55 protein-coding genes (2 of these 55 only partly in view) are annotated in these 57,671 nt (G+C 31.7%); 24 read left to right on the top strand and 31 right to left on the bottom strand.

Annotated elements, in window-relative coordinates; all coding sequences use genetic code 11:
• The 9 genes from B2989_RS06165 to bshA form a co-directional block, all read left to right on the top strand.
• A protein-coding gene (locus B2989_RS06165) for a (Fe-S)-binding protein (RefSeq protein ID WP_292945696.1) crosses the window boundary here: on the top strand, window positions 1–437 show its 3' portion. It extends 877 nt beyond the left edge of the window; only the last 437 of its 1,314 coding nucleotides appear in the window; the start codon falls outside the window, past its left edge; the stop codon is at window positions 435–437.
• Window positions 438–544: 107 nt separating this feature from the next.
• Window positions 545–736, top strand: a complete 192-nt coding sequence (locus tag B2989_RS06160) for a hypothetical protein (protein WP_292945693.1) — start codon at window positions 545–547, stop codon at window positions 734–736.
• On the top strand, window positions 737–1,054 hold the full coding sequence (locus tag B2989_RS06155) for a hypothetical protein (RefSeq protein ID WP_292945691.1): 318 nt from the start codon (window positions 737–739) through the stop codon (window positions 1,052–1,054).
• An 8-nt stretch (window positions 1,055–1,062) separates the two neighbouring features.
• Entirely contained in the window at window positions 1,063–1,854 is a 792-nt protein-coding gene (locus tag B2989_RS06150) for a (Fe-S)-binding protein (RefSeq protein ID WP_292945688.1), read from the top strand.
• Window positions 1,854–2,045: a hypothetical protein gene (locus tag B2989_RS06145; RefSeq protein WP_292945685.1), complete on the top strand. Its 192-nt coding sequence runs from the start codon at window positions 1,854–1,856 to the stop codon at window positions 2,043–2,045. The genes B2989_RS06150 and B2989_RS06145 overlap by 1 nt, the downstream gene beginning before the upstream one ends.
• Window positions 2,046–2,076: 31 nt before the next feature.
• Window positions 2,077–3,300 carry a phosphoserine phosphatase SerB gene (gene serB / locus B2989_RS06140; protein WP_145001627.1) on the top strand — a complete coding sequence of 408 codons (1,224 nt, stop codon included), beginning with the start codon at window positions 2,077–2,079 and terminating at the stop codon, window positions 3,298–3,300.
• 11 nt (window positions 3,301–3,311) lie between these two features.
• A complete protein-coding gene (locus tag B2989_RS06135) occupies window positions 3,312–3,797 on the top strand; it encodes an ABC transporter ATPase (RefSeq protein ID WP_292945681.1) in 486 nt (161 codons plus the stop codon).
• Between the two features lie 204 nt (window positions 3,798–4,001).
• Complete coding sequence (locus B2989_RS06130; protein WP_292945678.1) at window positions 4,002–6,875, top strand: glycoside hydrolase family 3 N-terminal domain-containing protein; 2,874 nt, start codon at window positions 4,002–4,004, stop codon at window positions 6,873–6,875.
• A gap of 53 nt (window positions 6,876–6,928) precedes the next feature.
• Complete coding sequence (bshA, locus tag B2989_RS06125; RefSeq protein ID WP_292945675.1) at window positions 6,929–8,068, top strand: N-acetyl-alpha-D-glucosaminyl L-malate synthase BshA; 1,140 nt, start codon at window positions 6,929–6,931, stop codon at window positions 8,066–8,068.
• A 56-nt stretch (window positions 8,069–8,124) separates the two neighbouring features.
• On the opposite strand, the gene B2989_RS06120 is transcribed toward bshA, so the two are convergent.
• Window positions 8,125–8,601 carry a hypothetical protein gene (locus tag B2989_RS06120; RefSeq protein ID WP_145001632.1) on the bottom strand — a complete coding sequence of 159 codons (477 nt, stop codon included), beginning with the start codon at window positions 8,599–8,601 and terminating at the stop codon, window positions 8,125–8,127.
• 182 nt (window positions 8,602–8,783) lie between these two features.
• Window positions 8,784–10,403: an OmpA family protein gene (locus tag B2989_RS06115; RefSeq protein ID WP_292945668.1), complete on the bottom strand. Its 1,620-nt coding sequence runs from the start codon at window positions 10,401–10,403 to the stop codon at window positions 8,784–8,786.
• Window positions 10,404–10,563: 160 nt separating this feature from the next.
• Here B2989_RS06115 and B2989_RS06110 point away from each other — a divergent pair, with 160 nt between their 5' ends.
• Complete coding sequence (locus B2989_RS06110) at window positions 10,564–13,452, top strand: FAD-binding and (Fe-S)-binding domain-containing protein (RefSeq protein ID WP_292945665.1); 2,889 nt, start codon at window positions 10,564–10,566, stop codon at window positions 13,450–13,452.
• Here B2989_RS06110 and B2989_RS06105 read toward each other — a convergent pair whose 3' ends face one another.
• Window positions 13,453–14,292, bottom strand: a complete 840-nt coding sequence (locus B2989_RS06105) for a hypothetical protein (protein ID WP_292945662.1) — start codon at window positions 14,290–14,292, stop codon at window positions 13,453–13,455. It lies immediately after the preceding gene.
• Window positions 14,293–14,348: 56 nt separating this feature from the next.
• Window positions 14,349–15,194 (bottom strand): UDP-2,3-diacylglucosamine diphosphatase, encoded by an 846-nt coding sequence (locus B2989_RS06100; protein ID WP_145001636.1) that lies wholly within the window; start codon window positions 15,192–15,194, stop codon window positions 14,349–14,351.
• 182 nt (window positions 15,195–15,376) lie between these two features.
• On the opposite strand from B2989_RS06100, the gene aroC reads away from it, so the two are divergent.
• The 4 genes from aroC to B2989_RS06080 are packed head-to-tail and all read left to right on the top strand — an operon-like array spanning window position 15,377 to window position 19,624.
• Entirely contained in the window at window positions 15,377–16,438 is a 1,062-nt protein-coding gene (gene aroC / locus B2989_RS06095; RefSeq protein ID WP_292945655.1) for a chorismate synthase, read from the top strand.
• Between the two features lie 38 nt (window positions 16,439–16,476).
• Window positions 16,477–17,055 (top strand): hypothetical protein, encoded by a 579-nt coding sequence (locus B2989_RS06090; RefSeq protein WP_292945652.1) that lies wholly within the window; start codon window positions 16,477–16,479, stop codon window positions 17,053–17,055.
• 37 nt (window positions 17,056–17,092) lie between these two features.
• Window positions 17,093–18,415, top strand: a complete 1,323-nt coding sequence (locus B2989_RS06085) for a dicarboxylate/amino acid:cation symporter (protein WP_292945649.1) — start codon at window positions 17,093–17,095, stop codon at window positions 18,413–18,415.
• A gap of 54 nt (window positions 18,416–18,469) precedes the next feature.
• On the top strand, window positions 18,470–19,624 hold the full coding sequence (locus B2989_RS06080; RefSeq protein ID WP_292945646.1) for a sulfurtransferase: 1,155 nt from the start codon (window positions 18,470–18,472) through the stop codon (window positions 19,622–19,624).
• 281 nt (window positions 19,625–19,905) lie between these two features.
• Here B2989_RS06080 and B2989_RS06075 read toward each other — a convergent pair whose 3' ends face one another.
• The gene (locus B2989_RS06075) at window positions 19,906–20,322 is read right to left on the bottom strand and encodes a thiol-disulfide oxidoreductase DCC family protein (RefSeq protein WP_292945643.1); all 417 of its coding nucleotides are present in this window, start codon (window positions 20,320–20,322) and stop codon (window positions 19,906–19,908) included.
• Window positions 20,323–20,362: 40 nt separating this feature from the next.
• On the opposite strand from B2989_RS06075, the gene B2989_RS06070 reads away from it, so the two are divergent.
• Window positions 20,363–20,821, top strand: coding sequence for a DUF962 domain-containing protein (locus B2989_RS06070; RefSeq protein WP_292945641.1), 459 nt, complete (start codon window positions 20,363–20,365; stop codon window positions 20,819–20,821).
• 163 nt (window positions 20,822–20,984) lie between these two features.
• Here B2989_RS06070 and B2989_RS06065 read toward each other — a convergent pair whose 3' ends face one another.
• The 8 genes from B2989_RS06065 to B2989_RS06030 all read right to left on the bottom strand — a co-directional run bounded on the left by B2989_RS06065 (window position 20,985) and on the right by B2989_RS06030 (window position 29,406).
• Window positions 20,985–23,159, bottom strand: a complete 2,175-nt coding sequence (locus tag B2989_RS06065) for an endonuclease MutS2 (protein WP_292945639.1) — start codon at window positions 23,157–23,159, stop codon at window positions 20,985–20,987.
• A 187-nt stretch (window positions 23,160–23,346) separates the two neighbouring features.
• Window positions 23,347–23,568, bottom strand: coding sequence for a hypothetical protein (locus B2989_RS06060; protein ID WP_292945637.1), 222 nt, complete (start codon window positions 23,566–23,568; stop codon window positions 23,347–23,349).
• A gap of 18 nt (window positions 23,569–23,586) precedes the next feature.
• Window positions 23,587–23,961 carry a hypothetical protein gene (locus B2989_RS06055; RefSeq protein WP_292945635.1) on the bottom strand — a complete coding sequence of 125 codons (375 nt, stop codon included), beginning with the start codon at window positions 23,959–23,961 and terminating at the stop codon, window positions 23,587–23,589.
• Between the two features lie 26 nt (window positions 23,962–23,987).
• Window positions 23,988–24,221 carry a hypothetical protein gene (locus B2989_RS06050; protein WP_099569299.1) on the bottom strand — a complete coding sequence of 78 codons (234 nt, stop codon included), beginning with the start codon at window positions 24,219–24,221 and terminating at the stop codon, window positions 23,988–23,990.
• Between the two features lie 120 nt (window positions 24,222–24,341).
• The gene (locus B2989_RS06045; RefSeq protein WP_292945631.1) at window positions 24,342–26,099 is read right to left on the bottom strand and encodes a DUF4209 domain-containing protein; all 1,758 of its coding nucleotides are present in this window, start codon (window positions 26,097–26,099) and stop codon (window positions 24,342–24,344) included.
• A gap of 380 nt (window positions 26,100–26,479) precedes the next feature.
• Window positions 26,480–27,190: a DUF3307 domain-containing protein gene (locus B2989_RS06040; RefSeq protein WP_292945628.1), complete on the bottom strand. Its 711-nt coding sequence runs from the start codon at window positions 27,188–27,190 to the stop codon at window positions 26,480–26,482.
• Complete coding sequence (locus B2989_RS06035; RefSeq protein ID WP_292945625.1) at window positions 27,187–27,786, bottom strand: SatD family protein; 600 nt, start codon at window positions 27,784–27,786, stop codon at window positions 27,187–27,189. Before B2989_RS06035 ends, B2989_RS06040 begins: the two co-directional genes overlap by 4 nt.
• A 126-nt stretch (window positions 27,787–27,912) precedes the next feature.
• Window positions 27,913–29,406: a YfcC family protein gene (locus tag B2989_RS06030; RefSeq protein WP_292945622.1), complete on the bottom strand. Its 1,494-nt coding sequence runs from the start codon at window positions 29,404–29,406 to the stop codon at window positions 27,913–27,915.
• 183 nt (window positions 29,407–29,589) lie between these two features.
• On the opposite strand from B2989_RS06030, the gene ung reads away from it, so the two are divergent.
• Window positions 29,590–30,255 (top strand): uracil-DNA glycosylase, encoded by a 666-nt coding sequence (gene ung, locus B2989_RS06025; RefSeq protein ID WP_292945619.1) that lies wholly within the window; start codon window positions 29,590–29,592, stop codon window positions 30,253–30,255.
• Window positions 30,256–30,732: 477 nt separating this feature from the next.
• On the opposite strand, the gene B2989_RS06020 is transcribed toward ung, so the two are convergent.
• The 6 genes from B2989_RS06020 to B2989_RS05995 form a co-directional block, all read right to left on the bottom strand.
• Entirely contained in the window at window positions 30,733–31,104 is a 372-nt protein-coding gene (locus B2989_RS06020) for an endonuclease domain-containing protein (RefSeq protein ID WP_292945616.1), read from the bottom strand.
• A gap of 202 nt (window positions 31,105–31,306) precedes the next feature.
• A complete protein-coding gene (locus tag B2989_RS06015) occupies window positions 31,307–32,161 on the bottom strand; it encodes a substrate-binding domain-containing protein (RefSeq protein ID WP_292945613.1) in 855 nt (284 codons plus the stop codon).
• A gap of 1 nt (window position 32,162) precedes the next feature.
• Window positions 32,163–33,032 carry a nucleoside phosphorylase gene (locus tag B2989_RS06010; RefSeq protein WP_292945610.1) on the bottom strand — a complete coding sequence of 290 codons (870 nt, stop codon included), beginning with the start codon at window positions 33,030–33,032 and terminating at the stop codon, window positions 32,163–32,165.
• Window positions 33,033–33,962: a DUF1835 domain-containing protein gene (locus B2989_RS06005; protein ID WP_292945607.1), complete on the bottom strand. Its 930-nt coding sequence runs from the start codon at window positions 33,960–33,962 to the stop codon at window positions 33,033–33,035. It lies immediately after the preceding gene.
• Window position 33,963: 1 nt separating this feature from the next.
• Complete coding sequence (locus B2989_RS06000; protein WP_292945604.1) at window positions 33,964–34,290, bottom strand: translation initiation factor; 327 nt, start codon at window positions 34,288–34,290, stop codon at window positions 33,964–33,966.
• Between the two features lie 73 nt (window positions 34,291–34,363).
• Entirely contained in the window at window positions 34,364–35,311 is a 948-nt protein-coding gene (locus tag B2989_RS05995; RefSeq protein ID WP_145001656.1) for an isopenicillin N synthase family dioxygenase, read from the bottom strand.
• Window positions 35,312–35,466: 155 nt separating this feature from the next.
• Between B2989_RS05995 and B2989_RS05990 the strand changes: the two genes are divergently transcribed.
• Together B2989_RS05990 and B2989_RS05985 are read left to right on the top strand one after the other, a co-directional pair.
• Window positions 35,467–37,443, top strand: a complete 1,977-nt coding sequence (locus tag B2989_RS05990; protein ID WP_292946048.1) for an alpha-ketoacid dehydrogenase subunit alpha/beta — start codon at window positions 35,467–35,469, stop codon at window positions 37,441–37,443.
• A gap of 63 nt (window positions 37,444–37,506) precedes the next feature.
• The gene (locus tag B2989_RS05985) at window positions 37,507–38,274 is read left to right on the top strand and encodes a hypothetical protein (RefSeq protein ID WP_292945596.1); all 768 of its coding nucleotides are present in this window, start codon (window positions 37,507–37,509) and stop codon (window positions 38,272–38,274) included.
• A 1-nt stretch (window position 38,275) separates the two neighbouring features.
• On the opposite strand, the gene B2989_RS05980 is transcribed toward B2989_RS05985, so the two are convergent.
• From B2989_RS05980 to B2989_RS05930, 11 genes are all read right to left on the bottom strand, one after another.
• On the bottom strand, window positions 38,276–39,658 hold the full coding sequence (locus B2989_RS05980; protein ID WP_292945593.1) for a TolC family protein: 1,383 nt from the start codon (window positions 39,656–39,658) through the stop codon (window positions 38,276–38,278).
• 2 nt (window positions 39,659–39,660) lie between these two features.
• A complete protein-coding gene (locus B2989_RS05975) occupies window positions 39,661–41,016 on the bottom strand; it encodes an HlyD family secretion protein (RefSeq protein WP_145001659.1) in 1,356 nt (451 codons plus the stop codon).
• 1 nt (window position 41,017) lies between these two features.
• Window positions 41,018–42,685 (bottom strand): peptidase domain-containing ABC transporter, encoded by a 1,668-nt coding sequence (locus B2989_RS05970; RefSeq protein WP_292945589.1) that lies wholly within the window; start codon window positions 42,683–42,685, stop codon window positions 41,018–41,020.
• Window positions 42,678–43,364 (bottom strand): TetR/AcrR family transcriptional regulator, encoded by a 687-nt coding sequence (locus B2989_RS05965; protein ID WP_292945586.1) that lies wholly within the window; start codon window positions 43,362–43,364, stop codon window positions 42,678–42,680. Before B2989_RS05965 ends, B2989_RS05970 begins: the two co-directional genes overlap by 8 nt.
• Before the next feature lie 95 nt (window positions 43,365–43,459).
• Window positions 43,460–44,704, bottom strand: coding sequence for a mechanosensitive ion channel family protein (locus B2989_RS05960; RefSeq protein WP_145001662.1), 1,245 nt, complete (start codon window positions 44,702–44,704; stop codon window positions 43,460–43,462).
• A gap of 73 nt (window positions 44,705–44,777) precedes the next feature.
• Window positions 44,778–45,365, bottom strand: a complete 588-nt coding sequence (locus B2989_RS05955; protein WP_292945581.1) for a pseudouridine synthase — start codon at window positions 45,363–45,365, stop codon at window positions 44,778–44,780.
• Window positions 45,355–47,661 (bottom strand): DNA topoisomerase 3, encoded by a 2,307-nt coding sequence (locus tag B2989_RS05950; protein WP_292945578.1) that lies wholly within the window; start codon window positions 47,659–47,661, stop codon window positions 45,355–45,357. The genes B2989_RS05955 and B2989_RS05950 overlap by 11 nt, the downstream gene beginning before the upstream one ends.
• A gap of 153 nt (window positions 47,662–47,814) precedes the next feature.
• On the bottom strand, window positions 47,815–48,477 hold the full coding sequence (locus tag B2989_RS05945; RefSeq protein WP_292945575.1) for a hypothetical protein: 663 nt from the start codon (window positions 48,475–48,477) through the stop codon (window positions 47,815–47,817).
• Between the two features lie 101 nt (window positions 48,478–48,578).
• A complete protein-coding gene (locus B2989_RS05940; RefSeq protein WP_292945572.1) occupies window positions 48,579–49,025 on the bottom strand; it encodes a hypothetical protein in 447 nt (148 codons plus the stop codon).
• Window positions 49,022–49,585, bottom strand: coding sequence for a hypothetical protein (locus tag B2989_RS05935; RefSeq protein ID WP_292945569.1), 564 nt, complete (start codon window positions 49,583–49,585; stop codon window positions 49,022–49,024). Before B2989_RS05935 ends, B2989_RS05940 begins: the two co-directional genes overlap by 4 nt.
• A gap of 80 nt (window positions 49,586–49,665) precedes the next feature.
• Complete coding sequence (locus B2989_RS05930) at window positions 49,666–50,478, bottom strand: DUF1853 family protein (RefSeq protein WP_292945566.1); 813 nt, start codon at window positions 50,476–50,478, stop codon at window positions 49,666–49,668.
• Window positions 50,479–50,587: 109 nt separating this feature from the next.
• On the opposite strand from B2989_RS05930, the gene B2989_RS05925 reads away from it, so the two are divergent.
• On the top strand, window positions 50,588–52,141 hold the full coding sequence (locus B2989_RS05925) for a DEAD/DEAH box helicase (protein WP_145001668.1): 1,554 nt from the start codon (window positions 50,588–50,590) through the stop codon (window positions 52,139–52,141).
• A gap of 86 nt (window positions 52,142–52,227) precedes the next feature.
• A complete protein-coding gene (locus tag B2989_RS05920) occupies window positions 52,228–53,346 on the top strand; it encodes a DEAD/DEAH box helicase (protein ID WP_292946046.1) in 1,119 nt (372 codons plus the stop codon).
• 64 nt (window positions 53,347–53,410) lie between these two features.
• Here the strand turns inward: B2989_RS05920 and hpf are convergent, their stop codons facing one another.
• Window positions 53,411–53,713, bottom strand: a complete 303-nt coding sequence (hpf, locus tag B2989_RS05915; RefSeq protein ID WP_028282178.1) for a ribosome hibernation-promoting factor, HPF/YfiA family — start codon at window positions 53,711–53,713, stop codon at window positions 53,411–53,413.
• Between the two features lie 124 nt (window positions 53,714–53,837).
• Here hpf and B2989_RS05910 point away from each other — a divergent pair, with 124 nt between their 5' ends.
• The 4 genes from B2989_RS05910 to B2989_RS05895 all read left to right on the top strand — a co-directional run.
• On the top strand, window positions 53,838–56,663 hold the full coding sequence (locus tag B2989_RS05910) for a M16 family metallopeptidase (protein WP_292945559.1): 2,826 nt from the start codon (window positions 53,838–53,840) through the stop codon (window positions 56,661–56,663).
• Between the two features lie 176 nt (window positions 56,664–56,839).
• Entirely contained in the window at window positions 56,840–57,160 is a 321-nt protein-coding gene (locus B2989_RS05905) for a hypothetical protein (RefSeq protein WP_292945556.1), read from the top strand.
• Window positions 57,161–57,163: 3 nt separating this feature from the next.
• Window positions 57,164–57,595, top strand: a complete 432-nt coding sequence (locus B2989_RS05900) for a PepSY-like domain-containing protein (RefSeq protein WP_292945553.1) — start codon at window positions 57,164–57,166, stop codon at window positions 57,593–57,595.
• Between the two features lie 69 nt (window positions 57,596–57,664).
• On the top strand, window positions 57,665–57,671 hold the beginning of the coding sequence (locus B2989_RS05895; RefSeq protein ID WP_292945550.1) for a YihY/virulence factor BrkB family protein. The gene runs 857 nt beyond the window's last position; only the first 7 of its 864 coding nucleotides appear in the window; its start codon is at window positions 57,665–57,667; the stop codon falls past the right edge of the window.

Below are 57,671 nucleotides of genomic sequence, written 5' to 3'. Positions count from 1 at the left end.
AAGATTTATCATGGGTAAACCTTTTAAATGCCTACACGTGTACAGAATGTGGACGTTGTACAAGTGAGTGTCCAGCAAACTTAACAGGTAAAAAGCTATCACCACGTAAAATAATGATGGATACCAGAGACCGTCTGGAAGAAGTAGGTAAAAATATAGATGCCAATAAAGGGACGTTTGTAGACGACGGTAAACAATTATTAGGCGACTATATTACAACCGAAGAGCTTTGGGCTTGTACAAGTTGTAACGCCTGTGTAGAGGCTTGTCCAGTTAGTATTGATCCATTAAACATTATCATGGAAATGCGTCAATACTTAGTAATGGAGCAAAGTGCTGCACCAACCGAGTTAAATAACATGATGACCAATATAGAAAACAATGGTGCACCTTGGCCTTACAACCAAATGGACCGTTTAAATTGGAAAGACGAGTAGTATAATTTGGGCGTTACCACAAGGGTCGCGCTATCCATTATATCTTTTTTTGCCATATATGGCAGCAAAAAAAGGATGTCATTACTATCGCTAACGCAAACCACAACATGAGTTTTATATTAAAAATACCATCAAAAACAAGACTAATAGTAGGCATTATAGCTACAACTTTAGGCGTTTTATCATTCTTAATTTTAGATAAATATAAGGTAGGTTTTTTAGGTGGATTAATATCAGGAATGCTTTTAGGGATGGGTGTTGGTTTAATAGTAACATATAAAAAAACACAACGTATATAATTGAAGTATAAAGTTTTAATATTACTAATCAGTAGTTTTAGTTTAACACAACTAAACGCACAAGATTATAAAAAAGATTCACTTCAATTTAAAATTATAACACAAATAAAATACAAGTCTGGAGCAGTACAAGACATAAAACTTAAAAAAGTATTATGCGACTATTGTACAGACAAACAAACAAAACAATTAGGGTTACAAGCACTAAAGTTAGCAAGCTTAGAGCAAAACGATCCAAAAAATAAAAAGGAAAACGGAATTAAGATTTTATCCATTTACATAAGATTAGCTAAAACCGATTTTTCAGCAATTAAATAAAACAGATTATGAGCGAACAACTTATAGTGCCAACTATGGCAGAAATGATGAGCCAAGGTAAAACTCCAGATATTTTATTCTGGGTTGGATCAGCAGGAAGTTATGACGACAGAGCTAAAAAAATCACCAAAGCTTTTGTAAAAATATTAAACAAAGCAAAAGTAAATTTTGCAGTTTTAGGCACAGAAGAGAGCTCAACTGGTGATATAGCAAAACGTGCAGGAAACGAGTTTTTGTTTCAAATGCAAGCCATGATGAATATTGAGTTGCTTAACTCATATAACGTAAAACGTATTGTAACCTGCGATCCGCATTCATTTAATTGTTTAAAAAACGAATATCCTGAATTAGGAGGTAATTACGAGGTGTTACACCACACACAATTTATCAAACAATTAATAGACAATAAAGTTATTCAAATAGAGAATAGCAACTTTAATGGTAAACGTATCACGTTTCATGATCCATGTTATTTAGGTCGTGCAAATTCAGAATATTTAGCACCAAGAGACGTGTTATCTGTATTAAATGCAAATTTAATCGAGATGAAACGTAGCAAATCTACAGCATTATGTTGTGGTGCAGGAGGTGCGCAGATGTTTAAAGAACCAGAAAAAGGAGATAAAGATATTAATGAGTTAAGAACAGAAGATGCTTTAGAGACTAATCCAGATATAATCGCAACGGGTTGTCCTTATTGCATGACCATGATGTCTGATGGTGTAAAAGTTAAAGAAAAAGAAAACACAATTAAGGTTATGGATATTGCCGAGCTAATTGCTAATGCACAGGACCTATAATGGATATCAAAAAATTTATACTTACAGGTTTAATCTCAGGATTGGTGTTTGCCCTATTAATGGCTGGATGGGATTATTATAAAGAGGTGCCTTTTTCGGTTTTAAAATTTATAATCCATTTTGTGTTATTCGCTTTATTTAATGGCTACATGTCTTACAGAACAGAAAAAAAGAAATTAAATAAAAAGTAGCATTTAGTCGCTTTTTAATAGCAGTTTAATAATGACCAACGAGATATTTCTTCTAAACATATCAGGACCAGATAAACCAGGATTAACTTCTAGTTTAACTAACGTTTTATCGCAATATGGTGCCAAAATTTTAGATATTGGTCAGGCTAATATACACGATACGTTGTCATTGGGTTTTATGTTTGAGATAGAATCTGGTAACAACTCCGCAGCAGTATTAAAAGATCTATTATTTAAAGCTTATGAGTTAGGTGTTAAAGCTAAATTTACACCAATATCTTTAGAGGATTACGAAAAATGGGTAGGACTACAAGGTAAAGATAGATACATCATTACCATTTTAGGAGAAAAACTAACAGCAGAACAAATATCTGAGGTGACTAAAGTTATTTCAGAAAAAAACCTAAATATAGATGCTATCAAGCGTTTAACTGGACGTACTTCATTAATTAAAGAAGAAGAATATCCAAGAGCATCCATACAACTATCCATTAGAGGTAAAATTGAAAACAAAGCGGAGTTTACAGAAAAATTTATGCAAATTTCTCATGATTTAGATGTAGATATAGCGTTTCAAGAAGATAATATTTATAGACGTAACAGACGTTTGGTGTGTTTTGATATGGACTCAACATTAATACAAACCGAAGTTATTGATGAGCTTGCCGAGCTAGCAGGAGTAGGAGCAGAAGTAAAGGCAATTACAGAGTCTGCTATGCAAGGCGAAATTGATTTCAACGAAAGTTTTAAACAACGCATGCAATTATTAAAAGGGTTAAGTGAAGACGTTTTACATGACGTAGCAATCAACTTACCAATTACTAAAGGTGCAAGACGTTTAATAGATACTTTAAAAAAATACGGTTTTAAAACAGCAATTTTGTCTGGTGGTTTTACTTACTTTGGACACTATTTGCAAAAAGAATTAGGTATTGATTATGTATACGCTAATCAATTAGAAATAAAAGATGGTTTACTTACTGGTGGCTATCTTGGAGAGATTGTAGATGGTAATAAAAAAGCCGAATATTTACAAGATATAGCAAATAAAGAAGGCATAGATATTAGTCAAACCATTGCAGTTGGAGATGGAGCTAATGACTTACCTATGCTAAATTTAGCAGGATTAGGTATTGCATTTCATGCCAAACCAAAAGTGAAAAATAATGCACAAAGTGCTATTTCTAGTATAGGATTAGATGGTGTATTATATTTATTAGGATACCACGACAGACATATAGATTTAATAGAATAACGATAAAAAACATGTTAGTAGATTTTAACACATTACCAGAAACATCAAGAGTATGGATTTATCAATCTAATCGCTCATTTTCGGATACCGAATTAGAAGAGATAAAATCTAAGCTAGATATTTTTATCGAAAGTTGGACTGCTCATGGTAGCGACTTAAAAGCTGGCTATGATATTAGATATAAACGTTTTATAATTTTAGCTTTAGACCAAGAGGTAAATAAAGCAACAGGTTGTAGTATTGATGCTTCTGTCACGTTTATTCAGCAATTAGAAAAAGAATACAATGTAGACTTGTTAGACAAAATGAATGTGTCTTATAAACAAGGTGAATTTGTAGCACATAAGACTTTAACCGATTTTAGAAAAATGGCTAAACAAAAAGCGGTATCTAAAAACACAATTGTATTTAATAACTTAGTTACTAACATTGAAGAGTTAAACGAAAGTTGGGAAGTACCAGCAAGCGAAAGTTGGCACAACAGATTTTTAAATTAATAACTATTAAAAAAAGCTTACGTTATTTAGGATTAACGGTTTATAATTAGGTAATAAATCTATCTTAAAGTCCTTTAATAATAGGGATAAATATACTAATTTGGCATAGTTTTTAGTTGTACATTAAAGTGTAACTATAAAATTCAAATTCAGTATATGCAATATTTAAAATCCCTCGTCTTATTTTTATGTTTTACTTGTGTCATGGTTGCACAAGATACGCCTAACCCTTTATTAGATAAAAACCCTGTAGCCCAACAACAATGGGTTGACAGCTTATATAATAACATGTCTTTAGAAGAAAAAATTGGACAATTATATATGGTTCAGGTGTTTTCTAGTCAATCAGAACAAGAAAAAACTAATGTTGTAAATTTAATTAGAGACAACAAAATTGGAGGATTAATTTACTCAAAAGGAGGTCCTGTTAGACAAGCAAAACTTAATAATGAGTTGCAAGCTGCTGCTAAAATACCATTGTTAATTGGTATGGATGCAGAATGGGGTTTGAGCATGCGATTAGATTCTACTTATGCTTTTCCTTGGAATATGACGCTTGGTGCTGTTAAAAACAATCAGTTAATAGAGCAAACTGGACGTCAGTTAGGTGAGCATTGTAAGCGTATTGGTGTACACTTCAATTTTGCTCCTGTTGTAGATATTAACACTAATCCAAATAATCCGATTATTGGTAACAGATCTTTTGGAGAAGATAGAGATAACGTTACAGATAAGGCATTAGCCTTTATGAAAGGAATGCAGAGTACTGGTGTTTTAGCAAACGCAAAACATTTTCCTGGTCATGGAGATACGGAAGCAGACTCTCATAAAACACTACCAACAGTTAGTTTTGACGAAAAACGTATTGATTCGGTTGAGTTATATCCTTATAAAAAGCTAATAAAAGAAGGTTTGTCTAGTGTTATGGTGGCTCATCTTAATATACCAAGTCTAGAATCTAGAGATGGATACCCTTCAACGTTATCAGAAAATATAGTGACGTCTATTTTAAAAGAGCGTTTAGGTTTTAAAGGCTTAATTTTTACAGATGCATTAACCATGAAAGGAGCTTCTAATTTTAGTGCTCCTGGAGATATCGATTTGGCAGCTTTTAAAGCTGGTAATGACGTTATGCTTATGTCTGGAGATGTTCCTACTGCCATAAATAAATTTATTGAGGCTTATAATGCAAATGAAATTACAGAAGCGCGATTAGCACATTCTGTTAAAAAGATATTAATGGCTAAATACAAAGTAGGGTTAAATGACTACAAGCCAATTGGAACGTATAATTTAGTTTCTGATTTAAACAGAATTAAAGATGATGCGTTGTATGAAATGTTAATGGAAAATGCAATTACCATAGCAAGAGATACAACTAATCAGTTACCTTTTAGAAATCTTGAAACTAAAAAAATCGCTTATGTTAACTTAGGAGATGATTCTGGAAGTACGTTTTATCAAGAGTTAAAAAAATACACTAAAGTTCATGAAATTGCTGCAGATAATTTAGATGAGCTTATTACAAAGCTTCAATCTTATAATACCGTTATCGTTGGTTTTCATAAGTCAAATGACAGTCCATGGAAAGATTATAAATTTACAAATAAAGAGTTAGTTTGGTTGCAAGAAATAGCTAGAACTAATAATGTTGTTCTAGATATATTTGCTAAGCCATACGCCTTATTAGATTTAAGTACAGTAACAAATATAGAAAGTGTTATTGTGAGTTATCAAAATAGTAAAATAGCTCAAGAAAAATCGGCTCAATTAATATTTGGAGCTATTCCTGCAAAAGGAACTTTACCAGTTTCTGCAGGTGAGTTTTTTAATGTTGGTGATGGTAAGCAAGCCAATTCTTTAGAGCGTTTGGGGTATTCAATACCAGAGCGAGTTGGCATGTCTAGCTATGCACTTAAAAAAATTGACTCGATTGCCAACTATGCTGTCAATGGTAAAATGACACCAGGAATACAATTAGTTATTGCTAGAAAAGGTAAAGTGATTTATAATAAAACCTTTGGTAAACATACTTATGAAGGTTCGACTAAAGTAGAATCTGATGATATTTATGACATCGCGTCTTTAACTAAAATTGTAGCTACATTACCTTTATTAATGGAGTTAGAAGAGCAAGGTATTGTGTCTTTAGATACTAAACTTTCAGAGATTATACCGTCTTATAAAAATTCAAATAAAAAAAATGTGACTTTAAAAAAGATGTTGTCACATTATGCCCAATTAAAACCATGGATTCCTTTTTATTACAAAACTTTAGATCCAGAAACCAGTAAACCTTCGGCTAAATATTATAGAAAAACTAGAAGTAAGGGATTTACAGTAAAAATTGCTCCAGAGCTTTACATGAGAGATGACTATAAAGATTCCATTAATACTATTATTAAAGATACAGAGCTATTATCACGATTAAAATATCGCTATAGTGATTTGCCTTATTATATTTTAAAGCAATATATAGAATCTCATTATAGTAAACGTTTAGATGAGTTAACTGCGGATCATTTTTATAAATCATTAGGTGCTAATAATACAATGTACAATCCTTATGATAAAATTAGTGACACTAAAATTGTACCTTCAGAGAATGATGATTATTACCGTTACCAAACTGTACAAGGTTACGTACACGATATGGGAGCAGCAATGCAAGATGGTGTTGGTGGTCATGCAGGCGTATTTAGTAATGCTAATGATATTGCTAAGATTATGCAGTTGTACTTACAAAAAGGATTTTATGGTGGTAAACGTTACTTTAAAAATGAAACCTTAGATAAATTTAATACCTGTTATTATTGCGAAAGTAACAACAGACGAGGTATCGGATTTGATAAGCCACAATTAGGAGATGCTGGACCAACTTGCGGTTGTGTAAGTATGACTAGTTTTGGTCATTCAGGATTTACAGGGACTTATGCTTGGGCAGATCCGGAACAAGAAATTGTGTATGTATTTATGGCTAATAGGACTTATCCGACGTCTAAAGGACCAAATACATTATTAAGAGAAGATATTAGAACCAATATTCAGGCAGCAATTTACGAAGCTATTATAGATTAAATTGTAAAGTTATTTGAATTATATAGACCAAGTTATAAAACTATAAAGATTACATGAAAATAGGAATTGTTTGTTATCCAACATTTGGAGGAAGTGGAGTAGTAGCAACAGAGTTAGGATTGGAGTTGTCAAAACGTGGTCACGAGATTCACTTTATTACATATAATCAACCTGTTAGACTTGAGTTATTAGGTAATAATGTTCATTTTCATGAAGTTAATGTGCCTGAATATCCTTTGTTTCACTATCAACCTTATGAGTTAGCATTATCTAGTAAATTGGTAGATATGGTTAAGCTTCATCAAATAGAAGTTTTACATGTACATTATGCAATACCACATGCATACGCAGCTTACATGGCTCAAAAAATGTTAAGAGAAGATGATATTTATTTACCTATCGTAACCACGTTACATGGAACAGATATTACATTAGTAGGTAGTCATCCGTTTTATAAACCAGCTGTTACATTTAGTATTAATAAATCAGATGCTGTAACTGCAGTATCGCAGAGTTTAAAAGATGATACATTGCGTTTATTTGATATTAAAAATGAAATAAACGTAGTCACTAATTTTATAGATATTAATAAGTTTAGTCATAATTTTACGGACTGTCAACGTGGAATGATGGCTAACGATAATGAAAAAATTATTACACATATTAGTAATATGCGAGAAGTAAAGCGTATTCCTGATGTGATTAATATTTTTAATAATATTCAAAAAGAAATTCCTGCTAAATTAATGATGGTAGGTGAAGGTCCAGAAAAAGAACCTGCTGAGCGTTTATGCGAAAAATTAGGTATAAGCGATAAGGTTGTCTTTTTTGGAAATAGTAATGAAATTGATAGGATACTTTGCTTCTCCGATTTGTTTTTACTACCAAGTAAAACCGAAAGTTTTGGATTATCAGCTTTAGAAGCGATGGCTTCAGGAGTACCTGTAATATCTAGTAATACAGGAGGTATTCCAGAAGTAAATAAAGAAGGTTTTTCCGGCTATTTAAGTAATGTTGGTGATGTAGAAAGTATGAGTAAAAACGCTATAAAAATACTTAAGGACGATTCAGTTTTAAAACAGTTTAAAGCAAATGCTAAGGAGCAGGCTAAAACTTTTGATATTCATCAGATTGTACCACAATATGAAGCTATCTATCAAAAAACACTAAACAAGTGTAAGGTTTTAAAATAATAGTATTAAAAAAACCACCTTAATAGGTGGTTTTTTTATATAAATAAAGTGTTGATTTAAAATCTATAACGGATTCCTAATGCGATATCAAAATCTAAATCATCTCTGTAATCTCCAAAGCCTAATTCTGGTCTAAAGTCTAAAGATAATTGTAATGGGATATCAAAATTATATTCAATTCCAATATCTCCAGCAGCAAAAACAAACGTTTCATCATCAATAGCGCTATTGTCAAAACTATACGATCCAACACCACCACCAACTCCAGCGTACCAATTAAAGTCACCATCTAATACCCAAACCCATTGGTATAAACCAGCAAGTTTAAAACCATCATAAGCACTACCAGAACGCCATCCTAAATCTACTTCTAATCGGTTATTATCTCCTAAAGCACGTTGATAAGAGACTTCAGCTCCAAAACCATCACTATCACCTAAACGTAAACCAATAGCATTATCAGAAATATCCTGAGCATAAGTAATTGTTGCAAATCCAAAAATTGCAAAAGCAAATAAAAAGTATTTTTTCATGTTAATTAATTTATTAGTTAATGTATGTACGTTTAAAATCCAATTAAGGATTATAACGCTCTAATATATTATCAAGTTAACTTATTTTTTTGTTAAAAATATAAAATTTATCAACAAAAAAAAGACTGATAAACAGGTGTTTATCAGTCTTTAGTAAACTAAAACTAACTAACTATAATTCTCTATTTTACAACAGAAACATCAATTCTTCTATTTTTAGCACGACCTTCTGCAGTTGTATTGTCAGCTATAGGATCAATAGATCCCATACCTTGTGTATTTATACGTGCCGAAGCGACTCCCATTTCAACTAATGTGTTTTTAACAGATAATGCTCTACTAGCAGATAAACTTTTGTTTCCTTCTGCAGATCCAGTATTGTCTGTGTGGCCTCTAAATAAGATATTTACTTTAGGGTAAGCTTTCATAATTGCTGCTACATTTTCAATTTGATTCATAGAATTAGCATCTAAAGATGAAGATCCTGTATTAAAATATAATCTATCAAAAGCGTAGTATTTACCAGGTTCCATTTTTCCGTCTTTGATATAGCTTAAAAAGTTATCCTCAAATCCGCCTTCAGGTATATTTAATTTTGTTCCATTAGGTAAATCAGAGCTAAAAAAGTTTCCAATAGCTTCACCAAAAGCATTGACTACATTTCCAGAAGCATCAACTATTCCTCCAGCAACATTACCAATTGTGTTTCCAGCTGCATCAACAGCATTACCTGCTGCGTCTACTGTTTTACTAATAGCGTTACCAGCAGCATCAACAGTGTTATCAATCGCGTTACCAGCAGCATCTACAACGTTTCCTGCAGCATCAGTTACTCCATTGGCAGTATTTTTAATTGCTCCTGTAGTTTCATTAGCTGCATCTTTTACATTATCCATTATAGATTTTTCACTATCACATCCTTTTATTAAAAAGAAAGCGAGTAACAATCCGATAATACCGATTGCCCAAGGTAAAATCTTTTTTAGTAAAGATCCTCCGGACTTTACAGCATTATTAGCTGTGTTAGCAGCAGCTCCTGAAACTTTGCTTGCTCCACTAAAAGCAGCTTTACCTGCATTACCAGCTAATCCTGCAGCTCCTCCTACAACTTTACCTGCACCACCAATAACGGATTTTCCCGCATTACCAGCTATTCCTGCAGCACCACCAATAATTTTACCAGCACCATCAACAGCAGCTTTTCCAGTGTTGCCAGCAAACCCTAAAGCACCACTAGCCAAGCTTCCTAATTTATCAGAAATTCCTGAAAATGAACTTAGACCTAATAATGAAGCTAATCCAGCAGGAGCAAACTTATCAAGAAAACTACCTTGATTTGATAGTAAACCTACAAAGCTTCCTAAATCCATCCCTGAAGCTTTTTGCTTTCCTAAGACTCCTCCTAAAACAGAACCTGCAACATTTAAAATAGATGAAGACGAATCTTTACCCATTCCAGATACAGAGCTTACCAAGTCTATAACTCCTGAAGCTTTTTCTCCTAATATATTTTTGACAAAATCTAATCCTTTGTTTAAAAACCCTTCCGATTGTGCACCACCAACTCCAATTGTACTTGCTAAGTTGTCAACAGTACTTCCGTCTCCTAACATGCTAAAAATAGATTTAGCACCTTCAGGCGAAGAGGTTTTGTCCATTATTCCTCCCAACAAAGCAGGCGCTGCAGCCATAAGTCCTTTTTGGATGGTATCCTTTTGTTCTCCTCCTAAAATTGAAGAAACGTTACCAAGTACATCATCAGATAATTGATCTTTAAATAGATTTAATAGATTTGTTGCCATTTATTTATTGTTTTAAGTTAATAATTACTAATACAAAGATATTTTTCTAATAAGCTTTAGTATTTTTGTTAGATAACTTAATAACGGTTATCGATAAAGTGTAATATTAATACGCTAAAACACCGTTTTTTTTAACTTAATTTTAGTTTTATTTAGCTTTATGGATTTAAATAGTCTAAAAAACAGCTTGTTAGGTGATTTGTTTTATGATGATTTAACCAAATCTATTTATGCAACAGACGCTTCGGTTTACAGAATGCTACCTATAGCTGTAGCTTACCCCAAAAATAGTGACGATTTAAAATTGCTTATACAGTTTGCTACACAAAATAAAGCAGCATTAATACCTAGGACTGCAGGTACATCTTTAGCAGGGCAATGTGTTGGAGAAGGCATAATAGTAGATGTATCCAAATATTTTAATGCTATTGTTTCTTTTGACAAAAAAAACAAAACGGTAACTGTGCAACCAGGAGTGGTTCGCGACCAGTTAAATAATTATCTAAAACCTTTTGGATTGTTTTTTGGTCCAAATACATCAACCTCAAATCGTTGTATGATTGGTGGAATGGTTGGTAATAATTCATCAGGAACGACATCAATAAAATATGGAGTTACCAGAGATAAAGTGCTAGAGTTACAAACGGTGTTAAGTGATGGTAGCTTAGTTACTTTTAAAGGGCTTACTTCAACTAATATCAAAGAAAAATTAAAACTTGATACTTTAGAAGGGCAAATATATAGACAACTACAAAGTAATTTATTTAATGATAACGCTAAAGCGGAAATAATAAAGCACTTTCCAAAACCAGAAATCCATAGACGTAATACAGGTTATGCAATTGATGAATTAGTCAAAGATGAAACGTTTAACATTTGTAAATTACTTGCAGGAAGCGAAGGTACCTTAGCTTTTACTACGCAAATAACATTACAATTAGATGATTTACCTCTTGCAAATAGGATTATGGTTGCTTTGCATTTTAATTCTATTAAAGAGTGTTTAAATGCTGTACAGCCAGTAATGGAGCATGACTTATATACTTGCGAAATGATGGATAAAACCATTTTAGACTTAACCAAGTATAATAAAACGCAACAAGACAATCGGTTTTTTATTCAAGGTGATCCTGAAGCAATTCTTATGTGTGAGGTTAGAGGAGTAACATTAGAGCAAGCAAAACAACAAGCTAATGACTTAATTAATATATCTAAATCAAATACAGCAAGTTATGCTTACCCTATATTAATAGAAGACCAAATTGATAAGGCTAATAATCTAAGAAGTGCAGGTTTGGGCTTAATGGGTAATATGATTGGAGATAAAAAAGCAGTAGCTTGTATAGAGGATACTGCTGTTGCATTACCTGATTTAGCTAATTATATAGCAGATTTCACACAATTAATGGCTAATTATAACCAAAAAGCTGTGTATTATGCTCATGCAGGAGCAGGAGAATTGCATTTGCGTCCAATTTTAGATTTAAAACAATCCGATGACGTTAAGCTTTTTAGGCAAATTACAACAGATGTAGCGCATTTAGTTAAAAAGTATAATGGATCCTTTAGTGGAGAGCATGGTGATGGTATTGTTAGAGGTGAGTTTGTTGAGCTTATGATTGGTAGTAATAACTATGAATTATTAAGACAAATAAAATCAAGTTTTGATCCTAACAATATTTTTAATCCAGGAAAGATTGTGGATGCTTATCCTATGGATAAAAACTTGAGATACCAACCAGATAAAGTGGTGCCTAAAATTACAACTCTTCTGGATTTTTCTAAGTCGGAAGGTATTTTAAGAGAAGCAGAAAAATGTAATGGTTCTGGTGATTGCAGAAAACTACCTGAGTTTGGTGGTACTATGTGTCCAAGTTACAGAGCAACTAAAAACGAAAAAGATACAACAAGAGCAAGAGCAAATGCACTACGTGAATATTTAACAAATTCTGATAAAAAAAATAAGTTTAATCACACAGAATTAAAGTCTGTTTTTGATTTATGTTTAAGTTGTAAAGCATGTGCAAGTGAGTGTCCAAGTAGTGTAGATGTTGCTAGTTTAAAAGCAGAGTTTTTGTATCAATATCAAAAGGAAAATGGCGTTTCAATTAGGACTAAATTATTTGCATTTAATAATCAATTAAATCAATTTGGTAGACCAGTAAAAGGCATCACTAATTTTATGTTTTCTAATAAGATTACTGCATCATTAATTAAAAAAAGTCTAGGAATTGCTAAACAAAGAAGTTTGCCTTTGTTGTCAAGTAATACTTTAGATAGAGTATATCAAACATCTAAAAATAAGTCTTTTATACTTAAAAAAATAAAAACAGTTTACTTGTTTAATGACGAGTTTACTAATCAATTAGATGCTAACATAGGTGAAGATGCTATCCAACTATTATATGCTTTAAACTATGATGTTAAACTAATTAATAACGCGGAATCAGGACGTGCTTTTATATCTAAAGGCTTATTAGATCAGGCTGAAAAAGTAGCCGAAAAAAACGTTAGTTTATTCAAAAATATAATCACTAAAAATTCACCTTTAATAGGTATTGAACCTTCCGCTATTTTAACTTTTAAAGATGAATACCCAAGGTTGGTATCTGATAAAATTTCTGCGGAAGCGATTGCTAAAAACACATTTTTAATTGAAGCCTTTTTATCTAACGAAATTGCTATAGGAAACATTACTTCAGATCAATTTACATCCGAAGCAGAAGTGATTAAATTTCATGGTCATTGCCATCAAAAGGCACAATCAAACCAAATCCATAGTTTTAATGTTTTAAATCTTCCAAAAAATTATAAAGTAACTATAATACCTAGTGGTTGCTGTGGTATGGCTGGTAGTTTTGGTTACGAAAAAGAGCATTATGAGATAAGTATGCAAGTAGGTGAGCAAACATTGTTTCCTGCTGTAAGAAAAGCACCTGAAACTACAATAATTAGCGCTAATGGTACAAGTTGTAGGCATCAAATAAAAGATGGTACACAACGCATTGCATACCATCCAGTTACTATATTAAAAAAGGCTTTGCTATAATTATTCTGATACGTTATAATCCGATATAATTTGTGTATTAGTAATAGAAAGTGAGGTTTGTAAAGCGCCTAAATCTGCACCTAATTGATTTAATAATGTGGCAGTTTCAGAATTTAGCTGATAATTAGTATTAGCTTCTGCTTTAATTAAACCTACATTTTCAGCATAAAAACTATTAACAGATAGGACTTGTTGTGTGTCTAGTATTGAAATGGTTTGAGCTACTATAATGGTTACTTCAGTGGTCACAGATAACTCTAAACTAATATTAGAAGACGTCACTGTATTATAGGTTACACCATTTACATCTAGGCTATTTAAGTTTTGTAATTGTGTACTTTTTAAAGTGTAATTTATGGTAACAGGATACCCTTCTAAATCTTGTGTAAAGGACCCAGTTTGTATAGATAATTGCGTTCCGTTATTTGCTTGTGTATTGTATAATAATGCATTGTCAAGTTCAATTTGAAAATCAAAACCATCAATAGGTAAAGCTACCGTACCGTTAGCAGCTAAAGTCGTTTGGGTTCTAGATAATTCGCCACTAGTCAATATACCGCTCATGGTTCCATTAGCGATTCCACCTTGGTTAACAGATAATGTGTAACCGTTTGAGGATTGGCTTTCAACCATTAATTCATCTTCACTTGGTGTATCTAAGCCAGTATTATTGTCGGTATTTACAACATTATAATCCCAAGAATTTAATGTGTTTAAAGGAAAAAAAACGCCTTCAAATTGTTGTTGTGACGTCGCAGGACTATCATCGGTAGAGTCGCTAGAGCAGCCAACTAAAATAATACTTAAAATTATTAAAGATGTAAATTTAGAAAAAGTCATAGGTATGTAATTTTTAACAAATTAACACAAACTATAACAAACTCCAAAATTAACGCTTACTTAGATGTTTTAAAAGGCTTCATAATGGTTATAGCTGCAATCAATTCTTGCTCTGACATCTCTTTAATGTCTTCATCAGCAAAAAAAGCAGATAATTTATCCTCACTATATCTATATAATTTCCAACGTTTAAATTGATACTCCAAAGCTGTAAAATTTTCTACCCAATCTCCAGAGTTTAAATAGTTTGTGGTGCCTTTTTTAGTTTCAACTATTTCATTTTTTGGTTGGTGAATATGACCACAAATAACGTAATCATAACCATTTTCTATGGCTAAGTCTGTCGCTGTTTTTTCAAAATTACTAATAAAGCGTACAGCACCTTTGACACTACTTTTTATTTTTTTAGATAACGAATAGCGTTCTTTACCTAAAGTTACCAATATCCAATTAAAGACTTTATTAATTAATATTAAAAGGTCATAACCGTAAGCGCCTAATTTAGCTAACCATTTGGCACTTTGTATGGACGCATCAAAAACATCACCATGAAAAAACCATGCTTTTTTACCGTCTAATTCTAGTACCAATTTGTTAACAATGGATATATTTCCAATCTCTGAGTCTGTAAATTTTCTCAGCATTTCATCATGATTACCAGTTATATAAGTCACTTTGGTACCTTTTGCAGCTAAAGACACTATCTTTTTTATAACTTGCATGTGTGATTTAGGAAAATAACGTTTGCTAAACTGCCAGATATCTATAATATCACCATTTAGTATTAAATGTTTAGGATCAACGCTACTTAAGTAAGTCAACAATTGTTTAGCATGACAACCATAAGTACCTAAATGGACATCTGATATGACTACAACTTCAACTTTTCTTTTTAATTTCAATACGGTTTAGTTTCTTGATTACTAATGCAAATATCAAATTGTAGTGTTAATCTAACATTATTGCATAATTATCTAATTATAAGCTAATTGTTAAGATATCATTACCAATTTTTATAAGTTGAAATTATATTGGTTTTGTTTGACTATTATTTATGATTACATTAGCGTAAATTAATTTATTTATGGCAGGTAATAGTTTCGGAAACTTATTTAAACTCACCACTTTTGGAGAATCTCATGGTGTAGCTATTGGAGGAATTATTGATGGATGTCCTCCAGGAATAGAAATAGATTTGGAGGCTATCCAAACGGAAATGAATAGACGTAAACCAGGTCAGTCTGCTATTGTAACTCAGCGTAAAGAGCCAGATGAAGTTAAATTTTTGTCAGGAATATTTGAAGGCGTTACAACAGGTACGCCAATTGGATTTATTATCGAAAACTCTAATCAAAAATCTCATGACTATTCGCACATCAAAGATAGTTATAGACCAAGTCACGCAGATTATGTCTACGAAAAAAAATATGGTTTAAGAGATTATAGAGGAGGAGGTCGTAGTTCTGCCAGAGAAACTGCTAGTCGTGTCGTTGCAGGCGCAATTGCTAAGCAAGTTTTAAAAAATGTAAAAATTAATGCTTTTACGTCTTCAGTTGGAGACATATTTATAGACAAACCGTATCAAGATTTAGATTTTACTAAAATTGAAAGCAATGCTGTGCGTTGTCCGGATTCAGCTATAGCTGAAAAAATGATTACACGTATTAAACAAATCCGTAAAGAAGGTGATACCATTGGAGGGACAGTAACTTGTGTGCTTCAAAATGTACCAATTGGTTTAGGCGAACCTGTTTTTGATAAACTGCATGCCGAATTAGGTAAAGCAATGTTATCCATTAATGCTGTTAAAGGTTTTGAATTTGGTAGCGGATTTTGTGGTGCTAAAATGAAAGGTAGCGAGCATAACGACTTATTTAATATTGACGGAAGCACAAAAACTAACCTATCAGGAGGTATACAAGGTGGTATTAGTAACGGAATGGATATTTATTTTAGAGTTGCATTTAAACCTGTGGCTACTTTAATACAAAAATATGAAACCATTAATAGAGATGGTGAAATAGTAGAAATGCAAGGAAAAGGAAGACATGATCCTTGTGTGGTACCAAGAGCTGTACCTATTGTAGAAGCTATGGCAGCTTTAGTATTAGCTGATTATTTATTGATCAATAAGACATATTCTTAAATAAAATATAGTCTAATAACTTAGTTTATAATATTTAAATGGACCCTCAAATTTATTATACTGCTTTAAATACCTTTGATCCTGAAAGCAAAACGGGATTTAGTTGGGTCGATTTTATAGCTTATTCTGATTTGACACATCTAACAGAATTAGTATCTTTAGATGGTAACTTAAATAGGTTGTCTTTTATGCCTGATTTAGATACGGTAAAGGATTGGGATCATATTATTACAGATCAAGGCATGGTCATGTTTTATTTTAATGATTTAAACTATGTGCTTGAAAAAGTAAAAGCGTTGCAATATTTTAATTTGTTAGCAATAGTCAAACAACCTAATAGTGAAAAAGCTAACTTAACAGCATATTTTGATTTTGTAGGCTATGACTTAATTGACGTTACAGGAGATACTAGTGCTTTATCAAATGCAGGAGGTTTTGATGCTACATTTTTACCTACAGATTTAAATGATTATGGTTTAATAACGGACTATGATAAAGCAAAAACAATACAAACGCAATTACCATTAGACAATCCAAATCAAGAACATACAACGTGTCATCTTTACGAAGTTTGGAGACATAAAACAATAGGAAGAAAAACTAATTTAATAACTTAAAAAAAGTACTTTTTAAAAGGAACAACTACCAAAAGATATGAAAAAACTTGCATTACACTGGAAAATTATAATAGGAATGGTATTAGGTATCATTTTTGGATTTTTAATGAATAGCGTTGATGGAGGTAGAGGTTTTGTTGGAGATTGGATAGCACCTTTTGGAACTATTTTTATTAATTTATTAAAATTGATTGCTGTTCCGTTAATATTAGCGTCACTAATAAAAGGAATTTCTGACCTAAAAGATATCTCTAAAATTAAATCTATGGGCTTACGTACCATAGGTATTTATATTGGGACAACAGTTATAGCTATAGTTATTGGTTTAAGTATTGTTAATATTATTAAACCAGGCGAAGGAATGCCTCAAGATACAATCGAGAACATCAAAACAGCATACCAAGGTAATGCAGATGTTATGATAGGTAAAGCCAAAGTGACTAAAGAAGCTGGTCCATTACAACCATTAGTAGATATTTTTCCTAGTAATATATTTAATTCGTTTGCAGAGCCAGCGATGTTACAAGTTATATTCTTTGCTTTATTTGTGGGTATATGCTTACTATTAATTCCGGAGAAAAAAGCCAAACCATTAATTGATTTCTTTGATTCTTTAAATGAAGTGGTTATGAAAATGGTGGATTTAATTATGTTGTTTGCTCCTTATGCAGTATTTGCATTAATGGCAAATGTAATTATCGCATTTGATGATACCACCATATTAGTTAAATTGTTAGGTTATGCAGCATGCGTAGTATTTGGTTTATTTTTAATGATTTGCTTCTACCTAATGCTAGTCAAAGTGGTTACTAAAAAATCACCTTTATGGTTTTTAAAACAATTTAGTCCAGCACAATTATTGGCATTTTCTACATCAAGTAGTGCTGCAACATTACCAGTAACTATGGAGCGTGTAGAAGAACATTTAGGAGTAGATAAAGAGGTAGCAGGATTTGTTTTACCAGTAGGAGCAACGGTTAATATGGATGGTACAAGTTTATACCAAGGTATTGCTGCTGTATTTATTATGCAAGTTATTTGGCCTGAAGGACTAACTTTTACAAATCAATTAGTTATTGTAGGTACTGCTTTATTAGCTTCTATTGGTAGTGCTGCAGTACCAAGTGCTGGTATGGTTATGTTAGTTATTGTATTAGAAGCTATAGGATTTCCTGCAGAATTACTACCTATTGGGTTAGCCTTAATTTTTGCGGTTGACAGACCATTAGATATGTGTAGAACGGTAGTTAATGTAACAGGAGATGCGACTGTATCTATGTTAGTAGCTAAGTCTTTAGGTAAATTACATGATAATCCTAAGGCTAAAGAATGGGATGATAATTATGAAAATGTAAAATAAACTACTAATTTTAATACGCTTAATGGTTTAATACATATAAATAAAAAAGTAATTATGGATGGATTTGATACTATTGTTTCGGTAGATTGGTTAAAGGCTAACATTAATTATGACCAGCTAATCGTATTGGATGCGTCTATCCCAAAAGTAGGAAGTCAATCTTTAAAACCGAATCAAAAGTATATTCCTAAAGCTCGTTTTTTTGATATAAAAAACGCTTTTAGTGATGTTAACGCAACATTTCCTAATACAATACCTTCAGAGATACAATTTGAAACAGAAGCCCAAAAACTTGGAATTAATAACACTAGTTTTATTGTGGTTTATGACGGTTTAGGCATCTATTCTAGTCCAAGAGCTTGGTGGCTTTTTAAAACGTTTGGACATAATAACGTAGCGGTTTTAGATGGTGGTCTGCCAGAATGGGAAGCTAACGGTTATGCTACAGAAAATAAATATAAAACAGATTTTAAATCTGGCAATTTTACAGCTAAATACAATCCAAATAATGTTGTATACTTTGAGTCGATTGAAGCTATTAGTAAAGATCCAAATTTTACAATTATTGATGCCAGATCAAATGATAGATTTACTAGTAAAGTAACAGAACCTAGAGCAGGTTTAAGATCTGGTACAATACCAAACTCGATAAATTTACCACACGATGCTATTTTAGAGGGTTACAAGCTTAAGTCTAAAGAGGAGTTACGTCTGATTTTTGAGACTATTTTAAAGCAGAATCAACGCTTGGTATTTAGCTGTGGTTCTGGTATTACAGCATCTGTTTTAAGCTTGGCAGCAACAATTATAGGTTATAATAATAGTGTTTACGATGGATCGTGGACAGAATACGGAACTTTAAAATCTTCAATAATGAAACAACCAAATACATGGACTAAGGATGAATTGTTAGCCTATATTTTAATATTTATAGCACATTCAGATTTAGACGAAACTAAAAAAGAAAAAAATTATATTCTGTCTAGAGTTAATAAAGACGTTTATAATCGTGTACACGAAAAATTTGAAGAAGATAACGACTATCAAAGTATTCAAAATATAATTGAAGCAGTTAAAACTCATGATTATTATCGCAATGATTTTGCAGATCTATTTGCAGATATAAAACTTATGGCTTTTGCAGATGGTGAGATGGATCAAATGGAAAAAGCTGCTTATAATTTATTAAAAAAAATACTAAAAGCTTAGTTTAGCAACTTTTGATTAAGCTTTAGGGCAAAATTAAAAAGCCTCAAAACAGTTTTTTGTCCTAAGTATAATACTATGCTAATTTAAGGTTAGACATTCCTTAAACTAAAACGCAATCTATTCCTAACTAACAGAAGTTAGGCTTGAGTTAACGTAACTGTTTTGAGGCTATAACCAACCTCATACTCAAAGTTAATAGACTAGCTAGTGTTATAAAATTGTAATTGAGTAAACAGGTGTTTTTAATGAGGGAAGCATACCTTTGGATGAGTTAAAGCTTATTAAGCTAAAAATTTAGCTTTTAATTCTGGAGTAGGAATCATACAAGCTTCTTTTTTGCCATACCATCTATAACGGTTTTTAGCTACAAAGTCGTAAACCCAATTTCTAATAAATGTAGGCACTATAAAAAAAACACCTAACATATTTATCGGAAATCCCAAGTGTGTGGCTATTACTAAAGCAGCAGTAGATTTTACCTTTAAGCCTTTAGTATTGGAATAGAGTAGTATGGAGTCTGTTTTGCTTGTATCCAAGTTATATTTTTGGATAATAGACTGACCAATATTACTTTGTAAAGGTGCAAATAGATACTTGTTTTTTGTATCGTGTTTTATAACAAATTGTATTGATGTGTTGCAAAGGTTGCATACACCATCAAAAAGAATAAGCGATTTGTCGTTTGGTAAATTTTGCATATCACAAAAATAAATTAATATATTTACAAAAATCAATTATATGAGAACTTTACAACAATGGTTTGATAGTTATGCTGTCAGTCATCAAAATCCGACAAACATTTCTATACATTTTATATGTGTGCCAGCTATATTTTTTAGTGTTGTTGGTTTGTTTATGTCTATACCTAGTGGATTTTTAAATAATGTTTTACCGCATCCTATCATTGCTAATTGGGCATTTGTTTTATTAATTATAACCTTGGTATTATTTTATTTTAGACTGTCTGTAAAGGTTGGGATACAAATGTTATTGTTTTCGGCTTTTTGTCTTGTACTTAATTATGTTATTGCGCAATATGTTCCTTTAGTTTATTTCTCTTTAGCGTTATTTATTATAGCTTGGATTGGTCAATTTTATGGTCATAAGGTAGAAGGTCAAAAACCTAGTTTTATTGATGATTTACAGTTTTTATTAGTTGGACCAGCTTGGGTTATGTACAAGTTATTTGGTAAGTAGTCTATTTAAGTAATCACATCACGTCAGTTCGAGTGCTTCGACGTAGGAGGAGTGTATCGAGAACTTATTGTTTTACTTTTATTGATTTAATGTGCTTCTCGATACAATTTGCTCGTGCCTCACAAACCACTCGAAGTGACGTTGTGGCTTATTATTATTATTACTATTTCTTTTTAACAGCCTCAACAAGCTCTAAAACATCAACATTGACGTTAGTGGTAAACATACCATAGTTTACAATTGCTTTGCCTTTTTCAAACTTATCAATAGTACCAACAGCACGACCATCATTCATCCTAACGCGATCACCAACTTTTAAGATTGCTTTTGGTGCTACAGGTTTATTTTTTTCTTTTTCTTTAGCGTCTTTCTTCTTTTTACGGATGACTTCCACTGTTTTTTCGGCTTCCTGTTTAACTTGCTTCTCTTTAGCTTTTTCGGCTTTAGCTTGTTTTGCAGTTATTTTTTTTCGTTTAGAGTTTTCAATTTGTACTAATCTAAACAACTCTGACATTAACTCTTTTTTCTTCTTATCGTTAAAAAACTTCTCTGCAATATCATTCATTTTCTGACCCAAATAAATCAGTCGTTGATTGCTGTCATATAACTCTTGATAGTTTTCTAGTTTTTTCTGAACCTTAGCATTGATTTCTTCTAATTTATCAGCTTCAGATTGTTTTTTCTTTTCATTAACCTTTAGCGATTCGCTTGTTTTTTCAAGCTTAGCACGTTGTTTTTGTAACTTAGCTATCGTTGCATCAAAGCGGACTTTACTGCGTTCAATCTTCTTTTTAGAACGGTTAATTAAGCTATACGGAATTCCATTTTTTTGTGCGACTTCAAACGTAAAACTACTACCAGCTTGACCTAATGCTAATTTGTACATTGGTTCCAAGGTACGCTCGTCAAACATCATGTTAGCGTTAATCATTTCGTCCTTTTCATTAGCCAACATTTTTAGGTTAGCGTAATGTGTGGTAATAATTCCGTAGGCTTTTCTAGCATAAAATTCTTCCAAAAACGTTTCAGCTAAAGCTCCTCCTAATTCTGGATCAGATCCAGTACCAAATTCGTCAATTAAAAACAGCGTATTCTTGTTAATTTTTTTCAAGAAATAATTCATCTGTTTTAAACGGTAACTATAGGTACTTAAATGATTCTCGATGGATTGATTATCTCCAATATCGCTAACAATACGATCAAATAAAAAGGCTTTACTACGCTCATGCACAGGAATTAAAAAACCGGATTGCAACATGACTTGCAGTAAACCAACGGTTTTTAATGTAATGGATTTACCTCCAGCATTTGGTCCCGAAATCACAATAATGCGACTGTCTTCTTTAAGTCCAATGGTTTGCGGAAACGTTTTTTCTTTTTTCTCTAAATTGTTTAAATAGAGTAGTGGATGGTAGGCATCACGCAAGTATAAGGCTCTGTCTTCGCTAATTTCTGGTAAAATAGCGTTCATGGATTTAGCATATTTCGCTTTCGCGGAAATCACATCCATTTCGGTTAAAAAGGTTTGATATAACTCTAATAACGGTAAGTAATGACGAATGTAATTGGTCACTTCTTTTAGGATACGCACGACTTCTTCGCTTTCTTCGTATTCTAAATTATTAAGTTCTCTGGTGTGTTGTAACGTGGTTTCAGGCTCGATATAAACGATGCTTCCTGTTTTACTTCCACCCATTATGGCACCTTTAACCTTACGTCTGTACATTGCTTTTACAGCTAGTACACGCTTGTTGTCCACCACAGACTCTCTAATATCATCTAAATATTCTAGATTATGATATTGGTTTAAGGCAGAGGTAAAGCTAGAGTTAATTTTACCTTTTAACTTATTAATTTGTTGTCTGATGCTTTGTAATAATACCGAAGCATTGTCCTTTACATCTCCAAAACGGTCTACAACGCTATCTACTTTTTCTATAATAGCAGTAGTAACTTCAATTTGTGTGCTGAATTGGTGTAAACCTGGATAATAGGTGTCAAACTTTTTTAAAAATTTGACAATATCGTTAGCGGTTAAGGATATAGAAATTAGTTTTTTAAGACTATGGGTTTCTAAATAGGTGTTTTCTATTTTTAATAATTGCAACTCTTTGGTAATGGTGTCAAAACCATGATTAGGTATGCGATTATCATTATAGTAAGACGACAGATACTCATTGGTTAACTGTAATGCGTTAAGTAGCGTTTCTTTGTCTTTATATGGTAAAATACTTAGTGCTTTTTGGTTACCTAAAGCAGTAACGCAATACTCGCTTACTTGCTCTAAAACGGTAGAAAACTCTAAATCTTGTAATGTCTTTTCGTGAATGTTTATCATCTATATTATTTTTCGTGACAACGAAAAACTGGTAATAAGCGTTAATTATTCTTTTTTTAGCATTACAAATTTACGGAATTGCGTTGGGATTTTAAATTATAGTTTAAATAGTTATTTATCATTTTAAGATTTGATTATTCCTTATTAATAAATATCTGGTACAAGAAACCCCTAAAGTAGTGATTGGTTAGTTCTTTTTATTTTTAAAGTAATTATAATACAGTTTAGCTACCATTCTGGAAGACGCTAAAACTATAATAAAAATAGGAATATATCTTTTTTGAAAAACGCTTTCTGTAAATAAGTCTGTTACACTTAAAGTAATTAAAATTACAGATACCATCCATAACAAAGTAAAAACGATCAGGTTAGTTTTTGTCGGATTTTGAAGGATGTTTTTTTTGGACATTTTGGCTATTTCAGGTTACTATTTTAACTTAATCATTTCTTGTTTTACTATAACGTCTCCAGAGTCGGTTTGACATATAATTTTATTATCGTTAATCTCAATGATTTCAATAACATATTTGACACCAATTATGGGTTGCATTTTAGGATCGTTAACTTTAGTGTAAACCATTTGATATTTACAATCCGAAAGCCAAGTCACAGTGCTGGTCATTTCCAAATTTAGTTTTGGGTAAGTGTCTATTTGTATAGAGTCTGTCCTGATAGTTAGTAAGTCTGCGTAATCTGGATCTGTGTAAGTAAATGTTCCGTTTTTAAATGCTGAACAGTTTAACTCTTGACTAAAACTATTGGTTGTTATTAGAAACAATACTATAAAAATGACTTTTTGCATATTACGTGAAATTGGGTTTTATCTGTTTACTGTTTTTGTAACCACAATCTAATGGCTTTACGCAAAGAAACTTCAGGTTTTGGTAGCGGAATGGTTTGTCCAAATTGTTTACTTCGGTTAAATTTTGAATAGTTTGTTTTATGTTTTTTCCAAACTTCTGGGTATAACTCCAAGAACTTATTAAAAAAACTTTGTTCGTTAATTTTACCTTCTAATTTAGAAAGTACGTCTTTAAATATTTGTTCTTGATCTATAATCATTGGTTGTTGTATTGAGCAAATTATAGCGCTTTTGGTTAGCTTACGGTAACTTGAATAGGTTAGGTAGCTAAATTAAGTAATTTTAAATTGATACTTGTTTAGAGGTTTATTAGTTATCGTTTATTTTTCAAATGTATATTTTCCAAGTCTTAAAATACAGAAGAAAACTAATATAACAGCTTGTAAGTTATAATCAGAGTATTGTAAAAATGAATGTGCTATATTATTCCGTAAATTTTTTCCCTTTAATGTGAATGTGTATTTGAATAACTCAATATCCCTTATTGTGAAATGTTTTTTTGTAATCGGATTGTCAAGTAATTCCTCCAGAAGTTGTTCCTTTATTTCTCCTCTTTTGGATGTAGACGTATTTCCACCTGACAAACGAATAAAATCTCTTAAAACTCCTTCAAACTTTACAGTTAAAGAGTCCATTGCTAAAATGAAATTATTGATTTTATTAGTATTCATTAAAACTGATAGCTCAAATTGAGCGAATAAATTATGAATACCAGGTGCAAGCATTGTCAACCAAGATGAGTTTTGGTCAATTTCATTGTCAGTCATTCCTCGCTTGAATTTAATACCATACCAAGTGTGAGTTTCCAAGAACTCAAATATTTTGTAATAATTTAGTTTACCTGTTAAGATTCCATCTACGAATACTTTTAGAAAAAGGGTGGAACATTTAATTTCGTGAGAAATGGTATAGCTTTGAATTATTTCTTTGTCAATTTTCTCTGATTCTTTGAGGTTCTTAAAGTTACTGTTTATGTCAAAAACACTTGTGCTAAAAAGGTGACTAATTGATTTTTTTATTGCTTTTTTTGCATTTTCTTCATTCTTAATTGGGTCAACAAGAATATCCTCATTAATTGAAAAGAAAGCAAGAATTTCTTCTGTTGGCATATCTAATATGATTTTAGATTTCATATTAAGATATTCGTTAAACATTTCTGTTTCTTTTTCACCAAGTTGCCAACTTACTTTTCTAAGTTTTACAGTTTGTTTTAATCTATTATATTCTTTTAAAACTTCTTCAGCTTCATCTAATTTCCCTGCTAATCTTAAATATTTAGCTTTAGTTCCTATTGTTGTGTATTTTATAAAGTCATTATCTTCAGGGTGTTGTTCGATAATAATATCTTCATTTTTAGCTAGTAACTCATATAATTTATTCAATGGAAGTTCGAGAGAATTATAAAGTTTTATTCCAGAATCGAGTGTACTTTTATTAGAAAAATATGAAACAGATTTGTAATCTTCTATCCAACTCGGTAATTTCTGTGCTATGTCATTTAGTTCATCACTTGAAAGGATATTATTATCTAAAATTGAATTTAGAACATTTGGTTTAAACCAATTTGGTAAGTCGTTAATTAATATAATTGCAGTTTCTTTAGCTTGTTCTATTTTCTTCTTTGACCTTTTAGATATATACAGAATAGCTGAAAGAATAATTGTTAATTCATTGGCTTCATCTGACTTTATTCTGTTTATAGTTTGAATATAATTATCAATTGCTATTTCTGCATATTTGTTATGTTTTGTTTCTTGCCATAATAAGTGCGAATACCTAGATTTTAGCCAAGTATTTTTAGTTTCGTCTAATCTGTTCTTTAAATATTCTAGGTCTTTTTGTTCAAGTCCAATTCCTACGATTAGACCTTTCGTGTCAGTGACTTGAACATTAGTTTTTAATTCCCCTTTATTTAAATTATAGTTTAATGATTTTCTTTCGATGATTAGTTTATCCTCCCAATCTCCAACGATTCTTGCGGTTTGCTTGATTTCTCTATGAATATTCCAAGTGCTCAATGAATTGAGATTCTCAATTGACTGATAGAATTCTTTTAATTCTTTGGGTATTTTTTTCATTTGATTAGCTTTAACTATTTTAATAACTTTATGCAATTAATTTTAAAAAAAATTATATTCATTAAAACACATTCTCCATTATAATTACTAAAACGAAGCTACAAGTATCGAAATTAGCTTGCAATACGTACAACTACGTATTTTTTGTTTCGGTTGTGTTGTAAATTTAGGTTAAGTTTAGGTGGTAATTTTACGGTATTCCGTAATTAAGTAAATAGTTATAAACATAAAAAGCACTAACTAATGGTTTGTGCTTTTTGTTAAGGTGGTTATAACTGTTGCTATAATGTAACCTGTTTAGGTTTGGTTTTATAGTTTCGGTAGTAGGTAAGTGGCTTATGGCTTTATTTCCGCGAAAGCGTTATACTATTAACTTGTGGTTAGGCTATTATAAAATTGTAGAGTAGTCCAACGCTTATGGCTATTCCAAAACTAAGTAGTGTGCCTATTAAAATATATTCGGTTAATTTACGGTCTTTGGCTTTGGATAAATCGCCAAATCTAAACACGGATTTTGCTGCTATTAATAGTCCTATAGCACTCCATTGATTGATGATTATAAAGCCAAACACAAATAATCGCTCTAGTATACCAATGTATTTTCCTGCTTTTTCTAAAGAGTCGTTTGCATCGTCCTCGTCCAGGATCCATTTGCTCATGACTAAGCGCATGATTACGGATGCTATACTAGTTATAGCTATTAAGGATAGTAGTAATGCTAAGACGTTTTTAGAGTATAATGTGTTGATGTCAAAGCTATATTGCGTGTAACTTAATGCGACTATTGCAATGACTATTAGGTGTGCTATTTGATCTAATATAAATAGTAATCTTGGGTTTATTTTTTTGGTTAGATTAAGTTTGATGACATCTATTATGTAATGAGAGACGACTATGCTGATTATTCCTATCCAATAGATGGTATTAAATTGTAGTAATATTAGTAATGCTAAGGCGTGGATTAGCACATGAAAATACAGGTATTTGGACTTGTGCTTTTTTATGGTTTTGTCTTTTACCCATTGGTCTGGTTGCAGGACAAAATCGCCAATTGCGTGTGCTAGGACTAATTTTAGGACTAATAACATCATAATTTTTGTAATTGTTGTTGGTAGTAGGTGTTTAGTTGCATGACCTCATCATAGCCACCACGTTTTAAGGCTTCGCTTATATTACTTTGCGATTTACCTAATAGTGTTGCTATTTCTTTTTGGTTTTTTGTGGGATGCTCCATAACCGTTACAATAACATTGGCAACTGTGCTGCTCCAGTTATTTGCGGTTAATAAGGCTAGATTTAGCATGATGTTTAAGGGTTGGTCCCAATCTGGTTGATTTGCGTTTATGGCTAGTGTTTGCTTTTTTAGGTTTTCAAAAGCTAAACCAGAGTTAACGTAAGCAGGACCATTGGATTCGGCTATTTTTTTAGCCTTATGGGTTTGCTCTCCTAAACCAATTGCGATTCTGACATCGTATAATTTACTTTCTTTAATGGCTGCTTTTATATGTATAGCAGCTAATAATGCAACTTGTGGTGTGGTGATTAATTGAAAACTGTCTCCTCTAAAAATTTCCCAATCGTGTGGCTCTTGACCATATTGATTAAGCGTTTTTTTTAAAGTATCCAACCATTGCAAGACATTACCTTGTCTAGAATTTATAATATCTCCTGTTAAAACTGCAATCATAGTACTACTATTTTTTATAAAGATATCTGTTTTTAAGACGATATACAAATATATCTGCTTATAATACGATAATTTAAAATATCTGCTTTAAAACAGATAATTAATTATAACTGATTATTAAAGCAATTACATATAGCTAGTCACTGTCATGACTACTAAAGTAAAGATAATTAAGATGATAAATAATGGCATTATAAATTTTAGCCATTTATTAAATCCAACTTTAACAACTGCTAATGAGGCTAAAATTAAACCTGTTGGATTAATAAAATAAAATAATCCTAAACCAAATTGGTAGGCATTAACCACAATCTCTCTACCAATACCAACACTATCTGCTAAAGGCGACATGATTGGCATAGTTAGTACAGCCATACCAGAACTACTTGGTATAAAAAAGGATAAACCAGCATAAATAGCAGTTAAGGCACTAGCAAAAACACCTTTATTCATACCTTGTGTCATTCCGCTAGCGTAGTGTAATAAGGTGTCACTAATTAAACCATCTGCCATAATTACGGTTACACCACGTGCAATACCAATAATTAAGGCAACACCTAATAAATCTCCTGCACCTTTTACAAAGGTGTCTATAAAATCGGTTTCTTTAATCTTAGCAATAATACCAATTATGATGGATCCCACTAAAAAAGTAGAAGTCATTTCCACAAACCACCACTCTAAAGCGACAACACCATAAATCATGATTATAAAGCAAAGCGCAAATACAATTAAGGATAATCTTAATCTAGTAGTAAAGGCTACCGTTTTTGAGTTATTTTGTGTAAATAAGGCAGCAATTTGCTGTTGTTGATCATAAATAATAGATTTTGAAGGGTCTTTTTGTACACGCTTACCATATCTAATAATATAAATTAAAGCAATAGTCAGGCAGGCAAACAACATAAAAATACGTATCCATAATCCTGTAGTCCAACTAATTCCAGCCGAATCACTAGCAATAATAGTACTAAAAGGATTTATAGTAGAACACATGGTACCAATAGAGCTTCCTAAAAAGATACAAGCAATACCAACCATAGCATCATATTTTGCTGCTAAAAACACAGGAATTAGAATAGGGAAGAAGGCAATAGTCTCTTCAGCAAAACCAAACGTTGTTCCTCCAGCAGCTACCAAAACAGTCACTAATATAATAAGGATAAACTCGCGACCTTTTAAAGCATTTGCTAACCATCCAATACCAGCATCAAAAGCTCCTGTACTATTAATAATACCAATTAAACCTCCAATAATTAAAACAAGAAAAATAATGTCTGAAGCCTCAATAATACCCTTAACTGGCGACTTTACAAAGTCGTAAAAACTTTGTGGTTTGGCTTCCAGCTGTTGGTAGGTATTTGGAATATTAATAGGTTTGTAGATGTCACCATTTGTAAATTTTTCTAACGGAATTTTAATATTTAAAGTCTCCAACGTTTCCTGAGTAGCAGGTAAGGTAACCGATTGCTCTGTACTAACTCTAGTAAACTGATTAGATGTTTTGTCGTAACCCAAAGTTTGGTACTTACCAGCAGGAACTAACCAGGTTAATAGCGTTACTAATCCAGCAATAATTAGTAAAATAGTTTGTGCAGAAGGAAATTTAAGTGTTTTCATGTATTATTTATTCAACTTTTTGAAAATCAAACACTATTTCAATTAATTAAAATAGTTTTTAAGATTACTAAAAGTTAAGCTTTAAATGGTTATTTAATATTTTTTATATTGGTTTAGTGTTATTAAAGATAGTATTATTTTTAGCATACTATTACAAGTCAACGCTACAAAAATAAACAACATATGAACGTCGCTATCCATGAAAGTTGGAAAAATTATTTACAAACCGAATTTGATAAACCTTATTTTAAAGATTTAACTCAATTTGTAGACAATCAATATAAAACTGAAACTTGCTTTCCTCCAGAAAATTTAATATTTAATGCTTTTAACACCTGTACTTTAAAGGCTTTAAAAGTCGTTATTATTGGTCAGGATCCTTACCACAATTACAACCAAGCTAACGGATTGTCGTTTAGTGTTAATAATGGTGTAAAGCATCCACCATCTTTAGTAAATATTTTTCAAGAAATTGAAACAGATTTAGGTAAACCTTATCCGTCAAGCGGAAATTTAGAGCCTTGGGCTAAACAAGGCGTGTTTTTGCTAAATGCCACATTAACTGTTAGAGCACATGAAGCAGGTAGCCATCAAAACAAAGGATGGGAAACCTTTACAGATGCTGTAATCAAGACTATTAGCAAGCAAAAAGAAAATGTTGTGTTTTTACTTTGGGGAGGATTTGCTAAGAAAAAAGCGAAGTTAATAGATGGTACAAAACATCATATATTAACCTCTGGACATCCATCACCATTAAGTGCTAATCGTGGGTATTGGTTTGGTAATAAACATTTTAGTCAGACTAACAGTTTGTTAGTATCTGATGGGTTGGATTTGATAGATTGGTAGATTTATAACTGTTGTAGTTTTTTGAAACTGCTTTGCGTTTTATGTCAAACACTCCGATTTTATTTCATAAAACCACCTCTCTTTAGCTAAAGTGAGGAGCTGTATAAGATTATGATTTTAGTTGTTATTTGAGATTATTACTATTATTGAAGTTGTTGTGATGAAGCTCACCTCATGATTTTAATAGGAGAATGAATTTTAATTTCTACTTAAAAGAATTTGGAAGAAAGAGGCGTTTGATTATTATTGATTTAAAAACTGCTTCGCGTTTTATGTCAAACACTCCGATTTCGGTTAAACCGAAACCACCTCTCTTTAGCTAAAGTGAGGAGCTGTGTAAGATTATGATTTTAGTTGTTATTTGAGAGTATTACTATTATTGAAGTTGTTGTGATGAAGCTCTCCTCTTGATTTTAAGAGGAGAATGAATTTTAATTTCTACTTAAAAGAAATTGGAAGAAAGAGGAGTTTAAGTATTTACACATCCTGAACAACATGTTCTTTAATTGCCATAAAAACAGATGGTAAAAAATCAAAAACCATTTTATTTTCAAATCTTAAAACTGTAAAACCTAATTGTTCAAGATATTTAGTTCTTATTTTATCTTTTTCAACTTGTTCAGGAAGGTTGTGGATTTCACCATCTAACTCAATTATTAATTTATGTTCAGCACAATAAAAGTCTACAATGTAATAACCTATACTATGCTGTCTATTAAACCTTATATTATTGAATTGTCTTGCTTTTAGTTTTGTCCATAAATAGGCTTCAGCAGGAGTTAGGCTTTGTCTTAATATTGATCTGATTTGTTTTAATTCTGTTTTATTATGTATTTTTTGTCGAAACATTTGTTGAAAATAATCAAAAAAAATAATATTAATTTTTAACTGAATTAAAACTGCTTCGCGTTTTATGTCAAACACTCCGATTTCGGTTAAACCGAAACCACCTCTCTTTAGCTAAAGTGAGGAGCTGTGTGTGATTGTGCTAATGTATTTGAGATAAAGTATAAATAAAAACGCCTCATGTTATATGAGGCGTTTTTATAATTTATACATCTGCGACTAAATCTTCATACTTCCATTTTTCAGGAATAATATTTAATGCAAACAATTCGTCTTGTACTTTTTGTACTGTTTTTTTAGAAATATTTTCTTGCGACCATTCTGTTAAGCCTAACCATTCTTGCACGTCTTCCAATTCCTGCTCGTAACGGTTTGCAATCATACGATCAATACTTGGTATATCTTTAAACTCTTGGGTTGTAGCATTGACAATGTCTAAAATAGCCTTCACATCGTCTTTATTGGTTTTCAAAAACTCTTCTCTAACAGCTATAACAAAACAAGGCCAAGGTGAAGGACAGTTGTCAACACGTCTAAATGTACCATTATCTACTAATGGTTTTGTGGTGAATTTTTCCCACATAAAGTAATCTGCTTTACCTTCGGTTAAACCCTCTACAGCACCTTCAAGGTTTTTTATAACTTCAAAATCTAAATCTTTTTCTAAATCCCAACCGTTATTTTCTGCATTAATGTATGCCATTAAATGCGATCCAGAACCATATCTGCTTATAGCAGCTTTAGTTCCTTTTAAATCTTCAATCTTATTATAGTCAGAGTTTGCAGCAACATGAATTCCCCATATTAATGGTGTTTTTACAAAAACTTGAACAATTTTAGACTTATTACCATCAATAATATCTTTAATAATCCCTTCTGTCAGGATTACTGCCATATCAATGTCACCATCTCTTAAGCCTTTACACATGGCTCCAGTACCTCCAAAATAGTCTTTCCAACGTAAGTTGATATCTTGCTCTTTAAATTCGCCATTTTTTAAACCTAAATACCAAGCTAGATTAAAATGTTCTGGTACACCACCAATATTAATTTGTTTCATCTTAACTAACTATTTTATCTAACGTATATGTAATTAATTGATCTACTACTTTTTTAGGATCTTTACTAAATTCTCCCGTAGCACGATTGGCTATAATAGCATTCATGGATACAGCACGATGACCTAATAATTTAGATAAACCGTAAATTCCGGCAGTTTCCATTTCTAAATTAGTAATGGGTTGATTGTTAAAATTAAAACTAGCAAGTTTATCGTTTAAATCGTTATCCTGAATGGATAATCTTAATACACGACCTTGTGGTCCATAAAAACCAACATTTGTTGCTGTAAAGCCTTTAGTGGTTTGATCAGATTCTAATTTTGCAGCTAAGTCTTTATCTACTGCTACGACATAGGGTTTTGATTTTTCCGAAGCCCAATTTGTATGCGCAACTAAAGCATCTGCTACATCAGTTTGTTGTATGTGTTTACTATTATAAAAATGAAGTAAACTATCAAATCCACAAGCTTTTTCGCTTATTACAAAGGTATCAATAGCAATGTCTTTTTGAATAGAACCAGAGGTGCCAATACGAATAATATCTAAAGACTTGTGTGTTTTATTTATGGTTCTGGTTTTTAAATCTATATTAACCAAAGCATCTAACTCATTAAACACAATATCGATATTATCAGTTCCAATTCCAGTTGATATAACGGTTATACGTTTACCTTTATACATTCCAGTTTGAGTATGAAACTCTCTTTTACGGGTTGTAAACTCAACCGAATCAAAGTATTTTGTTACTCCAGAAACACGATCAGGATCACCTACAGTAATAATTGTATCTGCAATATGCTCTGGTTTTAAATTAAGATGGTAAACACTACCATCAGGATTTAAAATTAATTCTGATTCTTGTATAGCCATTTATATGGTATGTATTAATTTATTTTCTGTTTTATTGTATTGGTAGTCCGCTTTATTAACGCCTCCAAATCTAAAATTGGTATCAATTATTTTAAAGAAGTTTTTTTGATGCTCTAATGCTAAATGCCCATTTCTATTAAGCGTCAATGTCTCTTCAGTTTCGTCATAAAATAGGTGTAACCTATCAATCATACGTTCTAATTGTAAATCTCCAAAACCATAATAGCCTTGATAATGTAAACAGTATCCAAGCAGGTGATGGCGTGATTTAATTTTGTATTCTTTAATTAATTTTAAAGTATTGTACTCTAAGGTATTTAAACCACTTCTTGTATCCGGAAAACGACGTAAATGTGCTTTTAAGCAATTGCTTAAATATTTAAAACTAGAAGGTCTAACAATTAACTCTTTTAATAAATTATGGTCTTCCTCACAATATATTCGCCATGCTTTTTGTGCAGTTGCAATATCATCAACATTTAATTTAATTTTATTTTCAAACTCTTTTAATAGTTGTTTTTCAGATAATTGCGCAAGTCCTTTTAAGTCCTTTTCGCCTTCAATACGACCACTACAAACTAAATATAAAGGTAACTTTATTCCTTTTTGTTTAATTAAACTAATAGCAGCTATTAAGTTAATATGACAAAATAGGTCATATTCAAACCATAAAATAATTTGGCTGTAGTTAGAGACATCGTTTAGTTTATTAAACTCAGTCTTGATACTATCTATATCATACTCGACATCATAGGTGTTTTCTAGAAACGTTTGTCTAATTTCAAAAAATTTAGGTGTGTCAAAGTCTTTTAGGGTAGGACCTTCACACAGCATTTCGTGCCAAGTCAACATGTCGCCTTCAAAATTAAATTTTTTAAGGACATCTGTAACATTAGATCCATTGGTAATATGTAGACTAGTTTGACTCATTTTAACCTCCAACTCGTTTAACATTAAAGCCTTTATCTTTAAGAATAGCCATTATTTTATCGCGATAATCACCTTGGATAATAATTTTATCATCCTTAAAACTTCCACCAACACTTAAAGTTTGTTTTAGCTCTTTGGCCAAAAGTTTAAAATCTTCTGTAGCTCCAGTATACCCTTCCAAAATTGTAATAGGTTTACCTTTACGTTTTTCGTATTTACAAAGTATAGGGTCATCTTGTAGCCAGATATCACTATTGTCTTCTTGTTCTTCGATATTTTCCGACTCGTGATCTGGAAAAAGATTTTTTAATTGATCTTTTAAATCCATTGTAGTAGTATTCCGTTTACAGATATGTAGACTTTAGTCAATGATTATCAACTAAAGTCTAATGCCTGTTAACTTATTTTTTAAGCCCAAGTTCTCTTAAACGTTCGTCTAAAAATTCTCCAGCAGTAATATCTTCAAATTGTTTTGGATTAGCATCATCTACACAACTATCTAAAACATCTAGTTTCATTTCGCTAATAGGATGCATGAAAAAAGGAATTGAATAACGTGAAGTTCCCCAAAGTTCTCTTGGTGGATTAATTACTCGGTGTATTGTAGATTTTAATTTGTTATTGGTATGTCTAGATAACATATCACCAACATTAATCATTAATTCGTCTGGTTCTGCAATAGCATCAATCCATTCGCCTTTATGGTTTTGCACTTGTAATCCACGACCTTGGGCACCCATTAATAATGTGATTAAATTAATATCACCATGTGCAGCAGCACGTACAGCATTATCAGGCTCTTGTGTAATAGGAGGATAGTGGATAGGACGTAAAATTGAGTTTCCGTTGTGGATATAATTATCAAAATACGTTTCTTCTAAACCTAAGTATAACGCTAAAGCACGTAACACGTATTTAGCAGTTTCTTCTAATTTTTGGTAGGCTTTTTTACCGACTTCATTAAAATGAGCCAACTCATTAACCGTAACATTTTCAGGATATTCCTTTGCACGTTCAGCATCATCTTCAACATATTGTCCAAAATGCCAAAACTCTTTTAAATCTCCTTCTTTTTTACCTTTTGCACTTTCTTTTCCAAAAGACACGTAACCACGTTGTCCTCCAATTCCAGGAATTTCGTAGTTATGTTTGGTCTCTAATGGTAAAGAGAAAAAGTTTTTTATTTCTTTATATAAATCGTCAACTAAGGCTTCATCAAGTAAATGTCCTTTTAAGGCTACAAACCCAATTTCTTCATAGGCTTTCCCTATCTCAGCAACAAATTTTTGTTTTCTAACAGGATCTCCAGATGTAAAATCCTTTAAATTAACGCTAGGTATGCTATTCATCTTTATTATTTTATAAGTGTAATATATACAAATGTAGCGAAAACATTGGAAAAATGATAGTCATATTTTTTTTAAAGTGCTCATTTATTTTTAAGCAATTATTCTATATTTGACAAACGCTATTTATGAAAACAGCAGTATTAGAAAAAACCATAATGACTTTTGATAAAAAAACTCTAGATAACACTACGCTTTTAAACCTGTACAAGCGTATGCTAAAACCAAGATTAATAGAAGAAAAAATGCTAATTTTATTACGTCAAGGTAAGGTTAGTAAATGGTTTTCTGGTATTGGTCAAGAAGCTATATCTGTTGGTGTAACCTCAGTTTTGGATCAGGAAGAATACATCTTACCAATGCACAGAAATCTTGGTGTTTTTACGACTAGAGACATTCCATTACACAGATTATTTTCGCAGTGGCAAGGAAAAGCTAATGGTTTTACTAAAGGTCGTGACAGAAGCTTTCATTTTGGAACACAAGAATTTAATATTGTGGGAATGATTAGCCATTTAGGACCTCAATTTGGTGTTGCAGATGGGATTGCATTAGCATCAAAACTTAAAAATAAAAATCAAGTTACTGCTGTATTTACAGGAGAAGGCGGAACAAGTGAAGGTGATATACATGAAGCGTTAAACGTAGCTTCTGTATGGCAATTACCAGTATTGTTTTGTATAGAAAATAATGGATACGGTTTATCTACACCAACCACAGAGCAATATAATTGTAAAGATTTAGCAGACAGAGCTATTGGTTACGGTATGGAAAGCCATATAATTGATGGTAATGATATCTTAGAAGTTTACACTAAATTAAATGAAATTGTAACAAGTATGCGTAAAAATCCGCGTCCTGTTTTAATCGAGTTTAAAACTTTTAGAATGCGTGGACACGAGGAGGCTAGTGGTACCAAATATGTGCCACAAGACTTAATGGATCAGTGGGCAGCTAAAGATCCTATCGAGAATTTTCAAGAGTATTTAATACAACAAGCGCTTTTAAATGACACAATTATTGCAGATTTAAAAGAAGAAATAATTAAAGAAATTAATGATAATTTAGATATCGCTTACGCGGAAACTCCAATCATGCCTATTGAAAGTAATGAATTAAATGATGTGTTTCAAAAATTTGAATATCAAGAATTTAAAGAAAATAGTAATACTGAAGAATTACGATTAATTGATGCTATATCTGAAGGATTAAAACAATCTATGGAGCGTCACGATGATTTAGTAATTATGGGTCAGGATGTTGCCGAATATGGTGGTGTGTTTAAAATAACTGATGGTTTTGTAGCGCAATTTGGAAAAGACAGAGTACGTAATACTCCAATTTGTGAATCTGCTATAATCGAAACTGCAATGGGTTTAAGCATTGCAGGAATTAAAAGTGTTGTCGAGTTGCAATTTAGTGACTTTGTTACCTCAGGATTTAATCCTGTAGTTAATTATTTAGCTAAATCACATTATCGTTGGAACCAAAATGCAGATATAGTTTTAAGAATGCCTTGTGGTGCAGGTGTTGCAGCAGGACCATTTCATAGTCAAACAAATGAAGCTTGGTTTACAAAAACACCTGGTTTAAAAGTGGTGTATCCAGCGTTTCCGTATGATGCAAAAGGACTTTTAGCTACAGCTATTAACGATCCAAATCCTGTCTTGTTTTTTGAGCATAAAGCATTATATAGAAGTATTAGACAACAGGTTCCAACCGATTATTTTACAATTCCGTTTGGTAAAGCTGCAACCTTACAATCAGGAAGCGATGTTACTGTTATAGCTTATGGTGCAGCAGTACATTGGGCTTTAAATACACTAGAAAAACATCCAAATATCAAAGCAGATGTTATTGATTTAAGAACTTTACAACCTTTAGATACAGATACTATTTATGCGTCAGTTAAAAAGACAGGTAGAGCTATTATATTACAAGAAGACTCGTTATTTGGTGGAATAGCAAGTGATATATCTGCACTAATAATGGAGCATTGTTTTGAGCAATTAGACGCTCCTGTTAAGCGTGTCGCTAGTTTAGATACACCAATACCATTTATAAATCAATTAGAAGATCAATACCTTTCTAGAGATAAATTTGAAGGTGAATTACTAAAATTATTAGAGTATTAATATATTTTTAGCATTTAGGTATGATTTTTGGTTTATTTTCGATTCATAATAGATAATAATACCATGAAATTTTACATTTCTTTTTTTATTCTTTTTAGCGTTTCACTATTCGGTTATGCCCAAATAGATAGTGAGAGTAATGGTTTTGCCATTCCTGCAATAGAATCTGAAGACCCTAAAGATGATCCAGAATTAATTATAGAGCCTGCTCCAGAAGCAGAAACAGTTAAACCTGATGCTGCAAATAACAATGAAATTATTGCGCCTAAAGAGGTGCAAACTGTTGTTAAACCTAAAAAAGAGTTCTCGATGATTGAAGAGGATAATAACTTTAGAAATCCAGCAGAATTGTTTAATAAACAATTAAAAAAGCAACTTAAGTTTAAGGAAGACGACGAAAAATCTAATAATGGAAGCTTAGTTAATCAATTTTTAGGAGAGTATAAAACATCAGCTAAAGTTGTTAACATAATCTACAGAGATCACCAATATCCTGATGGCGATGCTATACGTGTCTTTTTAAATGATGATATTATGGTACCAAGTGTGACATTAACTTCAGGGTTTAATGGCTTATTAATATCTTTAGATGAAGGTATTAATAAAATAGATTTCCAGGCTTTAAACCAAGGGACTTCTGGACCAAATACAGCAGAGTTTCAGGTGTTGGATAAAGATGGGAATGTTATTGTTTCAAACCAATGGAATCTAGCAACAGGTGTTAAAGCATCCATTGTTGTTGTTGTTAAAGAAGAGGGTAGTGTGCTTAAGTTAAAATCTCAGGTAGAAGACAAATCTGAAGCTGATCCAAATCCAAAAAATGACGAATAACTTAATTAGGTACTAGACCTAAACTATTAAATAATTTAGCTTTTGTAGCATAAAATTTATTGTTTAATTGTATTGCTTTTACTTGAGATTCAATCAATTTATTTTCTCTACTATTTATTAAAAACACTGAACTTTCACCAAAGCTAAATTTACGTTCTTCTGCGTTAAGCAACGTTTTGTAATCTGCAACTATTGTTTTAATTAATTGGTTTTGAGTCTTGTAAGACTCTAACTCTTGCGTAATAGCTTCAATTTTGTTTTTTATTTGAAGTTGGGTGTCTGCAAATGTAAATTGGGCATCTTGTAATTTTAGTTTAGATAATTTTAAATCACCACGTTCCTTTCTTAAAAATAAAGGAAATGCAACATTTATCGTTGCTTTATATGATGCAGCATTAAACGTATTTACTTGATCTGGAGTTTCTGACAAAAAATTATATTGAGCATCAATAACTGGTAAAAGTTTGTTAGCTTTTAATCGTCTATCCACATCTAAACCATCTATTTTACTGCCTAAAGCTAATAATTTTGGATGGTTATCTAAATTGTAACCTTGGATAATGTTGATGCCTAAAACTAGATCAATATCTGCTTCCAAAGTGGTCATAGGACTTACGGTTTGATTAATATCAACAGGCGTATTGTTTAACCAAATAAAGTTAGAAGCCTCCAAACGCAATTTTAATAATTTTACTTTTGCTTGTTCAAGTTCAAGCTTTCTGTTTTTAACAACAATACCAGCTTCTAAACTATCAATACCTGCTTTGTCTCCTGCTAAAACGCTTGATCGTACACCATTAAATCTTATGCTAGCATTAGCTAAAAAACGCTCGTAAATTTTAGTTTCATTATAAGCTTGTAACCAATCAAAATAAGCTATTGATGCGTCATAAAGGACTTGATTTACTTGTAAATTACGTTCTGCTTGAGTTTGCTCTTTAAAAAACTTAGCTTTTTTAACGTCAGCCATTCTCTTGTTTATCAATAACCCTTGTCCTAAAGAAAATCCAATTCCTGCACTAAATAATCCATCCTCAGGGACTGTGTTTTCTGGGTTTAGATAATAGCCTGTGTTTTCCTCAAAGTTAGCTTTAAGTTCTATTCCGTACCAAGTTGGGACTTTAAATGTTGCATTTAAACGCTCATAATACTCGGTGTTTTTATAATCTTTTTCATTAAAATCGGCTTCAAGCTTTGGGTCAAAACCACCTCGTGCTTTCATTAAAGAAGCTTGACCACTATCAAGTAATAAATCGGCTTGTTTAGCAACAGGATGATATTGCTTAACATAGCCTAAAAATTCGGTATAACTTAAACTATCCAACGTTTGAGAATGCAGTACAAATGGGATAATAATTGTTATGTATAAAATAACTTTTTTCATATTTATTTTTTGTCTGCTTTAGCTGTTTTATTATCAGTTGGTTGATAATAGTTAGGAGGGAAGCCATTTAATTGTCTCCATAATTCAAACCAAATTGGCACATCTTCTAATAATCCAATAGCTCTGGCACCAGAACCAACGCGAATAGCTTCAGGCCATTTGTGCTCGTTTTCAACAGGAGCTAAAAGCACTCTAAATTTCCCGTTAGGACTAATAAAACGCTCTATTGCTACTACTTTTGCACCATATGTTCCGTAGGATACGTTAGGCCAACCACTAAATATTATTGCAGGCCAACCGTCAAACTGAACTCTAAACACTTCGCCTTCGTGTACTAAAGGTAAATCTATTGGGTTTATAAACGTCTCAATAGCAATATCAAAATTTGAAGGTGATATACCTACCAATTGTTCGCCTTCCTTAAATGTTTCACCAATACCAGCTTTAATAGCTTTATTTATGTAGCCATCTTGAGGTGCTTTAATATAATACATATCATTACGCATCGAGTAATTAGTAAAATCGTTTTCTAATTTTGTGACTTGTGCTTCTGCATCAAAACCGCTTGATTCTGCAGTAAATTTATCGCTTTGCGCTTTTGATATTTTATCAGAATACTCAGCACTAATACGATTTAACTCTACTTTAGCGTTAATAATCTCGTTTTGAGCAGCTAAGTATTTGTTTTCTTGCGAAATTAATTTAGCCTGAGTTTCCTGTAATTTTAAACGTTTTTCTTCTACGTCTGTAACTGCTTTTAGACCTTCGGTTTGTAATTGCTGTGTACGTTCAAATTGCTTTTGTGCGATGCCTAAATTAGTTTTAGAAGCTTCAAAATCTATACTATCACTTTTTACTTTTAATTTAGATTGTAACAACTTATTTTCGGCTTGTTCAAGTTTTAATTTTCTTTCATTGGCTAAAGCCGAAATCTGGTTGTTTAAAGCATTGACCTTACCAACATAAGATTGTACTGATGATGATTTAGCTTTTATTTGCTGACTTGTTCTTTCAACCAAGTTAGGATCAAAGTATTCATTTTTTATTTCCGAAATAAATAAAATCGTATCACCTTTAGCTACAAAGTCCCCTTCTTTAACAAACCATTTTTCAATACGTCCAGGAATAGGTGATTGTATGGTTTGAGGACGTTGGTCAGGCGTTAAAGTGGTTACTAAACCTGAAGCTGTTATATTTTGGGTCCAAGGAAGAAACAATATAATGATACCAATTACTCCAAAGATGATAAGTAAACGATTAAAATGCTTGTAATGTCTTCTGGTTAATGCCCTTTGTACCGAAGTATATCGACTGATGTCAACATTTTTATTGACGCTATTTGTTGAAATATTTAACATGCTATTTTGTGTTAATTATTTGACCTTTTTCTAAAATGATAACTTTGTCTAATTTAGAATGCCAAATATTATTTTGACTAACTACTATAAGTGTCCAAGGATGTTCTGGTTGACTTAAAAAATTGACTAGTTGTTGTGCTTCTTTAGCTTCAAATTGATCAAGAGGCTCCTTTAGCATTAGTAATTTAGGGTTTTTAACGATGCTTCTAGCTAACATGATTTTTTTAGATATGGTAAAGGATACGCCTTTTCCTTCTGGATAAATCATTGTATTTAAACCATTTGGTAACTGTTTTACAAAGTCTTTTAAGCCTACATTTTGTATAGCCCAATCCAACTGTTGGCTTGTAATGTCTGTATCTCCAAAGGTTATGTTTTGTAAAAGGGTGCCTTCAAATGGTGTTTCTTCAACTAGAGTTTGACCAATATTTTGTCTGTAACTATTTATATTTAAGCTAGTCAGCGATTTGTCACAGACATAAACACTACCATTTGTTGGACTAATTACTCCAGCTATTAATTTTAACAAACTAGATTTACCAGAACCACTATTACCTTGAATTAAGATGCGGTCTTTTGCATTAATTTTTAGAGAAACATCTTGTAAAATTGGCTTTTTTCTGTCCTTAACACTGTAAGACACATTATCTAATTCTATATTAAAGTCATTATGGTCTACGTCCAAAATTTCGCCATCCTGAGGTTCTAATTCTTTATCAACGACTTTACCTAATTTTTCAATAGAAGTCAAAACATCATAAAAGGTTTCTAATCCTAATATTAGTTTTTCAACAGAATTAATAACTAATAGAATAATAATTTCTGCAGCAACAAATTGACCAATATTCATTTGTTGGTTAAGTACTAAAGCACCACCAATCATTAATAATCCTGCAGTTACTAGAACTTTAAAACCAATTAACTGAATGAATTGCACGACCAATATCTTAAAATGACTCTCACGTGCTTCTAAATAATTAGTAACCAATTTATCATTTTTATTTAGCGCTAAACTTGTTTTACCAGATAATTTAAAACTAACAATAGATCTAGCAATCTCTTGTAACCAATGTGCTACTTTGTATTTATGATTAGACTCATCAATACTTGTTCTTAAACCTTTTTCTGCAGTAAATTTAAAAACAACATAAATTAAGATTAAAAGTAAAGCACCATAAATTATAAAAAAGGGATGGTAAAAGGATAATAACATTAATCCAAATACAATTTGTAAAACTGCAGCAGGAAAATCTATCATTACTTTGGCGATACCTTTTTGCACATTTATTGTGTCAAAAAAACGATTAGCTAATTCTGGTGGATAATAACCATTTAATTCGCTCATTTTCATTTTAGGAAAACGGTAAGCAAACTCAAAAGAGGCTCTTGTAAATATTTTTTGTTGAATATTTTCTATAATTCTTATTTGCATTAATTGTAGTACACCAACAAAAACAACACCTAAAGTCACTAATACGACTAATACTATCCATGATGTGCTAACTTGAGCTGCCTGTAATAAATTAATAATAGCTTGTATTCCAAGCGGTAACGATAGGTTTACTAATCCTGCAAAAATGGCATAAAAAAAGACTTGTCTTACGTCTTTTTTGTCTAATTTAAGTAGGCTAATAAAGCGTTGCCAAGCGGTTAATATTTTTCTACTCATTTGTTGAGATGTTAAGGGTTTTGAAAACTAAATCTTTAAAATAGTTAGTTGGATCGTCTGATTTTTTAAGATCAGATATAGTAGTAAAATGGTCTTTTAAAAAATGCTGATGCAATGCACCATCAATAACAGTACTTGATAAACTAAAGGCATAAGGATAATCCTTATCAATGGTTAATACCATATCATGTAGTCGTGTAACCAGTCTTTTGTAAACTAGAAAATAACCTTCCTTATTTTCGTTATCAACCTCTTTAGTTAGGTATGATTTAGAGTATTCGTTAATTACGATACGTTTTAAAAGCACCTCATCAATATGAGAGAAATTAGAGTCTAAAGTAGCAGATTGTGCAAGGACCTCAATAGCTTTTTCAATTTTTTCTTTTGGATTTGCAATACTATTGGTAGCAAAAACCAATTGATACTCTAACCAGCTCCAATACCAAGAGGTAAGGTAGATTAGTAGTTTGTGTTTGCTTTCAAAATAACGATAAATGCTACTCTCGTTAGATCCAATTTTAGTACCTAATTTTTTAAACGTAAATAAGTCAAATCCAATCTCATCAATTAGTTGGATACTGTTTTCAACAATACGTTTACCTAAATTAGAAGATTCTGGATCTTTAAGGTAAATTTTATCGTTTATATTAATTTTTAGATTTGAAAGTAAACTATGCATAAATAATTATTTGATTGCAAAGATAATAGTAATACTATTACAAATGAAATCACATTAACTATTTATTAACTTTTTCTAAAAATTATAAAAGTGATTTACTTAAAAGTACTGTTGCTAGGCAATTCAAAAAGTTCTAAATCAAAGTAAGGAACAGCAGCAAGGAAGTGGTCAAAAAGGTCACTCATAACGTACTCATAACTTTCCCAACGTTTGTCTTTACTAAAACAGTAAATCTCTAAAGGTACACCTTGAGAGGTAGGTTGTAGTTGTCTTGCCATTAACAACATGTTATTATTAATAGCAGAATGTTGCTCTAAATACGTCTGTATAAATTTTCTAAAAACACCAATATTAGTCATATTGCGACCGTTAATTAATGAAGATTTATCTATACCATGAGATGTATTAAAATTATTAATCTTGTCTTGCATGGTACTTAGATAAGTGGATATGATTTCAATTTCTTTTAAACGTTCAATATCTTCATTATTTAGATATTTGATAGACGTTTGCTTGATTAACATATGTCGTTTGATACGTCTACCATCAGAGTTTGTCATTCCTCTCCAGTTTTTAAACGAATCTGATATTAAAGCATACGTCGGTATAGTCGTAATCGTATTATCAAAATTTTGAACCTTAACCGTTGCTAAATTAATTTCAATAACATCTCCATCTGCACCAAATTTTTCAAAAGTAATCCAGTCACCAATACGAACCATATCATTTATAGACACTTGTATACTTGCTACAAAACCTAAAATGGTATCCTTAAATATTAATAATATAATAGCAGTTGCAGCACCAAAACCAGTGATAAACTTCCATAGAGAATCTCCTCCAACCAGAACAGCCATAGCTAATCCAGCACCAAGTATCCATGCAAATATCATAAAAACTTGTATGTAACTATCTATTGGTTTATCCCTTAAACTAGGTAAAGTTTTAAAGTAATTTTTTAAAGTATTAAGTATGCTTCTTACAATCCAAAGCCCTAAAACGATTCCTGCCACTTGCATACATTTTTCAAAAAGCAAATGCAGATTAGCAAAGTCATTAAATACTAGCGGAATACTTTTTATTGCAGTATATAAAGCTGGAATATGCGCTATATTTCTAGGGACACGATTAGTAATTAATAAGTCGTCAAAATTTGATTTTGTTCGTGATGCAATTTTAGCCGAAATCAGCCTTAAAACCTTTCTAACTAATAGATCTAAAATTAAAATAAAGATTAGTGTTAAAATCAATAACACCAACATATTTAAGTACTTAGATGTAACTCTAGTTAGTCCTAAATCTCTAAAATAATCGTAAAAAAAATGTGCGTATTGTATCATGAAATAGGTTAATATTTAAAACAAAAGTACTATGTTTTTAACAATTACTCTTGCTATAAAAACTAAAGATACGTTAAAGTAGTTGGTTTAGATTTTTAATAGCCAAAACATCTGCAACGTTCATGTTGTCAAGAGTGATATTTCCGACTCTAACACGCACCAAACGTAGGGTTGGACAATTTACAGCACTAGTCATTTTGCGGACTTGTCTAAATTTACCTTCCGTTATAGTTATTGAGACCCATGATGTTGGACCATGTCTAGCATCTCTTATTTTTTTTGAACGTTCTGGTAAATCAGGTAATTCTTTTAATTTTGTGACTTTACAAGGTTTTGTAATATATTTTTTACCGTTAAATCCTATTTCTACACCTTCGGATAATTGTTGTATCGCTTTCGCGGAAATGTCGCCATCTACTAAGGCGTAGTATTCTTTTTCAATTCCGGATTGGTTAACATGGTCACTTAGTTTACCGTCTGTGGTAAGTAGGAGTAGACCTTCACTTTTTTCGTCCAAACGACCAATAGGCATAATACCTCCCGGAAAATCACCCAATTCTCCTAAAAATCGCTTTTTCTGTTCTTTAGCAGCATTGCTAGAAAACTGACTTAGCATTCTATAAGGTTTGTAAATTTTAAAGTGTTTATGCTTAGTGTCCATATAAAATTTTGAAAACTAAATCCTTTGTAAGTTGTTGTCCATTAGCTTTTTCGCGAATTAAGTCATAGCTAAATCTAAAATCACAACCCGATTTATAATCACTACAACCATAAGCTGTTTTTCCTTTTATAACCGTTCCTTTTTTACATTTAGGACATGGATTAGTCTCTGAAGCTGTATTTGTTTTTGCAGGCTTTTTTTGCTTAGGTTCTAATTTAAGTTTAAAATTATCATCAAAACGCAGCAAACCTTCAACAGTTGCACCTTCGACTTTAAAACCTTTTAAATTAACGGTAGATCCTTTGTCCAATAAACGTTTGTATTGGTTTTCGGATATATTCTTTTCACCAAAACTAAAAGGTAATACAAAATCACATGTTTTACCATAATTGGTACACCCATAAGCCTTTTTTCCTTTTAAAATTTGTCCTTGTTTGCATTTAGGACAGGCTTTACCAACAATACCTTTAGTACCAGTTTTGGTTTTAGATTTTGTTTTGGTGGATTTTTCTGATTTATTGTTAGTGTAGCTTATTTTAGCTTCAAGTTTTTCGCTACGTACTTCATAGACTAATTGATCTACCATATGCTTCATGTTTTTAATAAAAGCAGCAGCAGAATATTCGCCTTTTTCAATATCCTTTAATTGTTTCTCCCAAAGACCAGTCAATTCGGCTGATTTAAGCAAATCATTACTAATAATATCTATTAATTGGATCCCTGTAACGGTTGGTAACACTTGTTTTTTATTACGTTTTATGTACTTACGTCTAAACAGTGTTTCAATAATATTTGCACGTGTGGATGGTCTACCAATACCGTTTTCTTTCATTAAATCACGCAGCTCGTCATCGTCCACTTGCTTTCCTGCAGTTTCCATAGCACGAAGTAGTGTTGCCTCTGTAAACTGATTAGGCGGTTTGGTTTGCTTTTCTAAAAAACTAGGTTCATGTGGTCCTTTTTCACCTTTAACAAAAGTAGGTAATAGACCTTGCTCTTTTGTTGTGCTATTTTTAGTTTCAAATACAACACGCCATCCTTTTTCAAGTATTTCTTTACCAGTGGTTTTAAAGTTTACGGTTTCGGCTTTTCCAATGACTGTGGTGTTAGCCGCTTTACAATCGTCGTAAAACACAGCAATAAAACGTCGTGTAATAATATCATATACCTGTTGTTGGTTATATTGTAAATTACTTTGTACACCAGTTGGGATTATGGCATGGTGATCTGTAACCTTAGCATCATCAAAAACCTTTTTAGATTTTTTAATTTTTTTAGCTAAAACAGGAGCTGTTAAAGTCGCGTATTGTGTTAGGTTTTTTAAAATACCTGGTACTTTTGGATAAATATCGTTGGGTAAGTAGGTTGTATCTACTCTAGGATAGGTAACCACCTTCATTTCATACAGTTTTTGTACAATTTTAAGGGTTTCGTCTGCAGAAAATCCAAATTTAGTATTACAGTACACTTGTAATCCTGTTAAGTCAAATAATTTTGGCGCATATTCATTACCTTTTTTCTTGGTAATAGAGACGATTTCAAAGTCATGTGCTTTTACAATATTAGCTAACTTTTCTCCATCTTCCATTTTTAAAAAACGACCTTCCTCATAGCTAAACAAGGTATCGCGATACATGGTTTGCAGTTCCCAATAGGGTTGAGGCTTAAAGTTTTCAATTTCTTTCCAACGGTTTACAACCATTGCTAAAGTTGGTGTTTGTACACGTCCAACACTTAATACTTGCTTGTAACCACCATATTTGACTGTATATAGTCTGGTAGCATTCATACCAAGTAGCCAGTCTCCAATAGCACGCGAAAAACCTGCGTAATATAGATTGTCGTATTTTTTGCTTGGTTCTAGTTTTTCAAAACCTTCTTTTATTGCTTCGGTCGTTAAGGAGCTAATCCATAAACGCTGTACTTCGCCTTTATATTTAGCTTGATCAATAACCCAACGTTGGATTAATTCTCCTTCTGTTCCTGCATCACCACAGTTTATAACCACATCTGCTTTGTCAAAAAGGCTTTTAACAATTTTAAATTGCTTTTGTATCCCAGAATCTTTGGTGACTTTAGTTTCAAATTTTTCTGGTAACATTGGTAAGTTGTTTAAATCCCAACTTTTCCAATAAGGTTTATAATCGTTTGGTTCTTTTAAGGTACAAAGGTGACCAAAAGTATAGGTTACTGCATAGCCATTACCTTCATAATAACCATCACGTTTAGAGTTGGCACCTAATACTTGAGCTATTTCTCTAGCTACAGATGGTTTTTCGGCAATACAGACTTTCATTTTATAAGGTCTATTAGTTATTAAAGCGCAAAGGATTAGTGTGTTGCGCTAATATATTAAAGCGCCAAAATTAGGCTTTAATTTTTAGTTTTTAAAGTCGCAAAATAAGTGAATAAGTTAACTAAATAAAAGGGTTTTGTTAGTAGTTATTAACTATTGATTAAGTCTTTTGGTTGTTGCTAAAACTTCAGAATAATTAAACTCTCCAAACTTACTAGAAAATTCGCCATCTTTTGAAATGACTAAATAACTAGAACATGGATAATGGTATTCAAAAAATAAAGATTCTATTAAACCATCTGGATCTTGATGCCATTTAGTTATATCATTTGTATCTGCTAAACCTTCTGTGTTTTTATACAAGTAAATAGGTTTTATTTGTGCTAATTTAAACAGTTTTATTTCAAAGTCTTGTTGCTCTTTTAACCTTATTCCTTTTGTTAAAGCACCACCAGAATTGCAAGGGTCTTTTCCTGGGTAGTAAATAATTACAACAGGTTTGTCACTAGCAATATCAATATTTAATGTATTGTTTAATTGCTTTATTATAGTTGCTTTATTTGATATTTCACCATGTTTTTGACCAGGTACTAATCGTTTATCAAATTTTGTTTTATTGGACACATAAGCCCATGATAAATCTTGGTTTTTTAATAGTTGATTGTAAAATTTAGATTGACTTATTCTATTATTTTCCTGATCGTACAAACGGGATTTTTGATAGGCAACTTGTGTTGTTTCGCTACTTCCGTTTTGATTTGTTTTACATGACGCTAGCAGCAGTAAGGAAAGAGTAAAGAATACTAGTTTTTTCATTTTTTAAAATTTCAATTAAAACATTAATGACCTACAATGTAATAAAATTAAAAGACTATTTAATAAGTGCGCGTGATTAATAAGACGATTGCGTAAAACAATTAATTATTTTCATTTTTAAACACTTTATTTTTCATCCATTTAAATTTAGATAGCATTTTAGATTTATGAGTAAGCAAATGTGCAAAAAACAGTGTTGTTATTAATGCAATAAAAGCTAATGTGCCTAAAGCACCACCATAACCCTTAAAAAAAGCGCTTTTATTTATGTAAACTATACTAAATAAAAGGCCAGCAAAAGCTAACAATAAATAGTTGTTTTTACCTTTTGGAGAAGCCATTCCAATAAATGAGGCTCCGATAAATACTAACGGAATATTTTGAGTGAGATACACATTTAATACATTAGGAAAGCAGTAAAAAAACAAACCAATTATTAAAGATAATAAGGCAGACGCCCTGACTGGACCTTGTTTTAACTGTTCGCTTACGTAAAACGTTACAGTAGCTCCTAATATACTAGCTAATATTATAAGTATAACATTCATAAATATAACCAGTGTATTAATGATACAATAATGACACCTGCAAAAGCTAAAGCACCAAGTTTACCTCCAATTCCAAGAAACAAGTTTTTAGACAGCATATATAACAATCCAGTAATGCTACCTGCAGCAATTACAAAACTTATAGATGGTGTTATTTGTGCGCTGGACATGCCAACAAAAGCACCACAATATATTACTGTTGGTAGTTTTTTTAGATAATTAGATTGGTTATTTATTTTTGGTGCAAATGAGGCTAAAACACCAATAATTCCTGCTGCCAATACACTACCCAAACCAAGGTATATATTAATTATATAACACAGTAATGCACCTATCGGAACCCAAATTACAACAGACAACCTCTCATAATTATACTTGTGATGATGTAAATCTAAATAGCGGTAACCAAAAAAGGTAGATAGGATAACTACTATAATTGCAGTACTAATCAATACATTATTTGCTGTGTATTGTTCTTTAATTATCATGGATAAAAAAACAATCTGAATAAGTAATAATAAAGCAACTGTTAAAAGCCTGATGTATTTGTGTGTTTTCAAAAAAATAAGAAACCGGATTAATTACTAATATTAGTTGGGGAAAAAGATTTAAGGCTACAAAACTACTCTAATAAATTAAATTACCATGCGACCACAAAGCATTTTGTTATTTGACCATTAGGAAACTTTAGCCATAATAAAGGTGAGTATTTTTCGGATTGATATATGGTTAATTGTGGCTCTATTTGATCTAGAGTCAACCAATTAACATGACTATTTACGTCTAATAACCAATCGGTTTTTTGAGGCTTATAAAATTTACAATCCTTAAACAAAATTAGATCTTTATAATTAAAATAGAAGCCATAAATACAGGTGTTGTTTAACGTTTTAAACGTAATGTTACTTCCATAAGGCATAAAAATTTGCGCCTTAAAATATATTTGCTGTTTTATGGTATCGACATTTAATTGTAATTTATCTAAGTAAGGTTTTGTAGCAGTATTATAGAGTAGTGGTAGTTGTTTTAATTTAAGTTTATTTAATTTTTCAATTAAACTATCTCGACGCATAGGTCCAATTAAACAGTCTATTTCTGTGCTCCCTAAACTGGCATCATATAGATAGTATTTAAACTGAATTTCTAAATGAATTGGTTCCAAATTATTTAATATTAAGCAGTCCAATTCGCCAATAGTCTGGTTAATATTTTCCTGTATTTGGATATTTTCTGACAAAACAGAAATGTCATCAAAATGCTTTAACTCCTCAAACACAAATTGTTCTACACGTTGTCCTAACCTAATATTAGGTCTAACCTTTCTATTAAAAACAAAAGGTCTATCTAATTGCTTAACAAAAGGTTGCATAGTATTTATTTCAGAAAAAAATAAATGTGGTGTATTAAAAAAGCCACTAAATTGGGCCTGAAAGTTATCGGTTTTATCGCTCATATGGTTGTGTAAAAATAGGTATAATAATTTTTTTTGAAGAATAGTCGTTGAAACCCTTTAAATCGTTGTATTTTTGCACATCTTAAAATTTAAAAATTGCAATTAATTAATGTCTACTAAAACTCTAGAATTACAAGAACGTACAGAAGGAAAAAGTCTTTATAGTTACCAAAAAGGAGCAATCGATAAGATTTTTAAATGTTTTGAAGAAGCGCCTGAAGATTATCATCTATTATATCAACTACCTACAGGTGGTGGAAAAACAGTTATTTTCTCTGAAATTGTAAGACAATACTTAAAACACCACAAAAAACAAGTGTTAGTAATGACACATAGGATAGAATTATGTAAGCAAACATCAAATATGCTTTCAGAATTTGGTGTAAGTAATAAAATTGTAGATAGTAAAGCAGATTTAAGTGATCAAGGTGATTTTAATTGCTTTGTAGCAATGGTGGAGACACTTAATAATCGTTTAACAGATAATAAGCTAGATATTTCAGACATTGGACTAGTAATTATTGATGAGGCACATTACAATAGTTTTACTAAGTTATTTAAGTTTTTTGAAAAATCGTTTATTCTTGGTGTAACTGCGACACCTTTAAGTAGTAATATTAACCTTCCAATGAAGGATAATTATAACGAGCTAATCGTTGGAGAAACCATCCAATCTTTAATTGAAAACGAATTTTTAGCACGTGCCGAAATATTTTCATACAACGTTGGATTAACCTCTTTAGTGGTTGGAGCTAATGGTGATTATACCGTAAAATCATCAGAAGATTTATATACCAATACAGATATGCTAACTAAGCTAATACAAGCTTATGAAGAACGTTGTAAAGGTAAAAAAACATTAATATTTAATAATGGTATTAATACATCATTACACGTATATGATACCTTTAGACGTGCTGGATATCCTGTAGCACATTTAGATAATAACAATACTAAAAAAGAGCGTAAAGCCATACTTAAATGGTTTAAAGAAACACCAGATGCCATACTAACATCGGTAAGTATCTTAACCACTGGTTTTGATGAGCCAACAGTAGACTGTATCATGCTTAACAGAGCAACCAAGTCGTTGACATTATACTACCAAATGATTGGTCGTGGATCGCGTATATTAAAAAATAAAAATAAGTTTATAGTTATCGATTTAGGTAACAACTTACACAGATTTGGACCTTGGGGAAGTGACTTAGATTGGCACAAAATTTTCCGTTCTCCAAATTATTATTTAGATGGTATTTTAAGTGATGAAGAACTTGAAAACAATTTTAGATATGAAATGCCAGAGGATTTGCGCGAGCAATTTAAAAAATCTGACCATGTGTATTTTGATATTAAAAAATGCTACATTGATAGTATTAGAGCAGGAGAAAGCTCTAAAGTTGTATTAGAGCGCTCCATCCAACATCACGCACATATTTGTACAGAAAATAGTGAGGATTTATGGGATGCATTAGCTTTAGCTAAATTATTGGGTGACGATATAGATTACCGTATTTCTAGATATACTAAGTGTATTAGTAAAAGTACGTTTAACTTTGTAGAATGGTTAAAAGACGATTATCGTAAAAAATTAAACGCCTATTTACGTACTAATTTTGATGAGATTTTTGAAGAAATCAATGGTTTTCCACCAGAAGATTAAATCTTAAATGTAACAGTATTCAGTCGCAGTTTGCAGTTGCTTACTTTTGTAAAAACATATTAATAACACAGACTAATTACTATTTAATTATGACTTTTAAAGACCTTGGTTTAGATAAAAACTATATAAAATCTCTTAAGGAATTAGGGATTAAATCGCCAACCGAAATTCAGGCACAAGCGATTCCTATGTTATTAAAATCATCAACCGATTTTATTGGTTTAGCACAAACAGGAACAGGTAAGACAGCTGCTTTTGGACTGCCATTACTACATAAAATTAATCCTAAAAAAGATGCTGTACAAGCGTTAATAATTGCGCCTACTAGAGAATTGGTTCAGCAAATTAAAAAACAACTATTTAAATTCACCAAGTATAACAACTCTAAAATATTTTTGGAAGGTGTATATGGTGGCGAAAAAATAGACATTCAGTTACGTAACGTTGCTAGAACCACTCACATTATAGTGGCTACTCCAGGTCGATTAGTAGATTTAATGACGCGTGAGGCTGTAGATTTATCTCAAGTTAAAACAATTGTTTTAGACGAAGCAGATGAAATGCTAAGCATGGGTTTTAAAAATGATTTAACTACTATTTTAAAAGGCGTTACTGGTCAAAAAAACACATGGTTATTTAGTGCTACAATGTCTAACGATTTAAAAGATATTGTTAAGCGTTACATAGCTGACGAAGCTATACGACTAGAGATTGATAGAAACAGTGTAGTTAACCAAAACATATCTCATTATTTTGTTGAAACGACGTTACACGAAAAATCGTCTACATTAATTAGACTTTTAGAAGACCGAGAAAACCAACGTGGAATAATTTTTACAAAAACAAAAGCTGGTGCACAAGCGCTAAGACATCAATTAGAAACCGAAGGATTTAACGTTGGTGCTTTAGAAGGTGATATGCAACAAAAAGAGCGCGATAAAGTCATGCGTGCTTTTAAAAACACAACATTACAATTATTAATATCTACAGACGTCTCTGCTAGAGGTATTGATGTTAATGACTTAGCTTTTGTAATCCATCATCAACTACCAGAGCATACTGAGTATTACACACATAGAAGTGGTCGTACAGCACGTGCAGGTAAAAAAGGAGAATCTATTGCATTAATTTTAGGTAATGAGCATAGTGATCTTAAAAAAGTAGAAACCACATTAGGTATTAAATTTAAACAACTATCTGTTTAATTATAAAATAAAAAAAAAGCGACTTTTTCAAGTCGCTTTTTTTTATATTAAGTATAGCATTAAATTAATGCGTATTCATTTTTCCTTTACGTTTTGCTAATTGTCTTTCTAATTGATTGACAACTTCGCTAACACTTTTGTGCAAGGTCTCTTTGCTTTCTTCAGCAAATAGTCTAGGTCCTGGAGCACTAAGTCTAATACCAGCAATTTTACCTGATTTATCGTCATTAGTATTTTCTAATTTAAAAAATACATCAGCACGTACTATAAATTCATATTTATTAAAAAGTTTTTGGATTTTTTCAGTAGTAAATTCCTCTAAAGCCTCACTTGCTTTTACCTTGTCATATTCAAAATTGATATCCATATATTTAGATTTTAAGATTACTTAAAGATAATTAAATTCAATTTCATTTTCATTTAATTTATTAAAAATTTAAGACAAAAATTTATTGATTATCTTTAAACCACAATCAAAAAAACTAAAAATAATGCGAACAATTAAATTTGCTTTACTGCTAATATCCTTAACAGTAATCTCTTGCAAAGATTCAGGCACTACTGAAACTACCAAAACCGAAGATTTTAAAATCAATTATGAAAAATTCACTTTAAAAAATGGTTTAGAAGTAATCCTTCATGAAGACCATTCTGACCCAATTGTAGCTGTTGCTACCTTAATGCATGTAGGTTCTAACCGAGAAAAACCAGGAAAAACAGGATTTGCTCACTTTTTTGAGCACATGTCTTTTAATGACTCAGAGAATGTTCCTGTTGGTGCCAATCGTAAAATGATACCAGAATGGGGAGGAAGTCGTAATGGTGGAACCTCTAACGATTATACAGTGTATTACGAGGTTGTACCTAAAGACGCATTTGAAAAAATCATGTGGATTGATTCTGACCGTTTTGGTTACATGATTAACACAGTGACAGAAGCTGCTTTAGAGCGCGAAAAGCAAGTGGTTAAAAACGAAAAACGTCAGCGTGTTGATAATGCAGCTTACGGTTATACAGACGAGATTATTAGAAAAAACCTATATCCAGAAGGACATCCTTATAGTTGGACAGTTATTGGTGCCTTACCAGATTTACAAGCAGCAACTATAGATGATGTTAAAGCCTTTTACCAACAGTATTATGGTGCAAAAAATGCCTCTTTAGTTATTGCAGGAGATATTGATGTTGAAGAGACTAAAAAATTGGTTGAACAATGGTTTGGCGAAATCCCAAGTGGACCAGAAGTTGAAGAGCAAAATTTTGAACCTGTTGTATTAAACGAAACTAAGTCTTTATATTTTGAAGATAATTTTGCTAAACTTCCAGAAATAAGACTAGTGTATCCTACAGTTAAAAATTATCATGAAGACACTTATGCTTTGGATATTTTAGGGCAATTACTTAGCGGAAGCAAAAAATCGCCTTTATATAATGTGATTGTACAAGAACAAAAATTAGCACCTAATGTTGGGACATATCAAAACAGTAGCGAATTAGCAGGCGAATTTGTTTTTAGAGTGCGTGCTAATGCAGGTACAGATTTAGATCAAGTCAAGTCTGCTATTGATGATGGTTTAAAACGTTTTGAAACTAACGGAGTTAATTCGGCAGATTTAAAGCGCATTAAAGCGCAATTAGAAACAGATTTATATCAAGGTGTAAGTACTGTGTTAAATAAAGCGTTTCAATTAGTTCAGGATAACGAGTTTAATGGTGATCCAAGTTTTATTACAAAACGTGCAAAATTAACTAATGCTGTTACAGAAGCAGATATTATGCGTGTGTATAATACCTATTTAAAAGGTAAACATGCTGTAATGACTAGCGTTTTACCAAAGGGACAATTAGATTTAGCTGTAGCTGAAAGTAAAGAAGCAACGGTTTGGATAGAAGAGGTTAAACAAGACGTCGCTAATGAAGAGGTTAGTCAAGGTGAAGAAGCGGTTTACGAAAAAACGCCTAGTAAATTTGATAGAAGCGAACCTGATTTTGGTAAACTTCCGGTATTTAAAGCACCTGCTATTTGGAAAGGAGAATTAGAAAACGGAATGGCTTTATATGGAATAGAAAATAACGAAGTGCCTTTAGTACAGTTTGATATTACAATTCCTGGTGGACAATTATTAGATCCAAAAGGAAAAGAAGGTGTCTCTAATTTATTTAGCGATTTGATGATGCAAGGGACAAAAACAAAAACTGCTGCAGATTTAGAGGAAGCTATTGGGTTATTAGGTGCTAATATTAATATGTATAGTGCAAATGAGGATTTTCATATTACAGGATCGTGTTTAACTAAAAATTTAGACGAGACTATTAAACTTGTAAAAGAGATTATTTTAGAACCACGTTGGGATGCTAGTGAGTTTAGTAGACTAAAACAAGCGTTAGAAACCAGTTTAAAGGGTAGCGAAGCCAATCCAAATGCAATTGCTTCTAATGTCTTTGACCAATTAATGTATGGCAAGGATAACCGTTTTGGTATTAATAGTTCTGGGACTTTACAAAGTACTAAGGATATTACAATGGAAGATTTAAAAGCCTATTACCACAACTTATCACCTAAGGATGCTACATTCCATATTGCTGGAGCCATTAACAAAACGCAAACCATAGCTGCTTTAAGTCCTTTAAAAGCTTGGAAAGGAGATACTATTAATGTACCAACATTAGCGGTCCATTCAACTAATACAGCCGGAACACTATATTTTGTAGATGTACCAGATGCTAAACAATCTGTGTTATATATTGGTAAATTAGCGTTATCTGGAAAAGACGAAAACGCTAACAATCTTGATTTTGCTAACGAAATCTTAGGAGGAGGATCAAGTGGTCGTTTATTTCAAACGCTTAGGATTGGAAAAGGATATACTTATGGAGCATATTCTGGTATTACAAATCGTGAAGCTGTTAGTCCTTTTGCTATTAGAACAAGTGTTCGTGCCAACGCCACTTTAAAGTCTCTAGAAATCATTAAAAACATGGTTAAAGACTATAAAGAAAGCTTCACAGATACAGAAGTAGAGTTAACCAAAAATAAAATATTAAAAGGTAATACTAGAGCTTATGAAAGTTTAGGCGCACAATTAGGTATATTAAGACGTATTAGTAAATACAATAAAGTTGATAACTTTTTAGACACAGACCAAGACGAATTGTTATCTATGAGTTTGGAAGATTATCAAACTATTATAGACCAATATTTAAAAGAGTCTGAAATGGTATATTTAGTAGTTGGTGATAAAGCCACTCAATTTGAAGAAGTCAAACAACTAGGTAAACCAGTGGTACAATTAGATATCTACGGAAACAAAATATAACCAGTCACTATTATAGTACTTAAAAGCACAATGTAATCATTGTGCTTTTTTTATGCTTTAAAGTTAAGGTATATGTAAATGTTGTAAAGGTCTAAGATAATTGTATAATGAAAATAGTAGTGTTTATATCCATCTTTGCAGTATAACAAATTAGTAACCCATTAAACACTAAAATTATGAAGCTAATAAGCATAATATTCAGTCTATTTTTTGCTTCCACAATAGTAGTAAACTCTAATGCCATTAATATGGAAAATAGAGGTGTTACCAAACAAGTCGTTTATGATGGCTATGATGGAAGGATTTTTTACTTCACAGATATAAAAGATAACACTATAATTATTGAAGATATTAACGCAAGTAAAACTTTAGATAATTACAATTTACAAGCCAATAAGCATGTAGGTAAAGCCTTTAATTTAACCATAAAACAAACTACGGATGACAACATCTACAGCGAAATTGAAGTCGTATCAATCAACCTTTTAAACCAATAAATTATGAAAGCATTTAAAAATATCAAACTAATACTAATCGCACTTATAGCATTTAGTTGTCAAAACACAGTTAAAGGACAAATACCAGACGCTGTCCAACAAGCTTTTGAAGCTAAATATCCAAATGAAAATAATCCAGATTGGGAAGTTGATGCTAATGGTAATTACGAAGCACAATTTAAACAAAATGGAGAAAAATATAGAGCAGATTTTAGTCCTAGCGGAAATTGGATTGAAACCGAATCTAGTATCAAAAAAGACGATTTACCTAAAGCTATTAGAGACATCATTAAAAAAGAATATGGTAGTGAAGACATTACCGAAGTCGAACATGTTGATAGCGCGTCAAAAGGAGAATTTTATGACGTAGAGTTTAAGCAAAAAGGTAAAAATATGGATGTCGAGTTTAGAGCAAACGGAACAATTATAAATTAGTATTGCCTTTAGTTAATAAAGCCCAACTAACTAGGTTGGGCTTTTGTAGTTTTATATTCCAATACCAACATGACAA

It is taken from the genome of Olleya sp. UBA1516, assembly GCF_002323495.1.
GTDB lineage: Bacteria > Bacteroidota > Bacteroidia > Flavobacteriales > Flavobacteriaceae > Olleya.
Note: the sequence above shows the minus strand (reverse complement) of the source record. Positions and strands in the feature narration are given on the sequence as shown.

Excerpts from the sequence above, each read along its gene's own strand:
- B2989_RS06160 (WP_292945693.1), top strand. The coding sequence starts at position 545 with ATGAGTTTTATATTAAAAATACCATCAAAAACAAGACTAATAGTAGGC.
- B2989_RS06150 (WP_292945688.1), top strand. The coding sequence starts at position 1,063 with ATGAGCGAACAACTTATAGTGCCAACTATGGCAGAAATGATGAGCCAA.
- B2989_RS06145 (WP_292945685.1), top strand. The coding sequence starts at position 1,854 with ATGGATATCAAAAAATTTATACTTACAGGTTTAATCTCAGGATTGGTG.
- serB (WP_145001627.1), top strand. The coding sequence starts at position 2,077 with ATGACCAACGAGATATTTCTTCTAAACATATCAGGACCAGATAAACCA.
- B2989_RS06135 (WP_292945681.1), top strand. The coding sequence starts at position 3,312 with ATGTTAGTAGATTTTAACACATTACCAGAAACATCAAGAGTATGGATT.
- B2989_RS06130 (WP_292945678.1), top strand. The coding sequence starts at position 4,002 with ATGGTTGCACAAGATACGCCTAACCCTTTATTAGATAAAAACCCTGTA.
- bshA (WP_292945675.1), top strand. The coding sequence starts at position 6,929 with ATGAAAATAGGAATTGTTTGTTATCCAACATTTGGAGGAAGTGGAGTA.
- B2989_RS06120 (WP_145001632.1), bottom strand. The coding sequence starts at position 8,601 with ATGAAAAAATACTTTTTATTTGCTTTTGCAATTTTTGGATTTGCAACA.
- B2989_RS06115 (WP_292945668.1), bottom strand. The coding sequence starts at position 10,403 with ATGGCAACAAATCTATTAAATCTATTTAAAGATCAATTATCTGATGAT.
- B2989_RS06110 (WP_292945665.1), top strand. The coding sequence starts at position 10,564 with ATGGATTTAAATAGTCTAAAAAACAGCTTGTTAGGTGATTTGTTTTAT.
- B2989_RS06105 (WP_292945662.1), bottom strand. The coding sequence starts at position 14,292 with ATGACTTTTTCTAAATTTACATCTTTAATAATTTTAAGTATTATTTTA.
- aroC (WP_292945655.1), top strand. The coding sequence starts at position 15,377 with ATGGCAGGTAATAGTTTCGGAAACTTATTTAAACTCACCACTTTTGGA.
- B2989_RS06090 (WP_292945652.1), top strand. The coding sequence starts at position 16,477 with ATGGACCCTCAAATTTATTATACTGCTTTAAATACCTTTGATCCTGAA.
- B2989_RS06085 (WP_292945649.1), top strand. The coding sequence starts at position 17,093 with ATGAAAAAACTTGCATTACACTGGAAAATTATAATAGGAATGGTATTA.
- B2989_RS06080 (WP_292945646.1), top strand. The coding sequence starts at position 18,470 with ATGGATGGATTTGATACTATTGTTTCGGTAGATTGGTTAAAGGCTAAC.
- B2989_RS06075 (WP_292945643.1), bottom strand. The coding sequence starts at position 20,322 with ATGCAAAATTTACCAAACGACAAATCGCTTATTCTTTTTGATGGTGTA.
- B2989_RS06070 (WP_292945641.1), top strand. The coding sequence starts at position 20,363 with ATGAGAACTTTACAACAATGGTTTGATAGTTATGCTGTCAGTCATCAA.
- B2989_RS06065 (WP_292945639.1), bottom strand. The coding sequence starts at position 23,159 with ATGATAAACATTCACGAAAAGACATTACAAGATTTAGAGTTTTCTACC.
- B2989_RS06060 (WP_292945637.1), bottom strand. The coding sequence starts at position 23,568 with ATGTCCAAAAAAAACATCCTTCAAAATCCGACAAAAACTAACCTGATC.
- B2989_RS06055 (WP_292945635.1), bottom strand. The coding sequence starts at position 23,961 with ATGCAAAAAGTCATTTTTATAGTATTGTTTCTAATAACAACCAATAGT.
- B2989_RS06050 (WP_099569299.1), bottom strand. The coding sequence starts at position 24,221 with ATGATTATAGATCAAGAACAAATATTTAAAGACGTACTTTCTAAATTA.
- B2989_RS06045 (WP_292945631.1), bottom strand. The coding sequence starts at position 26,099 with ATGAAAAAAATACCCAAAGAATTAAAAGAATTCTATCAGTCAATTGAG.
- B2989_RS06040 (WP_292945628.1), bottom strand. The coding sequence starts at position 27,190 with ATGATGTTATTAGTCCTAAAATTAGTCCTAGCACACGCAATTGGCGAT.
- B2989_RS06035 (WP_292945625.1), bottom strand. The coding sequence starts at position 27,786 with ATGATTGCAGTTTTAACAGGAGATATTATAAATTCTAGACAAGGTAAT.
- B2989_RS06030 (WP_292945622.1), bottom strand. The coding sequence starts at position 29,406 with ATGAAAACACTTAAATTTCCTTCTGCACAAACTATTTTACTAATTATT.
- ung (WP_292945619.1), top strand. The coding sequence starts at position 29,590 with ATGAACGTCGCTATCCATGAAAGTTGGAAAAATTATTTACAAACCGAA.
- B2989_RS06020 (WP_292945616.1), bottom strand. The coding sequence starts at position 31,104 with ATGTTTCGACAAAAAATACATAATAAAACAGAATTAAAACAAATCAGA.
- B2989_RS06015 (WP_292945613.1), bottom strand. The coding sequence starts at position 32,161 with ATGAAACAAATTAATATTGGTGGTGTACCAGAACATTTTAATCTAGCT.
- B2989_RS06010 (WP_292945610.1), bottom strand. The coding sequence starts at position 33,032 with ATGGCTATACAAGAATCAGAATTAATTTTAAATCCTGATGGTAGTGTT.
- B2989_RS06005 (WP_292945607.1), bottom strand. The coding sequence starts at position 33,962 with ATGAGTCAAACTAGTCTACATATTACCAATGGATCTAATGTTACAGAT.
- B2989_RS06000 (WP_292945604.1), bottom strand. The coding sequence starts at position 34,290 with ATGGATTTAAAAGATCAATTAAAAAATCTTTTTCCAGATCACGAGTCG.
- B2989_RS05995 (WP_145001656.1), bottom strand. The coding sequence starts at position 35,311 with ATGAATAGCATACCTAGCGTTAATTTAAAGGATTTTACATCTGGAGAT.
- B2989_RS05990 (WP_292946048.1), top strand. The coding sequence starts at position 35,467 with ATGACTTTTGATAAAAAAACTCTAGATAACACTACGCTTTTAAACCTG.
- B2989_RS05985 (WP_292945596.1), top strand. The coding sequence starts at position 37,507 with ATGAAATTTTACATTTCTTTTTTTATTCTTTTTAGCGTTTCACTATTC.
- B2989_RS05980 (WP_292945593.1), bottom strand. The coding sequence starts at position 39,658 with ATGAAAAAAGTTATTTTATACATAACAATTATTATCCCATTTGTACTG.
- B2989_RS05975 (WP_145001659.1), bottom strand. The coding sequence starts at position 41,016 with ATGTTAAATATTTCAACAAATAGCGTCAATAAAAATGTTGACATCAGT.
- B2989_RS05970 (WP_292945589.1), bottom strand. The coding sequence starts at position 42,685 with ATGAGTAGAAAAATATTAACCGCTTGGCAACGCTTTATTAGCCTACTT.
- B2989_RS05965 (WP_292945586.1), bottom strand. The coding sequence starts at position 43,364 with ATGCATAGTTTACTTTCAAATCTAAAAATTAATATAAACGATAAAATT.
- B2989_RS05960 (WP_145001662.1), bottom strand. The coding sequence starts at position 44,704 with ATGATACAATACGCACATTTTTTTTACGATTATTTTAGAGATTTAGGA.
- B2989_RS05955 (WP_292945581.1), bottom strand. The coding sequence starts at position 45,365 with ATGGACACTAAGCATAAACACTTTAAAATTTACAAACCTTATAGAATG.
- B2989_RS05950 (WP_292945578.1), bottom strand. The coding sequence starts at position 47,661 with ATGAAAGTCTGTATTGCCGAAAAACCATCTGTAGCTAGAGAAATAGCT.
- B2989_RS05945 (WP_292945575.1), bottom strand. The coding sequence starts at position 48,477 with ATGAAAAAACTAGTATTCTTTACTCTTTCCTTACTGCTGCTAGCGTCA.
- B2989_RS05940 (WP_292945572.1), bottom strand. The coding sequence starts at position 49,025 with ATGAATGTTATACTTATAATATTAGCTAGTATATTAGGAGCTACTGTA.
- B2989_RS05930 (WP_292945566.1), bottom strand. The coding sequence starts at position 50,478 with ATGAGCGATAAAACCGATAACTTTCAGGCCCAATTTAGTGGCTTTTTT.
- B2989_RS05925 (WP_145001668.1), top strand. The coding sequence starts at position 50,588 with ATGTCTACTAAAACTCTAGAATTACAAGAACGTACAGAAGGAAAAAGT.
- hpf (WP_028282178.1), bottom strand. The coding sequence starts at position 53,713 with ATGGATATCAATTTTGAATATGACAAGGTAAAAGCAAGTGAGGCTTTA.
- B2989_RS05910 (WP_292945559.1), top strand. The coding sequence starts at position 53,838 with ATGCGAACAATTAAATTTGCTTTACTGCTAATATCCTTAACAGTAATC.
- B2989_RS05905 (WP_292945556.1), top strand. The coding sequence starts at position 56,840 with ATGAAGCTAATAAGCATAATATTCAGTCTATTTTTTGCTTCCACAATA.
- B2989_RS05900 (WP_292945553.1), top strand. The coding sequence starts at position 57,164 with ATGAAAGCATTTAAAAATATCAAACTAATACTAATCGCACTTATAGCA.